The organism is Curtobacterium sp. MWU13-2055, assembly GCF_023242305.1.
GTDB lineage: Bacteria > Actinomycetota > Actinomycetes > Actinomycetales > Microbacteriaceae > Curtobacterium.
Genome location: NZ_JALLIO010000006.1, coordinates 1 through 57671, shown reverse-complemented (window position 1 = coordinate 57671; position 57671 = coordinate 1). Strand labels below are relative to the sequence as shown.

General features: G+C 71.7%; 41 protein-coding genes, 1 tRNA gene and 1 other RNA gene (1 of these 43 running past the window's edge). 14 read left to right on the top strand and 29 right to left on the bottom strand.

Annotated elements, in window-relative coordinates; all coding sequences use genetic code 11:
* The 3 genes in view from M4960_RS13105 to M4960_RS19790 are tightly spaced (at most 58 nt apart) and all read left to right on the top strand, a layout consistent with a single transcriptional unit that may run on beyond the window.
* On the top strand, window positions 1–328 hold the 3' portion of the coding sequence (locus M4960_RS13105; protein ID WP_248704464.1) for a hypothetical protein. It extends 158 nt beyond the left edge of the window; 328 of the gene's 486 nt are visible here — the last part of the coding sequence; the start codon falls outside the window, past its left edge; it ends in the stop codon at window positions 326–328.
* Between the two features lie 58 nt (window positions 329–386).
* Window positions 387–1415: a sensor histidine kinase gene (locus M4960_RS13100; RefSeq protein WP_248704463.1), complete on the top strand. Its 1029-nt coding sequence runs from the start codon at window positions 387–389 to the stop codon at window positions 1413–1415.
* Entirely contained in the window at window positions 1412–2029 is a 618-nt protein-coding gene (locus M4960_RS19790) for a response regulator transcription factor (RefSeq protein WP_173169349.1), read from the top strand. Before M4960_RS13100 ends, M4960_RS19790 begins: the two co-directional genes overlap by 4 nt.
* A gap of 103 nt (window positions 2030–2132) precedes the next feature.
* On the opposite strand, the gene M4960_RS13090 is transcribed toward M4960_RS19790, so the two are convergent.
* The 13 genes from M4960_RS13090 to ffs all read right to left on the bottom strand — a co-directional run bounded on the left by M4960_RS13090 (window position 2133) and on the right by ffs (window position 24296).
* A complete protein-coding gene (locus M4960_RS13090; protein ID WP_248704462.1) occupies window positions 2133–3194 on the bottom strand; it encodes an LLM class flavin-dependent oxidoreductase in 1062 nt (353 codons plus the stop codon).
* A gap of 375 nt (window positions 3195–3569) precedes the next feature.
* Window positions 3570–4196 carry a thymidine kinase gene (locus M4960_RS13085; protein WP_123292145.1) on the bottom strand — a complete coding sequence of 209 codons (627 nt, stop codon included), beginning with the start codon at window positions 4194–4196 and terminating at the stop codon, window positions 3570–3572.
* Entirely contained in the window at window positions 4196–4897 is a 702-nt protein-coding gene (locus M4960_RS13080) for a response regulator transcription factor (RefSeq protein ID WP_235035937.1), read from the bottom strand. The genes M4960_RS13085 and M4960_RS13080 overlap by 1 nt, the downstream gene beginning before the upstream one ends.
* Window positions 4884–6143: a hypothetical protein gene (locus M4960_RS13075; RefSeq protein ID WP_173169136.1), complete on the bottom strand. Its 1260-nt coding sequence runs from the start codon at window positions 6141–6143 to the stop codon at window positions 4884–4886. Before M4960_RS13075 ends, M4960_RS13080 begins: the two co-directional genes overlap by 14 nt.
* Window positions 6140–7393 (bottom strand): sensor histidine kinase, encoded by a 1254-nt coding sequence (locus M4960_RS13070; protein ID WP_248704461.1) that lies wholly within the window; start codon window positions 7391–7393, stop codon window positions 6140–6142. The genes M4960_RS13075 and M4960_RS13070 overlap by 4 nt, the downstream gene beginning before the upstream one ends.
* A gap of 153 nt (window positions 7394–7546) precedes the next feature.
* The gene (locus tag M4960_RS13065; RefSeq protein ID WP_173169346.1) at window positions 7547–8653 is read right to left on the bottom strand and encodes an Rv2578c family radical SAM protein; all 1107 of its coding nucleotides are present in this window, start codon (window positions 8651–8653) and stop codon (window positions 7547–7549) included.
* 46 nt (window positions 8654–8699) lie between these two features.
* Window positions 8700–10187, bottom strand: coding sequence for a malate:quinone oxidoreductase (locus M4960_RS13060; RefSeq protein ID WP_111084228.1), 1488 nt, complete (start codon window positions 10185–10187; stop codon window positions 8700–8702).
* Between the two features lie 115 nt (window positions 10188–10302).
* On the bottom strand, window positions 10303–11355 hold the full coding sequence (locus M4960_RS13055; RefSeq protein ID WP_123292140.1) for an aspartate-semialdehyde dehydrogenase: 1053 nt from the start codon (window positions 11353–11355) through the stop codon (window positions 10303–10305).
* A 32-nt stretch (window positions 11356–11387) separates the two neighbouring features.
* Window positions 11388–12653: an aspartate kinase gene (locus tag M4960_RS13050; RefSeq protein ID WP_173169345.1), complete on the bottom strand. Its 1266-nt coding sequence runs from the start codon at window positions 12651–12653 to the stop codon at window positions 11388–11390.
* 116 nt (window positions 12654–12769) lie between these two features.
* Window positions 12770–13369, bottom strand: coding sequence for a recombination mediator RecR (recR, locus tag M4960_RS13045; RefSeq protein WP_111084231.1), 600 nt, complete (start codon window positions 13367–13369; stop codon window positions 12770–12772).
* Window positions 13369–16224 (bottom strand): DNA polymerase III subunit gamma and tau, encoded by a 2856-nt coding sequence (locus M4960_RS13040; RefSeq protein WP_248704460.1) that lies wholly within the window; start codon window positions 16222–16224, stop codon window positions 13369–13371. Before M4960_RS13040 ends, recR begins: the two co-directional genes overlap by 1 nt.
* Before the next feature lie 164 nt (window positions 16225–16388).
* A complete protein-coding gene (locus tag M4960_RS13035) occupies window positions 16389–23993 on the bottom strand; it encodes a choice-of-anchor G family protein (protein WP_248704459.1) in 7605 nt (2534 codons plus the stop codon).
* A gap of 206 nt (window positions 23994–24199) precedes the next feature.
* Window positions 24200–24296: signal recognition particle sRNA small type (gene ffs / locus M4960_RS13030), an RNA gene on the bottom strand.
* A gap of 37 nt (window positions 24297–24333) precedes the next feature.
* On the opposite strand from ffs, the gene M4960_RS13025 reads away from it, so the two are divergent.
* Window positions 24334–25008: an SDR family oxidoreductase gene (locus M4960_RS13025; RefSeq protein ID WP_123292136.1), complete on the top strand. Its 675-nt coding sequence runs from the start codon at window positions 24334–24336 to the stop codon at window positions 25006–25008.
* Window positions 25009–25336: 328 nt separating this feature from the next.
* On the opposite strand, the gene M4960_RS13020 is transcribed toward M4960_RS13025, so the two are convergent.
* Both M4960_RS13020 and pta read right to left on the bottom strand, forming a co-directional pair.
* A complete protein-coding gene (locus tag M4960_RS13020) occupies window positions 25337–26533 on the bottom strand; it encodes an acetate/propionate family kinase (RefSeq protein ID WP_123292135.1) in 1197 nt (398 codons plus the stop codon).
* Window positions 26534–26599: 66 nt separating this feature from the next.
* Entirely contained in the window at window positions 26600–28708 is a 2109-nt protein-coding gene (gene pta, locus M4960_RS13015; RefSeq protein ID WP_123292134.1) for a phosphate acetyltransferase, read from the bottom strand.
* Between the two features lie 121 nt (window positions 28709–28829).
* Here pta and M4960_RS13010 point away from each other — a divergent pair.
* Window positions 28830–28917: transfer RNA gene (locus M4960_RS13010), tRNA-Ser, on the top strand.
* A 292-nt stretch (window positions 28918–29209) separates the two neighbouring features.
* Window positions 29210–29854 carry a hypothetical protein gene (locus tag M4960_RS13005; protein WP_123292133.1) on the top strand — a complete coding sequence of 215 codons (645 nt, stop codon included), beginning with the start codon at window positions 29210–29212 and terminating at the stop codon, window positions 29852–29854.
* Between the two features lie 19 nt (window positions 29855–29873).
* Here M4960_RS13005 and M4960_RS13000 read toward each other — a convergent pair whose 3' ends face one another.
* Both M4960_RS13000 and M4960_RS12995 read right to left on the bottom strand, forming a co-directional pair.
* Window positions 29874–31892 (bottom strand): helicase HerA-like domain-containing protein, encoded by a 2019-nt coding sequence (locus M4960_RS13000; protein WP_248704458.1) that lies wholly within the window; start codon window positions 31890–31892, stop codon window positions 29874–29876.
* A gap of 64 nt (window positions 31893–31956) precedes the next feature.
* On the bottom strand, window positions 31957–33213 hold the full coding sequence (locus M4960_RS12995) for a multidrug effflux MFS transporter (protein WP_111084464.1): 1257 nt from the start codon (window positions 33211–33213) through the stop codon (window positions 31957–31959).
* Window positions 33214–33438: 225 nt separating this feature from the next.
* Between M4960_RS12995 and M4960_RS12990 the strand changes: the two genes are divergently transcribed.
* Window positions 33439–34020 carry a TetR/AcrR family transcriptional regulator gene (locus tag M4960_RS12990; RefSeq protein WP_159573139.1) on the top strand — a complete coding sequence of 194 codons (582 nt, stop codon included), beginning with the start codon at window positions 33439–33441 and terminating at the stop codon, window positions 34018–34020.
* Between the two features lie 56 nt (window positions 34021–34076).
* Here the strand turns inward: M4960_RS12990 and M4960_RS12985 are convergent, their stop codons facing one another.
* The 7 genes from M4960_RS12985 to M4960_RS12955 form a co-directional block, all read right to left on the bottom strand.
* A complete protein-coding gene (locus M4960_RS12985; RefSeq protein WP_248704457.1) occupies window positions 34077–34649 on the bottom strand; it encodes a substrate-binding domain-containing protein in 573 nt (190 codons plus the stop codon).
* 31 nt (window positions 34650–34680) lie between these two features.
* Window positions 34681–36081: an MFS transporter gene (locus M4960_RS12980; protein WP_248704456.1), complete on the bottom strand. Its 1401-nt coding sequence runs from the start codon at window positions 36079–36081 to the stop codon at window positions 34681–34683.
* A 90-nt stretch (window positions 36082–36171) separates the two neighbouring features.
* Window positions 36172–37317, bottom strand: coding sequence for a cystathionine gamma-synthase (locus M4960_RS12975; RefSeq protein ID WP_123292127.1), 1146 nt, complete (start codon window positions 37315–37317; stop codon window positions 36172–36174).
* Window positions 37318–37331: 14 nt separating this feature from the next.
* Window positions 37332–38696, bottom strand: a complete 1365-nt coding sequence (locus M4960_RS12970) for a cystathionine beta-synthase (protein ID WP_123938636.1) — start codon at window positions 38694–38696, stop codon at window positions 37332–37334.
* A 10-nt stretch (window positions 38697–38706) separates the two neighbouring features.
* A complete protein-coding gene (locus tag M4960_RS12965) occupies window positions 38707–40140 on the bottom strand; it encodes a mechanosensitive ion channel domain-containing protein (RefSeq protein ID WP_248704455.1) in 1434 nt (477 codons plus the stop codon).
* The gene (locus M4960_RS19785) at window positions 40137–42377 is read right to left on the bottom strand and encodes an adenylate/guanylate cyclase domain-containing protein (RefSeq protein WP_248704454.1); all 2241 of its coding nucleotides are present in this window, start codon (window positions 42375–42377) and stop codon (window positions 40137–40139) included. Before M4960_RS19785 ends, M4960_RS12965 begins: the two co-directional genes overlap by 4 nt.
* A 316-nt stretch (window positions 42378–42693) precedes the next feature.
* The gene (locus M4960_RS12955; protein WP_123938778.1) at window positions 42694–44568 is read right to left on the bottom strand and encodes an ABC transporter ATP-binding protein; all 1875 of its coding nucleotides are present in this window, start codon (window positions 44566–44568) and stop codon (window positions 42694–42696) included.
* 159 nt (window positions 44569–44727) lie between these two features.
* Here M4960_RS12955 and M4960_RS12950 point away from each other — a divergent pair, with 159 nt between their 5' ends.
* On the top strand, window positions 44728–46152 hold the full coding sequence (locus M4960_RS12950; protein ID WP_248704452.1) for an amino acid permease: 1425 nt from the start codon (window positions 44728–44730) through the stop codon (window positions 46150–46152).
* A 186-nt stretch (window positions 46153–46338) separates the two neighbouring features.
* A complete protein-coding gene (locus M4960_RS12945; protein ID WP_173169334.1) occupies window positions 46339–47265 on the top strand; it encodes a hypothetical protein in 927 nt (308 codons plus the stop codon).
* Window positions 47266–47400: 135 nt separating this feature from the next.
* On the opposite strand, the gene rplL is transcribed toward M4960_RS12945, so the two are convergent.
* The 4 genes from rplL to M4960_RS12925 form a co-directional block, all read right to left on the bottom strand.
* A complete protein-coding gene (gene rplL / locus M4960_RS12940; protein ID WP_017888664.1) occupies window positions 47401–47781 on the bottom strand; it encodes a 50S ribosomal protein L7/L12 in 381 nt (126 codons plus the stop codon).
* Between the two features lie 51 nt (window positions 47782–47832).
* Window positions 47833–48348, bottom strand: coding sequence for a 50S ribosomal protein L10 (rplJ, locus tag M4960_RS12935; RefSeq protein ID WP_123292121.1), 516 nt, complete (start codon window positions 48346–48348; stop codon window positions 47833–47835).
* A 267-nt stretch (window positions 48349–48615) separates the two neighbouring features.
* Complete coding sequence (locus M4960_RS12930; protein WP_248704451.1) at window positions 48616–50136, bottom strand: HAMP domain-containing sensor histidine kinase; 1521 nt, start codon at window positions 50134–50136, stop codon at window positions 48616–48618.
* Complete coding sequence (locus M4960_RS12925; RefSeq protein WP_017888661.1) at window positions 50133–50873, bottom strand: response regulator transcription factor; 741 nt, start codon at window positions 50871–50873, stop codon at window positions 50133–50135. The genes M4960_RS12930 and M4960_RS12925 overlap by 4 nt, the downstream gene beginning before the upstream one ends.
* Before the next feature lie 104 nt (window positions 50874–50977).
* Between M4960_RS12925 and M4960_RS12920 the strand changes: the two genes are divergently transcribed.
* The 5 genes from M4960_RS12920 to M4960_RS12900 all read left to right on the top strand — a co-directional run bounded on the left by M4960_RS12920 (window position 50978) and on the right by M4960_RS12900 (window position 56575).
* Window positions 50978–52015, top strand: coding sequence for an acyl-CoA dehydrogenase family protein (locus tag M4960_RS12920; RefSeq protein WP_248704450.1), 1038 nt, complete (start codon window positions 50978–50980; stop codon window positions 52013–52015).
* A complete protein-coding gene (locus M4960_RS12915; RefSeq protein ID WP_248704449.1) occupies window positions 52012–53367 on the top strand; it encodes a bifunctional PIG-L family deacetylase/class I SAM-dependent methyltransferase in 1356 nt (451 codons plus the stop codon). The genes M4960_RS12920 and M4960_RS12915 overlap by 4 nt, the downstream gene beginning before the upstream one ends.
* A complete protein-coding gene (locus M4960_RS12910) occupies window positions 53364–54074 on the top strand; it encodes a glycosyltransferase (RefSeq protein ID WP_165918794.1) in 711 nt (236 codons plus the stop codon). Before M4960_RS12915 ends, M4960_RS12910 begins: the two co-directional genes overlap by 4 nt.
* Window positions 54075–54203: 129 nt before the next feature.
* Window positions 54204–55763, top strand: coding sequence for an ABC transporter permease (locus M4960_RS12905; RefSeq protein WP_173169330.1), 1560 nt, complete (start codon window positions 54204–54206; stop codon window positions 55761–55763).
* 134 nt (window positions 55764–55897) lie between these two features.
* A complete protein-coding gene (locus M4960_RS12900) occupies window positions 55898–56575 on the top strand; it encodes an ABC transporter ATP-binding protein (protein ID WP_111084468.1) in 678 nt (225 codons plus the stop codon).
* 86 nt (window positions 56576–56661) lie between these two features.
* Here the strand turns inward: M4960_RS12900 and M4960_RS12895 are convergent, their stop codons facing one another.
* Window positions 56662–57594 carry a biopolymer transporter Tol gene (locus tag M4960_RS12895; protein ID WP_248704448.1) on the bottom strand — a complete coding sequence of 311 codons (933 nt, stop codon included), beginning with the start codon at window positions 57592–57594 and terminating at the stop codon, window positions 56662–56664.
* Window positions 57595–57671: the final 77 nt, after the last annotated feature.

The window sequence follows — 57671 nt, the reverse complement described above, 5'->3', positions numbered from 1 at the left end:
GTCACTGTTTTACGGACTGGCGATGACCAGGCGGACGATGGCCGATCAGCGACGATGGGCCACGGTCGGGTCGCTCTGCGCGGTCATCCCGATCGCCGCGCTGTTCGGCTTCCTGACGCTCCTCGCGGTGCTCGGAACGGCGACGGACCCGCACCCGGCGGGTTCGGTCGTGTCCGCGAGCAGCCCCGCCATCGCGGCTGCGACGGTGCTCGTGGACACGACAGCTCTCGGCCGGCGGATGCCGCGTTGGGCGCGCTACAACGGTCTCGTCGTGGTCTCCGCTGTGCCGGTCATCCTCGCAATCGCCAGGGTGCTGCTGGTGCCCTGATGAGCGAGCAGGACGCTGCTCACTGACGAGTCAGACGCTGCGGTAGCCTGAGCGCGTCATGCAGTATCCGAGCGCTCACCTCGCAGCGATAGCCGAGCAGATCCAAGCACGATTCCCCGAGCTCGCCGACGACCCGGTCCTGACGCAGAACCTCGTCGACAACGTGACGTCGATGATCGCCGAGGCACACGCGCGCTACGCCGCCGGTGCCGAGGACAGCGTGGTGAGCGGCGCGTACCTCGATCCGGACCACCTGGCAACCGGGTCTCTGCACGCCGAGCAGTCCCAGCACCCCGCCGGCGCGATGCTCGCCGCGGAGATGCTCTTCGACGCCTACCTGCCGCTCTTCGTGGACGAGGTCGGCGCGGAGTCCACCGCCGAGGTCCTGCGTGCCACCAGGGCCCTGCACGCGGGCATCTGGAGCCGGTTCCCCGCCGGGGCCGTCGCCTACACGGAAGCGCTGCGCCAGCGCGTCACGACGGCGCACCTGGACTCCCGCACGCAGATCGCCCGTGACCTGCACGACCGCGTGGCGCACGGCATCCTCGCCGGGCTCCAGCGGCTCGACCTCGTGCTGCTGACCGATCCCCCGGCCGGCGAACGGGCCGACCAGCTCGACGACGCCGCACGGCTGCTGCGCGGAGCACTCGGCGACGTGCAGGACCTCGCGGTGAGCCTGCACGCCCGCGTCGGCGACGCCCTGCTCGACGATGCGCTCGCCCGGCACGCCAGGGACCTGTTCTCCGACGACGACCGTTTGTCGTTCAGCACCACGGGTACGCCCGAGCACCTGCCGAACTGGCAGGCGGAGGAAGCGCTGACGATCCTCCTCGAGGCGCTCACGAACCGGCGGAAGCACGCACCGCACTCCAGCGCCGGGGTGCACTTCGCGTGGACCTCGGCATGCCTCGTCGTGACGGTCTCCGACGACGGTCCGGGCTTCGACCCCGATGCCGACGCCGACGGACGCCTCGGGCAGCAGACCATGCGCGAGCGGGCCGCGGTCATCGGCGCGCGACTCGACGTCGAGAGCACCCCAGGCACCGGCACCACCGTCCGCCTGACGATCCCGAGGGGCACGCTGTGACCGTCACGCACGTCGCCATCGTCGACGACCACCAGCTGTTCCGCGAAGGACTGGCGACGATCCTCGCCGCCGTGCCCACGATCCGCGTGGTCGCACACGGCGAGCGTCCGTCCGACGTTCTCGACTCCCCCGAAGCCGCCGCCATCGACGTCCTGCTCCTCGACGTCGAGCTCGACGGTCCGCCGGCACGCACCACGATCGCCACGGTGCGCCGCACCCGTCCGGACGTCCGCGTGGTGGTGCTCACGATGCACCGCGATGCCGTCCTGCGTCGGACACTGCTCGACGCCGGTGCGGTCGACTTCGTGACGAAGGACACCCCGAGCCGCGAGCTTGTCGACCGCATCGCCCGGGCCGTGCACGCCGATGCCGCGCCGGTGACGTTCCCGGTCGACCTGGTCACCGAGGCCCGCGCGGGATCACCGCTCAGCGACCGCGAGCTCGAGGTCCTGCGGCTCCTCGCGGCTGCGCGCACCAACGCCGAGATCGCGGCGGACCTGCAGCTCGCGATCGGCACGGTCAAGCGGCACGTCTACAACGTGTTCCGCAAGCTCGACGTCGGTTCGCGAGTCGGCGCCGTGGCTGCGGCGACGCGCCTCGGCCTGCTCACCTGAGGCTCCGCTCCACTTGGTGAGCAGAAATGGTCGGGTGCCTGACGGCGACCCGACCATTTCTGCTCACCAAGCGAACGAACGGAAGAGCGAACGAACGAGCGAGCTAGACCGACGCCGACGCCGGCGCCGACGCCGACGCGCCAGCGCGCACGAGCCGCCCGGACGCGTGCAGCCCGGCCACCACGTCGAGCGCCTGGTGCCGGTACCGCGCCTGCGCAGCACCCGGAGCGACGATCACGCCGTTCGCCCCGGTGGACTCCACGAGCGCGTTGATCTTGTCCGCCACCTGGTCGGCGGTGCCGTACGCCTGGCGCTCGGTGCGGGCGGCGATGAACCGACGCTCGAGGTCGTTGAACTCGTACGCGCGGGCCTCGTCCATCGAGACCGGCTCGGGCTTCGCCCCCTGTCGCATCCGGATGAACGAGATCATCCCGGGAGCGCTCTGCTCATCGACGACGGCCGGGTCCTCGTCGGTGACGACCTGCACGCCGATGAGCGCGTTCGGCGTATGGCGGAACCGCGAGGGCCGGAACGAGTCCCGGTACAACGCGAGGGCCGCCTCGGTGTTGTCCGACGCGAAGTGGTGGGCGAAGGCGAACGAGACGCCGAGCGCTCCGGCCACCTGCGCGCTGTACCCGGAGGACCCGAGCAGCCAGAACTCCGGCACGTCACCGTAGCCCGGCACCGCGCGGATGCCCGACAACGGGTTGTCCGAGGACATGCCGGTGAAGAACCCGATCAGGTCGGCGAGGCGGTCCGGGAAGTCGTCGACGTCGAGCCGGTCGGTGCGGCGCAGCGCCATCGCGGTCGCCCCGTCGGTGCCCGGCGCACGGCCGAGCCCGAGGTCGACGCGGTCGCCGTACAGCGCTCGGAGCGTGCCGAACTGCTCGGCGATGACGAGGGGTGCGTGGTTCGGCAGCATGACGCCGCCGGAGCCGATGCGGATGGTCGAGGTGGCCGCGCCGACGGCGCTCAGCAGCACCGCGGGGGCCGACGAGGTGATGCCGGGCATGCCGTGGTGCTCGGCGACCCAGAACCGCTCGTAGCCGAGCTTCTCGGCGTGGACCGCCATGTCGATCGAGCCCTGCAGGGCTTCGGTGTTGGACTGGCCGTACTCGCGCGTCGCCAGGTCCAGGACGGACAGGTGCAGGGTGTCGTCGCTCATGTGGTCACCAACGCACGCCGCGGCGCACGCATTCCACGACGAGACCGCCTCCTCCACCGGTCAGGACACGCCGTCGTCCGCCGGCCGACCGGTCACCAGGCGTCGCCCGGACGTCGCACAAGCGACGGTTCGCGACCGAACGGCGGACGCATGCGGCGCGCCGTGGACGTCAGGCGCGACGGCCGGGAGGCCCGTGGCGGGGCTGCACCGCGCCTCCAGGCCGTCTGCGGTCGCGTCTCGAGCGCCGAGCGGTCACGACCTGACGCGCGCACCTCGCGGACTGGTCGCGTCCGGTCGCCCGACGGGCGGATCGGCGACGCGACGTGTCCGCTCGGCGAACGCGAGCGGTGTGTGACGATCTGCTGGCAGCGCGGGTCAGGCGCCGTCGAGCCGGCCGCCGGACTCCGTCAGGTAGCAGTTGGCGCAGAGCGACTCGTAGGCGACGTCGACGCCGTCGATGGCGACCTGCGAGCCGTCGAACACGAACCGGCCGTCGACGGTGCGGGCGTTGAAGACGGCCTTGCGACCGCAGCGGCAGATCGTCTTGAGCTCTTCGAGCGAGTGCGCGACCTCGAGCAGGCGGGCGCTGCCCGGGAACGCCTCGGTGCGGAAGTCGGTGCGGATGCCGTAGGTGATCACCGGGATCTCGTCGAGGACCGCGATGCGCAGCAGGTCGTCGACCTGCTGCGGAGTGAGGAACTGCGCCTCGTCGACCAGGACGCAGCTGACCGCGCGGACCATGCCGTCGAGGCGGTCGGACTCGGGGTCGACGGCGCCGGCCGCAGCGACCGCGGACCGGACGTCGGCGTCGGGAGCGAAGACCAGGTCGACGGTGCGGGTCACGCCGAGGCGGGACACGATCTCACGGTCGCCCTTGGTGTCCACCGCGGGCTTCGCGAGCAGGACCCGGTGCCCGCGCTCCTCGTAGTTGTAGGCAGCCTGCAGGAGCCCCGTGCTCTTGCCGCTGTTCATCGCGCCGTAGCGGAAGTAGAGCTTCGCCACTACGCGAGGAACCCGTCCTCGGCGGCCCGCCGGATCAGGTCGGACTTCTTCGAGGCGGGACGGCCGACCTTGCTGTACTTCTCGCGGACCCGGCGCAGGTAGGTCTTCGCGGTCTCGTACTGCACGTTCATCTGCGCGGCGACCTCGTTGGTCGAGTAGCCGGACACGTACAGCCGGAGCGCTTCTTCCTCGCCGTGACTGAGCTTCGGACGCTGGTGCGCAGCCGCCCCGGTGGGCAGCGGACGCCACTCGCGCGGCTGCGGGGTCTCGCGGGCGACGCCCATGATCTCGCGGGCGACGTCCATGACCTCGCGCATCGGCAGGGACTTCGACAGGAACGCCGCGGCGCCTGCTGCCAGGGCACGGTCGCGGGACTCGCGGCTGTCGACGCTGGAGAGCACGATGACCTTCGCGCCGGCGGCACGGCAGGTGCGGACACGGGCCTCGATCGAGACGGGTTCCTTGAGCTGGAAGTCGAGGAACACCAGGTCGGTCGGGAAGCTGTCGCTGTGGACCATCTCGAGCCAGGTGTGCGCGGTCAGGGCCAGGTCGAAGTCGAACGCGTTCACCGCGATCCAGCTCGACAGGCTGTCGAGCAGCACCTCGTGGTCGTCGAGGATGGCCAACCGCACACGTCGTGCCCCCGGGTTCGGGAGGGACGGGGACCCCTCCGAGAGCCTGTTCGGGTCAGTGCTGGTCATAGGAGAACCTTAGTGCGAGGGCGGACGGACGAACCGCGACGTCGAGGTCGGGGAACGTCACACGGAGGACGGCGAAGTAGGGGTCGAAGGTGCGGTGGATCCCGATGTCGGAGTCGGCCACGGCGAGGTCGAGTGCGAGCAGCACGCGGGCGTCGCGGGCCGGGTCGGTGCGGGCCGGGTCGGCGGGGGCCGGGTCGGTGCGGGCCGGGTCGGTGCGGGCCGGGTCGGTGCGTGCTGCATCGCCGCGGGTGGCCGCGTCGTCCTGCCCGTCCTCGCGTCGGAGCGTTGCCCGGAACCCGGCCGGGTCGACGGTCGAGGCACGGAACGCGGCCCGCAGGAACGTCCGCACCACGGAGCGCTGGTCGGCGTCGAGCATCGCGGCGAGCCCGTCCGGGTCGTCGACGACCGGGGCGTCCCCGCCCTCGACCCGCACGGCCTGCTCGAACCAGGTGCGGTCCGCGTCGGCGACCATCGCCCGGCGGATGCCGTCGGCGATCAGTCGTGCCCGCTCGCGGTCGGCATCGGTGATGACCTCGCGCGTGCGCAGCTCGGCGAAGAACGGTGCGACGTCGCGGGCGAGGATCGTCGACCGGTCCTGCTGCACGCTCGCCGCGATGCCGTCCCGCTCCGCACGCTCCACCGAGTAGGAACCAGCCCGGATCTGCACCCGCTCGGCCAGACCCGCGAACGTCCACGCGAAGACGGCCGACGCAGCGGTCAGCACCAGGGTCGGTGCCGCCGCCAGGAAGGCCGCGACGGCGACGGGGATCTCGTGCGGGAACGTCGCTGCACCGACGCCCCAGGTCGCGGCGTTGACGACGGCGAGCAGGGCGCCGCCGATGGTCAGGTCCGTCCAGGGCCGGTACGGCGCGACCATCACGATGCCGGTCGCCGTGATGAGCGACATGAAGTCGTTCAGCGCGCTGCGGTCGGGTCCCCACTGCGCGGCGACGCTCGTCACCGACGCCAGGCCGAGCAGCCCGACGTGCGCAATGAAGGCCCACCGCGGGAACGGTGCTCGGAATGGACTCGAGGCGGTGAACACGACCGCTGCCGACGCCGCGACCAGGATGACGGTGAGTGCGCTGAGGGTGGGGCTGCCCACGACGTCACGGTCGAACACGGACACCAGGAGCGCCCAGACGATGCTGGCGGCGCCGAGCCCGATCGCGAGCGGACGCGACCCCATCGCGCCGAGCGGGTCGTACTGCTGCGCGGTCCGACGGGCCTCGGTCGTGGCGCTCACCGGTCGGCTCCCTGCACGCCGCCGACCTCGTCGGGGACCACGGTGCCGGCGTGGTCGGTGGCCACGGCGTCCGTCGTGGCGGTGACCGGTCCGAACGGCACCGTCATCATCACGCTCGTGCCCGAACCGGGCGACGACCAGATCTGGACGTCGCCGCCCACCCGACCGATGCGGTCGCGGACCGAGCCACGCAGGCCCATCCGGTCGGAGCCAGTGGAGTCCTCGTCGAAGCCACGACCGTCGTCGACCACCATCACGGTGCACGACGCGCCGTCGTCGAAGACGCTGACCTCGGCCGCGTCGACGCCGGCGTGCTTGCGGACGTTGGCGAGACACTGGCCCACGGCGCGGACGAGCGCGGTGACGGCCCGCTGGTCGAGCCGGTCGAGTGCGGACGGGTTGCCGGACACCGTGACGTCGAGACCGGTCGCACGGTGCTGGTCCACCATGACGGCGAACGCGTCGACCGCTGCACCGGGTCGCTGTGGAGCGGCCGGTGCCAGCCACCCCTTGCCGGTCAGGACGGCGACGTCGGCCTCGATGGTCCGCGCCAGGTGCGGGTCCATCGGGCCGTCGGGAGCCAGGGAGATCGCGTTGAGGTGGTTCAGGACGGTGTCGTGCAGGATCGCAGCCGCCTCGGCCTCGACCCCGGCACGGTACGCGGAGACGTGCTCTTCACGCGCCGACCGCAGCAACTCCGGTTGCACCCGCTCCGACCGACCGGTGCTCCGACTCGTGAACAGCACCAGCACGACCACGAACCCGAGCGTCACCCAGGCGAGCACGAGCGGACGCGGTGGGCCGTCGGCCTGGACGACCGCGATCCACGTCGCCGCCCGTCCGGTCAGGAACCCGAGGAAGGACCACAGGACGACGCGGCTCGGCACCGCGCCGGCACCGCCGACCAGGATGAGCGGGATGACCGCCAGCGACAGCAGGTACGAGGTGACCCAGCCCAACGGGACCTGCTGCTGCACGACCATCGCGAACCACCACGCACAGACGCCGCCGACGACCAGGAACGCGACCGCGGAGCGCCAGGTGCCGAACTGCACGTGCACGCCGATCATGCCGAGCATCGGGACGAGCGCCAGGACCGCACTGATCACCTGCACGTCGAGCTCGGACAGCCGGTACAGCAGCAGCGCGATCGCCGCCGCCACCAGCGATCCGATCGCACCGGCGTGGAACGCCCGCACCGTCGACCACGCGTTCACTCGCGGAGCGAGGTGCGTGGGGATGCCGAGCACGAGATGGGTCCTTCCGGGTGGCGGGAATGCCGCCCACGATCAAACACCTCGGTGCTGACCGTGTACCCCGAAACAGCGTCCGTTCGGCGACCCGGTCGATGATACCGGCCCCCACGGCGCACCGATGTCCCCCGAACGCGCACACCTCGGTGCTCAGAACAACGTCTGCGTCGCGACCGGTCGGAGCAGGCGGCGGTCGAAGCCCGGATCTGCGCGCTTGAGCGGCGAAGTCGTCGGGATCGACTGTTCCTGCGGCACCGTCGAGGGGTCCGAGAAGCCCATCGACCCCGTCGCCGGGTCCACGCGCCCGAGGCCGACGCCGTGCGCCGCCAGGATCGGTCGGATGCGCTCCGACAGCCACCGGCGGTAGTCCTTCGGCGCGAAGGTGTTGTCGAGGTACATCGCCCGGTAGCGCGCCACCAGGTCGGGCCGTTCGCGTCCGAGCCACTCGAACCACCACGGCTTCACGCCCGGCCGCAGGTGCAGCGCGGAGTACATGACGCTCGTGGCACCGGCCGCCGCCGCCCGACCGACGGCGTCGTCGAGGTGTGCACGGGTGTCGGTGATGTACGGCAGCACGGGCATGAGGAACACCGCGCAGTCGAGCCCGGCGTCGCGGATCGCCCGCACGGTGGCGAGCCGCGCAGCCGTCGTGGGCGTGCCGGGCTCCACCGACTGCTGCAGGTCGTCGTCGTACACGGCGATCGACATCGCGAGGTCGACCGGCACCACCTTCGCCGCCTCGGCCAGGAGCGGCAGGTCGCGCCGGAGCAGCGTGCCCTTCGTCAGGATGCTGAACGGTGTGCGGCTGTCCGCCAACGCCTGGATCACCCCGGGCATCAGTCGGTACCGGCCCTCGGCACGCTGGTACGGGTCGGTGTTCGTGCCGAGCGCGATCGGGTGGCGGTCCCACGTGGGCTTGCCGAGCTCACGCCGCAGGACGTCGGCCACGTTCGTCTTCACGACGATCTGCTGGTCGAAGTCGGCTCCGCCGTCGAACTCGAGGTAGGTGTGCGTCGGCCGCGCAAAGCAGTACACGCACGCGTGACTGCACCCCCGGTACGGGTTGATGGTCCAGCCGTAGGTGCCGGAACCGTCGGTGCTCGGCACTCGGTTCAGCGCGCTCTTCGCCAGCACCTCGTGGAACGTGACACCCGCGAACTCGGGCGTCGTCACACTCCGGACGAACCCGCTGTTCGACTCCATGCCCGGCAGTGCGTCGCTCTGCTCGGCATCGATCGCCTGTCCACTCCACCGCATGACGCCATTCGAACACATGTTCGAACGGGCCGCAAGCCGGAGCTGGTCAGTGGTGCAGGCCGAGCACCTTCGCCGTGCGCTCGAGGGTGGCGTCGGCCAAGGCGGCGTCGTCACCGAGGTCCTGCCCGTAGGTCGGGACCATCTCGTGGACCGCGTCCTGCCAGCCGTCCCAACGGTCAGGGAAGCACTTCCGGAGCAGGCCGAGCATGATCGGCACGGCGGTCGACGCCCCCGGCGAGGCCCCGAGGAGCCCGGCGATCGAACCGTCGGCGGCCGTGATGACCTCGGTGCCGAACTGCAGCACCCCGCCCTTGTCCTTGTCCGGCTTGATGACCTGCACCCGCTGGCCCGCGATGATCTTGTGCCAGTTCTCGGGCTCGGCGCTCGGCATGAAGTCGCGCAGCGCGTCGAACTTGGTCTGCTTCGAGGCGAGCAGCTGGCCGATCAGGTAGCGCACCAGGTCGAAGTTCGAGAACGCGACGCTCAGCATCGGGCGCAGGTTGTGCGGTCGGATCGACTTGAACAGGTCGAGCATCGACCCCTGCTTCAGGAACTTCGGGCTGAACCCGGCGTACGGCCCGAACATCAGCGATGCGTTGCCGTCGACGATGCGGGTGTCCAGGTGCGGCACCGACATCGGCGGCGCCCCCACGCTGGCCTTGCCGTAGACCTTGGCTGCGTGCTTCTGCACGACCTCGGGATCGTCGGTGCGCAGGAACTCGCCGGAGACCGGGAAGCCGCCGTACCCGCGGATCTCCGGGATGCCGGACTTCTGGAGCAGCTGCAGGGCCCCACCACCGGCACCGACGAAGACGAACTTCGCGGCGATCTTCTGCGTCGACCGACCGACCTCGTTCAGGACGTCGAGCGCCCAGCCGTCGAAGTCCTTGCCCCGCGAGATGTTCTTGACCTGGTGGTTCGGTTCGAACTCGAGCCCGTCGAGTTCGAGCTGGTCGAACAACTGCCGGGTGAGCGACCCGAAGTCGACGTCGGAGCCCGCCGCCGAGTAGGTCGCCGCGATCGGCTGGTCCTTCTTGCGACCGGGGATGAGCGCGGGCGCCCACTTGCGGATCTGAGCGGGGTCGTCGGAGAACTCGATCCCGGCGAACAGCGGGTGCCCCCGCATCGCCTCGTACCGCTTGCGCATGTACTCGACGTTGTCCGCGCCCCAGACGAAGGAGATGTGCGGGGTCGGGTTGATGAAGTTGGACGGGTCGGGCAGCGTACCGATCTCGACCAGGTGCGACCAGAACTGCCGCGAGACCTGGAACTGCTCGTTGACCGTGACGGCCTTCGCGATCTCGACGCGACCGTCGGCGAGCTCGGGCGTGTAGTTCAGCTCGCAGAGCGCGGAGTGCCCGGTGCCGGCGTTGTTCCACGGGTTCGAGGACTCCTGCGCGACGGCGCCGAGACGCTCGTACACGCGGATCTTCCACGAAGGCTCGAGCCGGTGGATGATCGCGCCGAGGGTGGCGCTCATGATGCCTCCCCCGACGAGGACGACATCGATCGGGTCCACCTGCTTCACTGCCACCCGTCGATCCTACCGGCGTCGACCGACAGGCCGGTCAGCCGCGCGCGGTGACCGAGTCGCTGCGCGCGGCCGCGCCGCTCCGCGGCGACTCTGCCGCTCCGCGGCGACGGTACGGCTACGCGGCGACGGTACGACGCGCGACGATCGCCTCGGCGATCTGCACCGCGTTGAGCGCTGCACCCTTCCGCAGGTTGTCGTTGCTGACGAACAGTGCGAGCCCACGCCCCTCGGGCGCGGACTGGTCGGCACGGATGCGCCCGACGAACGCGGGGTCCTGACCGGCGGCCTGCAGCGGCGTCGGAACGTCCGACAGCTCCACGCCCGGTGCGCTCGACAGGATCTCGGTCGCACGCTCGGGCGACAGCGGACGCTCGAACTCGGCGTGCACCGAGATGGAGTGGCCCGTGAAGACCGGCACACGCACGCACGTGCCGGCGACGAGCAGGTCGGGGAGCTCGAGGATCTTGCGGCTCTCGTTGCGGAGCTTCTTCTCTTCGTCGGTCTCCCCCAGGCCGTCCTCGACGATGCTGCCGGCGAGCGGCACGACGTCGAAGGCGATCGGGCGGACGTACTTGACCGGCTCGGGGAACGTCACGGCGGAACCGTCGTGGGTGAGCGCTGCGGTGTCCTGCTCGAGGGCGGCACGCGCCTGGCCGAGGAGTTCCTCGACGCCGGCGAGCCCGGAGCCGGAGACGGCCTGGTAGGTCGTGGCGACCAGACGGCGGAGCCCGGCCTCGGTGTCCAACACCTTGAGTACCGGCATGATCGCCATGGTGGTGCAGTTGGGGTTCGCGATGATCCCCTTGGGGGCCTGGTCGATCGCGTGCGGGTTGACCTCGCTCACGACGAGCGGGACCTCGGGGTCCATGCGCCAGGCGCTCGAGTTGTCGACGACGAGCGCCCCGGCTGCGGCGAACTTCGGCGCGAGGGCCCGCGAGGCGGTGGCACCGGCCGAGAACAGGGCGATGTCGATGCCCGACGGGTCGGCCAGCTCGGAGTCCTCGACCACGATCTGCTCGCCGCGGAACGGCAGGGTCGTGCCGGCGGACCGGGCGCTCGCGAAGAACCGGACCTGGTCGGCCGGGAACGCGCGCTCTTCGAGCAGACGACGCATCACGGCGCCGACCTGTCCGGTGGCGCCGACGACGGCGACGGTGAGGGTGCTCATGCGGTGCTCCTGGTTCAGCGGGTCAGCGTGGGTCAGCGGCCGGTGCCGGCGTGGACGACGGCTTCGGCCTCGGCGTCGAGGTCGAACGCGTTGTGCACGACCCGCATCGCCTCGTTGAGGGTGTCGGCGCGGGTGACGACCGAGATCCGGATCTCCGAGGTGGAGATCATCTCGATGTTGATCGACGCGTCGTGCAGCGCGCGGAAGAGCTTCGCCGAGACGCCGGCGTTCGTGCGCATGCCGGCACCGACCAGGGCGAGCTTGCCGATCTGGTCGTCGTACTGGATGCTCTCGTAGCCGATGTCGGACTTCGCGACCTCGAGCGCCGTGAGCACGGTCTGGCCCTGGTCCTTCGGCAGGGTGAACGAGATGTCCGTCCGCCCGGTCGACGCCGCCGACACGTTCTGGACGATCATGTCGATGTTCGCCCCGGCGCGTGCGACGTTGGTGAAGATCTCGGCGGCCTTGCCCGGCTGGTCCGGGACGCCCACGACGGTGATCTTCCCCTCGGAGAGGTCTCCGGCGATCCCGGTGATGATCGGTTCTTCCACGATTTCCCCCTCGGCAGGGTTGTAGACGATGGTGCCCTCGGTGTTGTTGAACGAGGACCGGACGTGCAGGGTGACGCCGTGCCGGCGGGCGTACTCGACGGCACGGATGTAGAGGACCTTGGCGCCGGACGCCGCGAGCTCGAGCATCTCCTCGCTCGTGATGCGGTCGACCTTGCGGGCCTTCGGCACGACACGAGGGTCGGCGGTGAAGATGCCGTCGACGTCGGTGTAGATCTCGCAGACGTCGGCGTCGAGCGCGGCGGCGAGCGCGACGGCCGTCGTGTCCGAGCCGCCACGGCCGAGCGTGGTGATCTCGCCCGTCGTGCGGTTGAACCCCTGGAACCCCGCGACGATGGCGACGTGGCCGGAGTCGAGCGCCTCGCGCACGCGCTTCGGGGTGACGTCGACGATGCGCGCCTTGCCGTGCTGCGCGTCCGTGAGCATGCCCGCCTGGCTGCCGGTGTACGACGAGGCTTCGACCCCGAGGCTCTTGATCGCCATCGCGAGCAGCGCCATCGAGATGCGCTCCCCCGCGGTCAGGAGCATGTCGAGTTCACGGCCCGCGGGGATCGGGGTGACCGAGTGCGCCAGGTCGACGAGTTCGTCGGTGGTGTCGCCCATCGCCGACACCGCCACGACGACGTCGTTGCCGGCCTTCTTCGTCTCGACGATCCGTTTCGCCACGCGCTTGATGCTCTCGGCGTCCGCGACGGAGGATCCACCGAACTTCTGCACGATCAAGGCCACTGGCTGGTACTCCCGGAGACGGCGACACCGCGAGGTCACGCGGTCTCACAATGGTAGTAGGTGTTTCGAGGATGTTGCGTGCGAGCCGCCCCACACGCAACGATCCTGCGTGGAGCTCAGCCGCCGACGACGCGACGGCCCTCGAACGCGCGGCCGAGCGTGACCTCGTCGGCGTACTCGAGGTCGCCGCCGACCGGCAGGCCCGAGGCCAGCCGGGTCGTCCGGATGCCCATCGGGACGAGCAACCGGCTCAGGTAGGTCGCCGTCGCCTCGCCCTCGAGGTTGGGGTCGGTCGCGATGATGACCTCTTCGACCGTGCCGTCGGCCAGGCGCGTCATGAGCTGCTGGATCCGCAGGTCGTCCGGGCCGATGCCGTCGATCGGGCTGATCGCGCCACCGAGCACGTGGTAGAGCCCGCGGAACTCACGGGTGCGCTCGATCGCTGCGACGTCCTTCGCCTCTTCCACCACGCAGATCGTGGCCGGCGACCGGCGCGGGTCACGGCAGATGCTGCACTGGACGTTCTCGGTGACGTTGCCGCAGATCTCGCAGAAGCGCACGCGCTCCTTGACGTCCGCCAGCAGCTCGGACAGCCGCGACGGGTCGAACGACTCGGTCTGCAGGATGTGGAACGCGATGCGCTGCGCCGACTTCGGGCCGATTCCCGGCAGGCGACCGAACTCGTCGATGAGGTCCTGGACGATCCCGTCGTACATCAGGCACCGTCCTGGTGGAGAGCGGTCTCCTCGATGAACTGGGCATTGAGGATCTCACGCACGACGGCCTCGCCGTAACGACCGGCGACCGGCGCACGACGTGCCGGTGGTGCGGTCCGCGGCGCGGCCGGCGGAGCCGTGTGTGCGCGCGGGGCGGTCGGCGCCTGCGCGGGCGCTGCGGCGGATCGGCCGTGACCGGGGTCCGGGAACGGCGCGCCGTCGTCGTACGGTTCGTCGTCCAGCGGGTAGTCGTCGACGGGCACGCCCGGTACGACGGGTCCTCCGGGAGGCGCGGCGACCGTCGACGACGCCGCCTGCGGTCCGACGTCGGTCGGCTGCGCCCCCTGCGGCGCGGTGGCACCGGCGGGTTGCGCAGGCGCCTCGGACCGGGGCTGCTGCGGGTCGACGGACTCGGCCGGGGCGACGGGCGCGGCAGCCGGAGCGGTACCGAAGGGTGCCGCCCAGCCGGGTTCGACGGACTCGGGCACGGCGTCGGCGGTGGGGTCGCTCGCGGGGATCGTCGCGACCGCCCAGTCGGTGACGGGTGCGCCGGACGGTGCGGGCGCCTGCGCAGGAGCGGGTGCCTGCGTCGGAGCGGGTGCCGACGCAGCAGCGGGAGCCGGCGCCTGCTCGGCAGCCGGCGCCTGCGTGGCAGCCGGCGCCTGCGTGGGAGTGGGTGCCGACGCCGGAGCGGGTGCCTGCGCCGGACGGGGCTCCGGCTCGGTGGCGGCGGGAACGGACTCGGGCGTGGACGCCGCGGGTTCGGGTGCCGCCGTCGTGTCGGGCGCTGCGGAGGCGGCGGCCTCAGCAGGAACGGCCGAACCGTCCCCGGTGGCTGCAGCGGCCTCGGAGGCCGGGGCCGACGCCGGAGCGGGCGCGGCGGACTGCGGCGCCGACGACGCCTGCGGCTGCGGCTGCGCCTGCGCCTGCGGCTGCGCGGTGGGCTGGCTCGCCGGCGCCGGACGGCCGGCCGGCGCTGACGGCTGCTGCGTGGGAGCCGGGGTGCGCTGTTGACCGGGGCCTCCGGGGCCTCCGGGACCGCGGGCGACGAACTTCACGCGGAGCCCGATGACGTCCATGATCGCGGCGCGGAGCAGTTCGCTCACACTGGCCGAAGGGTCGGACATCTCCTTGAACGAGGCGACGTCCTGCTGGCTCGGGAAGGTCAGGGTCAGCACGTCGTCGCGCAGCGCGGTCACCTGTGCGGTGACGACGACCGACCACGCCGACCGCTTGGCGTGCTGCACGTGCTCGACGATCTGTGGCCAGGCGTCGCGCATCTGCTGGAAGCCCACGGCGCCGACGGTCCGGACCGCCGGCTCGTCACCGATCGTCGTGCCCTGGCCCGTGGACGAAGCACTGACTTGTTCGGTGGTCGGAGCAGCGGGCTCGGGAGCGCTCGGGACGGCTGCAGCCCAGGAGGCTGCGGCGTCGCGTGCCGCACTTCCGGCGTCGGACTGAGCCGCCGCAGCCGCGTTCGCCGACGCCGCGGCGGGCTCCTGCTGCGCCGCTGGGGCCTGCTGGACGGCCGGGGCCTGCTGGGCGGCGGGGATCTGCTGCGCTGCGGGCTCCTGCCGACGCGGTGCCGCAGCCGACGACGGGGCCGGTGCGGGCGCCGTGCTGGTGGCGGCCGGCTGGGTGGACCCCGGCGCCGCGACTGCGCCGGACGGTGCCTGGTGTCCGCCGGCGTCCCCGACACCGACGCGGCGCTCGAGCCGCTCGACCCGGGCGAGGGCACCGCGCTGGGTGTCGTCGGCCTCGGGCACGAGCATGCGGGCCGTCATGAGCTCGAGGTGCAGCCGGGGTGAGGTCGCTCCGGTCATGTCGGTCAGCGCCTTGTTCGCGATGTCCGCGCCACGGGACAGCCCGGTGGCACCGAAGACACCGGCCTGCCGGGTCATGGTGTCGAGCTCGTCCGGCGAGACACCGCGCAGGACCGCTGCGGCGCTCTCGTTCGTCGCCGCGACGACGATCAGGTCGCGCAAGCGCTCGAGCAGGTCCTCGACGAACCGACGCGGGTCCTGACCGGTCTGCACGACCCGGTCGATCGCAGCGAAGGCGGAGGCCGGGTCGGCCACGGCGAGGGCGTCCACGACGTCGTCGAGCAGCGCGGCATCGGTGTAGCCGAGCAGGGCGACCGCGCGCTCGTAGGCGATCGCGCCGTCTTCGCTGCCGGCGATGAGCTGGTCGAGCAGGGACAGGGTGTCGCGGACGGAACCGCCGCCGGCGCGCACGACCAGGGGCAGGACGCCGGGTGCGACCGTGACCGATTCCTGCGTGCAGAGCTGCTCGATGTACTCGAGCATGACGGCGGGCGGCACGAGCCGGAACGGGTAGTGGTGGGTGCGCGACCGGATGGTGCCGATGACCTTCTCCGGCTCGGTCGTCGCGAAGATGAACTTGACGTGCTCCGGCGGTTCTTCGACCAGCTTGAGCAGCGCGTTGAACCCCTGCGGGGTGACCATGTGCGCTTCGTCGAGGATGAAGATCTTGTAGCGGTCGCGCGCGGGGGCGAACACGGCGCGGTCACGGAGGTCGCGCGCGTCGTCGACACCGTTGTGGCTCGCGGCGTCGATCTCGATGACGTCGAGCGAACCGCTGCCGTCACGGGCGAGCTCGACACAGCTCGGGCAGACGCCGCACGGGGTGTCGGTCGGCCCCTCGGCGCAGTTGAGGCACCGCGCCAGGATGCGAGCCGAGGTCGTCTTGCCGCAGCCGCGCGGACCGCTGAACAGGTAGGCGTGGTTGACGCGGTTGGTGCGGAGCGCCGTGCGGAGCGGGTCGGTGACCTGCGACTGCCCGATCAGCTCGGCGAAGTTCTCGGGCCGGTAACGGCGATACAGGGCGGTGACCACGCGACCAGGGTAGCCGGGACGACCGACACCCGCGTGCCCCTCCACAGGTCCACGGGCACTGGATCGGACCGCCTGCCCAGAGTGGGCCGAGCGCACGGACGGCACCGCGCCTCCCGGCCGACTCGGGGTCGGACAGGAGGCGCGGTGCGTGACGCTGCTCGGGCTCAGCCGCGGCTGCGGCGGCGGGCACCCCTGGCCAGGCGGGAGAGCCCCAGCAGCAGGAACCCGAGGACGACGAGTCCGGCTGCCGTCCCGGCGATCGGGGCGACGTCCGCGCCGGTCCAGGCGAGTGCGCCGGGGCCGGTGCCGGACCCGGTGCCGGCACCCGTGCCGTTGCCCGGGTTGCCGGGCGCACCGGGCGTTCCCGGGGTCCCGGGCGTGCCCGGCAGGCCGGGCGTCCCCGGGGTTCCGGGCGTTCCCGGCGTACCGGGGTTCCCCGGGGTGCCGGGCGTCCCGGGGTCACCCGGGGTCCCGGGCTCACCCGGCGTCACCGTGGCGGCGTCCACCACCACGCTGATCGTCTGGACGGCCGAGGTCGCACCCGCCACCGTCTGGGTGATCCGGAGGGCGTGCGGACCGACCGCGAGCCGCACTCTCACCGACCAGGCGCCGGTCTCGTCCGCCGTCGTGGTGACCGGTGTCCCGTCGTCGGCGACGACCGTGACGGTCGCTCCCGGCTCGGCGGTGCCGGTGACCAGCCAGTCGACGTACCCGGCGGCCGAGGCCGTCTGGTGCGCACCCGGCGTGGGCGACGTGACCGCGAGCGGGTCCACGGCGTCGACGACGATCGGCACCTCGGGTGCGGCGGTCGTCGTGCCGTTCACGGACTGGGTCGCACGGATCGTCCACTCGCCCTCGGGCACGCGGTCGAACGTGACGCTCCAGTCACCGTCCGCGTCGGCGGTCGTGGTGCGCACCTGGCCGTTCGACAGGGTGACCGTCACCGCCGCCCCCGGGGTCGCGTGCCCGGTCACCGTGAAGGAACCGGTGTCGCCGGGACCGTTCGCGGGGATGAGCTGACCCGGGGTCGGGCTGGTGATCGTGATGTCGGTCGCCTGGGCGACCACGACGGTGACGGCGCTGGTCACCGGGTCGGAGGTCCGACCGCCGACCGTCTGCGTCACCGACACCGTGTGCTCCCCTGCCGGCACGCCAGCGACCGTGACCGTCCACGACCCGTCGTCGCCGGCGGTCGTCGTCGCGGTCCGTCCGTCGACGTCGACTGTGATCGTCGCCCCGGGCTCGGCCGTGCCGCTCACCGGGATCGACGCGGTCGTGCCGGTCGTCGGGACCACCTGTCCGTCGGTCGGGCTCGTCACGGTGACCGGGGTCGCCGCGGTCACCCGGAAGCCGACCTCCGGTGCGTCCGTCGTGGCGCCGTCGACCGTCTGGCTGGCGGCGATCGTGTGCGGACCGGTGCCGACGCCCGGGACGGTGACCGCCCAGTCGCCGTCGTCGTCCGCGGTCGTCGTGACCGCGGTGCCGCCGTCGATGCGCACCGAGACCGCGGCGTTCGGCGCCGAGGTGCCGACCACGCGGACGTCCGCCCGTCCACCGAGCACGCGGTACGCGGTGCCGTCGGCCGGAGCCGTCACGACGATCGCGTCCGCCTCGGCGACCACGACGGTGACGTCGCGCTCGACCGGGGACGACGTGGTCCCGTTCACGACCTGGGTGACCGACACGGTGTGGTCACCGGCCGGCACGCCGGTCAGGCTCGTCGACCAGCGGCCGTCGGACCCGACCCGCACCGTCACCGGGTCGTCGTCGTCCAGGACGATCCGGACGTCGGCGCCGGGCTGGCCCTGGCCGCTGACCGGGACGGTCGCGGTCGGGTCGGAGTCCGGCACGGTGAAGGTCGCGTCGTCGGCGGGGGCGGTCACGGTCAGGGCGGCACCGGGGGCCACCGTGAAGGTGCTCCGGACCTGCTCGGACGTGGAGCCGTCGACCGTCTGGGTCGCGCGGATCGTGTGCTCCCCGACGTCCAGGCCGGGCAGCGCGAGGGTCCAGGTGCCCGCGTCGGTCGCGGTCACGGTCGTGGGGTCGCCCCCGTCGATCGTGACGCGGACCCGTGCACCGGGCTCGGCCGCACCGCCTGCGGTGAGGGTGACGACCGAGTCACGCTGCGCGACCCGCACCGTCGAACCGTCCGCCGGGGTCGCGATCGTGATCGGGGCGGCGACGAGGACGCGGATGCGGACCGTCACCGGAGCCGACTCCGTGTCGCCCACGCGCTGGGTGACGCTCACGGTCCGGTTGCCGGCCGGCACCCCGGGGACGGTGACGCTCCAGGCGCCGTCGTCGTCCGCGGTGGTCGACTCGCTGCGGCCGCCGCCGAGGTCGACCACGACGGTCGCTCCGGGCTGCGCGGTGCCGCTGACGTCGACCGCGGTGGTCGCGTCCTCACCGGCGACCGTGTACTCCTGGCCGACGGTCGGTTCGTCGATCACGACGGGGGCGCCCGGCACGATCTCGAAGGTGGTCGAGGCCGGTGTGGTCGAGGTGGAGCCGTCGACGGTCTGGGTCACCTCGACGGTGTGCTCGCCGACTGCGAGGTCGGGGACGTCGACCGTCCACGAGCCGTCGTCGCCCGCGGTGACCTCGAGCGGGTCGCGGTCGTCGACCGTGACCGTCACGGTGGAGCCCGGCTCGGCGTCGCCGGCGACCGTCACGGTCGTCGTGGCGTCGTCGTCGGCGACCGTGATCGGGTCGTCGCCCGGCTGCCGGATCGTGAGCGCGGCGGCGGCCACGACCGACACCGGTCGTTCGACCGCGGCGCTCGTGGTGCCGTTGACCGACTGCGTGACCGAGGCCGTCCACGACCCGGTCGGCACGCCGTCGACCGTGGTCGACCACCGTCCCTGCTGGTCGACCCGTGCCGTCGCGCTGCCGCCGTCGCCCAGGTCGACCGTGACGGTCGCGCCGGGCTGGCCGGTGCCGGCGAAGTCGACGTCGGTGGTGGCGTCGCCGTCGGCGACCGTGACGGCGGTGGCACCGGCGGGCGTCGAGACGACGAGCGGGCAACCGGCACGGACCGACACCGCCGCCGTGACCGGCGACGACGTCTGGCCGCCGACGACCTGGGTCGCGCTGACGCGGTGGTCGCCCACGGGCACGTCCGCGAACGTCGCCTGCCAGGCGCCGTCGTCGTCGGCCCTGACCGTCTGGGTCTCGCCCGTGGAGAGTCGCACCGTGACCTCGGCGTCGGCCTGCGCGAGGCCGCTCGCCGCGACGTCGGCGGTGCCCGCCGCGTCCGCGACCGTCAGGACGTCGCCGTCCTCGGGGGTCGCGATGGTCAGGGCCGTCCCTGCCCGCACCGTGACGGTCCGGGTCGGACTGGAGGCAGTGGTCCCGCCCACGGTCTGGGTCGCGGTGAGCGTCGGGGTACCGACACCGACCCCGCCGAACGTGACCGTCCAGTCACCGTCGCCGTTCGCGGTGGTGGTCTGCGTGCTGCCGCCGAGCTGCACCGTGACCGGCGCGTCCGGCTCCGCCGTCCCCGAGACGACGACGTCACGCGTCGCGTCCGCGTCCGGCACGAGCAGGACGTCGTCGGCGTCGGGCGACGTGACCGACACCGCGTCGGCGGCCTCGATCGTGATCGTGCGCTGGGCTGGTGCCGAGGTGCGCGGGTCGGACACGGTGCCCGGGAGCGTCTGCGTCACCGACACGGGGTGCGGTCCGACGCCGAGGTCCGGGAACGTCACCGACCAGGTCCCGTCGGCCGCGACCGTGTCCAGCTGGTCGTCCGCGCCGGCGGTCGACGCGGTGACCCGGGCTCCGGGCTGACCGGTGCCGGAGACGGTGACGTCGCGCTCGACGTCCGGACCGGCCACGGTGATCGGGTCGGTGCTCGGAGCCGTGATCGTCAGGGCGTTCGCCGTGACGACCTGGAAGGTCGTCGGGATGGCGCTCGTGACGACGTCCTCGATCTCCTGGCTCGCCGCCACCGTGTACACGCCCGTGGGGGCGAGGTCGGTGGCGTCGACGGCCCACGCGCCGTCGGCGTCCGCGGTCGTGGTGAACTGCGTGCCCGGTCCGTCCGAGACGGAGACGGCGGCCAGCGGTTCGGCCGATCCCGTGATCCGGACCGTCGCGGTGGCGTCGTCGTCGACCACGACGAAGCGGGTGCCGCTCGCCGGGGTGTCGATCACGATCGCGTTGCCCGGCACGACGGTGAAGTCCCGCGTGACGACGGGACCATCGGTGCCGTTCACGGTCTGGACCGCGGTGACGGTGTGGTCGCCGATGCCGAGCTGGGTGCTCGGGACCGCCCAGTTGCCGGCCGTGTCCGCGACCACCTCGACGGCGTCCGCGTCGTCGATCGTCACGGCGACGGTCGCACCCGGCTCGGCGGTCCCCCGGACGACGACGTTCGCCTGTCCGCCGGTGCCCGCCGGGATCTCCTGCGCGTCACCCGGTGCCTCGATGACCAGGGCGTCGCCGGCCTCGACCGTGAAGTCGCGGTCGATCGGCGCCGAGGTCGCTCCGCCGACGGTCTGCGTGACCGAGGCGGTGTGGTCGCCCGTGCCGACGTCCGACAGGGTCACCGACCAGGCGCCCTGCGCGTTCGCGGTCGTGGCGACCGCGGCGCCGCCGTCCAGGACGACCTCGACGTCGGCGTCCGGCTGGGCGGTCCCCCGCACCGTGACGTCCACCACCGAGTCGTCGGTCGCGACCGTGACGGTCGCGTCCTGCACCGGGGCGGTCACGACGAGCGGAGCGCCCGCCTGCACGGTGACGACCTGACGGACGGCGGGCGAGGTCGTGCCGTTCACCGTCTGCGTCGCCGCGATCGTGTACCGACCGACCGGGACGTCCTGGACGGTGACGGTCCACGAGCCGTCGTCCTCGGCCGTGGTCGTCGCGGTGCGCCCGGAACCGAGCGAGACCCGGACCTCGGCTCCGCCCTCGGCCGTGCCGGTCAGCTCGAGGTCGGCCGTGGTGTCCGCGTCGAGGACCGTGACCACGTCACCGTCGTCGGGCGAGGTGATCGCGATGGGGTCACCGGCCGCGACGGTGAAGGTCGAGGTCACCGGCGCCGAGGTCGTGCCGTCGACGGTCTGCCGGGCCGTGACCGTGCGGTCGCCGGTCGGGACGCCCACGAAGGTCGCCGTCCAGTCGCCGGCGTCGTCCGCGTCCACCGTGGTGGTGAACGAGCCGCCGATGCCGACCGCGACCCGCGCGTTCGGGGCGGCGGAGCCGGAGACCGTGACCGGGGTCGTCGACGTGGCGTCCGCGACGGTGATCGTGCTGCCGTCGGCCGGTTCGTCGATGGTCAGCCCCGGAGCCGCCGTCACCGTGAAGTCGCGCTCGACCGGGCTGCTCGTGGTGCCACCGACCGTCTGGGTCACCTGCGCCGTGCGGTCTCCCGCGGGGACACCGGTGACGCTCGTCGACCACGTGCCGCCGGCGTTCGCCGTGGTGGTCGCGGTCAGGCCGTCGCCGAGGTCCACGTCCACGCGGGCCCCTGGCTGCGCGCTGCCCGAGAACGGGATGGACCGGGTGTCGCCCGCGAGCGGGAAGTCCTGGTCCGCCGTCGGGGTGTCGATCGTCAGGCCCGCGGCGGCCACGACGCGGAACGCCCGGGTGACGGGGTTCGAGGTCGTGTCGCCGACCGTCTGGGTCACGCTCGCGGTCTGGTCGCCCACGGGGACGCCGGGCACCGTGACGCTCCACGCGCCGCTGCCGTTGGCCGTGGTGGTCGCCGTGCGGCCGCCGCCGAGGTCGACGTCGATCCGCGCGTTGGCGGTCGCCGTGCCCGTCAGGGCGACCGGCGTGGTCGTCCCGGTGGTCGTGAAGGTCTGACCGACCGTCGGGGTCGTGATGGTCAGTGCCTGCTGTGCGACGACCGAGAAGGTCTGGGTCGCGGAGCCCGCCGCCGTCCCGTTGACCGTCTGGTTCGCCGTGGCCGTGTGGTCGCCGACCGGGACGTTCGGGATCGAGGTCGTCCACGTGCCGTTCGCCGCCACGGTGGCCGTGCCGGTGCGTCCGCCGCCGAGGCTCACGGCGATGGTCGCGCCCGGCTCACCGGCACCGCTGACGGTGATGCTCCGGGTGGACGAGGCCGAGGGGACGCTGAACTGCTGGTTCGCCGTCGGGGCGGTGATGGTCGGCGGAGCGATGGCCGTCGCGCGGACGGTCGAGGTGGCGAGGTCGACGGTGGCGACGTTCGCGCCGGGCAGCACCGAGAGCCGGAGGGCGTGCACGCTGCGCGACCCCGGGTCGTACCCGCGCTGGTCGCGGAAGCCGGTGGTGGTGTCCTGTGCGTTCACGGTCAGGTCGATCACCTGGCGGAGCAGCAGCACGACGGGGCGCAGCAGCGTGGACACCGCGGTGGTCGTCGCGGTGAGCGTGGTGCCGAGGGTCGTCAGGGCCGTGCCGGTGACGAGCGGCCGCACGATGGTCTGCAGTGCCGGGACCACGATGGAGTTCACGGCGGGGGCGAGCAGGTTCCCGAGGACGGTCAGCCCGAGCGGGCCCCCGGTCGCGGTGACGGTGGCGTTCGCCGGGGCGGTGCCGGCCAGGGCGCCGAGCGTGGTGTCCGCCCGGAGCGCGAGGGCGGTGAGCGGGACGCCGGCCAGGTTCACGTTGGCGGTGACGTCCACGGCCACCGCGGTCGAGTTGATCGTGTTCACGACGGCGGTCTGCAGCGCGGTCGGCAGCTGGGTGCCGAGGATCGTCGTGATGCTCTGGTTGATCGAGCTGACGGCCGCTTCGGTCAGCACCGGGGTGTTCGCCGGCTGGTTGTTCAGTGTCGTCAGCTTGTCGAGGTCGACGGTGATCGCGCCGGTCGCCGGCGTGATCGTCACCGCGCCGTCCGTCAGCGGCTGTGCGAGCACCTGTTCGAGCGTGCCGTCGAGGTTGAGGTTCACCGAGGCGGTCACGTTCGTGCCGTTGAGGTTGACGAGTCCGAGGGCCGTGGACCGGAGCAGCCGCTGGAGCTCGGCGGTCAGCGCCGTCGTCGTGCCGGACAGGGCACCGTTCGCCCCGACCGTGGTGTTCACGGAGTTCGACAGCGTGCGCAGGTCGGTCCGCAGCGACGTCGTCAGGCCCGCGACCGCGGGGCTGGTGAGGTTCAGGTTCGCGCCGGCGATGCGGTAGTCGGTCGTGGTGCCGACCGTGGCGCCGCGTGTGGCTTGGATGCGGGACGCCAGGGCACCGATCTGCAGCTGCGCGTTCGACAGCACCGTGGTGTCCGCGCCCACCCGCGAGAACAGCGGGTTCAGGTTCAGGGTGCTGGCTCCGGTGCCGAGTCCCGTGCCGACCCCGATGCCGCCGTCGTTGGTCAGCAGGCCGGACGACGCCGTGGCCCCCGATGCCGAGGTGGTGGCGTACTGCCCGTTGACCCCGAGCGTGAGGATGCCGTTGGTGCCGAGCAGGTCGATGTCGTTGCCCAGGTCCACGCCCACCGCGTTCAGGGCGGTGAGGTTCAACGGCTGGTTCGTCGTGCCGCCGCCCGTGGTCACCCCGCGTGCGGAGTACGCACCACCGAGCTGGGCGATGTCGTCGACGTTGACGATCCCGGAGCCGCTGAGCAGGACGCCCTCGCCCTCGGCGACGTCGGTCTGTGCCGCCGCCGCCGGTTGGATCGCCACGGTGGCGGCGACGAGCGCCGTCACCGTGGCGATGACACTGCCGCGCAGGAGGAGACGCCGATCGTCCGATGCTCGTCGTCGAGCTCGGTCGCCAGCATCGATGATCCGTCGTGTCCAGTTGTTCGCTGCGGTCGGTACCCGGGTACCGCGCTGCGACGCGTGCCTGCGCATGCGTGTCTCTCATCCTGGCGGGCGCACCCGCCACCTGATCCTCGGATCTCCCCCGCTGGTGAGGCGGTGGAGTCAGGAACCCTGGTTGGGAGTTCCTGAGGCAGATCTTTACACACGATCAGGTTGCTGTCCGCAACCCGTTACGAAACAGACATGCGGAAGCGGTGCGGAGACGCGCGGAGACGGCGCGGAGACGGCGCGGAGACAGAAAAGACTCCTCACGCACCCGCCAGAGCCCGGCTACCCTTGCTGCGTTTCCGCCCTGGGGGAGTTCACCTGGATGGCGTCACGTGAGGAGCCGCCGACAACTCTACCGGATGCGACCGGGCAGGATTGACACATGAAGATCGCCATCGCCGGAGGACACGGCCAGATCGCACTGCTCCTCGCCCGCCAGATCACCGACGCCGGACACGACGCCGTCGCGATCGTCCGCAACCCCGCGCACGTCGCCGACGTGGAGCAGCAGGGTGCCACGGCGATCGTCGCGGACCTCGAACAGCTCGGCGACGACGACCTGGCACTGCGCCTCCGCGGGGTCGACGCCGTGGTGTTCGCCGCCGGCGCCGGGCCGAACAGCGGTGCGGAGCGCAAGCTCACCGTCGACCGGGACGGCGCGATCCTGCTCGCGGACGCCGCGGAGCGCGCGGGCATCGACCGGTACGTGATGGTGTCGGCGATGGCGGCGGACACCTACGACGCCGAGGCCGCGGTGGTCCCTGCGAAGGACGACGCCGCCGTCTTCCAGGTCTACCTCCGGGCGAAGGCCGAGGCCGACGCGAACCTGCGCGCCCGACGGCTGCGGTGGACGATCGTGCGTCCGGGAGGCCTGCTCGACACGCCGCCGCAGGGAACGGTCGACGTCGGGCGCACCGTGCCGCGCGGCTCGATCCCCCGTGCCGACGTCGCCACGGTCGTGCTGCACGCGCTGCTCGACGACTCGGCCGTCGGGGTCCAGTTCGAGGTCACGAGCGGGAACACGCCGATCCCCGCGGCCCTCGACGCCCTGTCCTGAGGCGCGCGCGCCGTCCGCACCGTGCGCACCTCGTCACCCCGTGCGAGCTTGCACGCTCCGTGCCGCGCCACAAGCGCGCACCCAGCCACCAACCCCGCACCAGCCCACCCAGGCCGCACCGTGCGGTGACCGCGACCCAGCGCCGGACGGGAGGCACGGCGCCAGCCCGCCCCGCGCCTCCCGTCCGCACCGTGCGCACCTCGTCACCCCGTGCGAGCTTGCACGCTCCGTGCCGCGCCACAAGCGCGCACCCAGCCACCAACCCCGCACCAGCCCACCCAGGCCGCACCGTGCTGGCACCAGGCCGCGCAGCGCACCGCGCAGCGCGTCAGAGCGCGACCGCAGCCGACTGTCGGGCGATCTCCAGTTCCTCGTTCGTCGGGATCACGAGCACCGCGACACGTGACGTGTCCGTGGAGATGACCCGGGCCTCCCGGGATCCCAGCTCGTTGCGGTCCGCATCGATCTCGATGCCCAGGTGCTCGAGCCCGGCGAGCACGCGCCGGCGCAGCAGCGCGTTGTTCTCGCCGACGCCGGCGGTGAAGACCACCGCGTCGAGCCCGCCGAGCTGCGCCGTGTAGGCGCCGACGTAGCGACGGATGCGGTGGCGGTACACGGCGAGCGCCGCTTCGGCGACCTCGTCACCGTTCAAGGCGGCGTCCTGGACGTCGCGCATGTCGCCGTTGCCGGTCAGGCCGAGCAGCCCGGACTGCTTGTTGAGCATGGTGTCGAGCTCGTCGAAGGACAGCCCGGCCTCGCGGTGCAGGTGCAGCAGGACGGCGGGGTCGAGGTCGCCGGAGCGGGTGCCCATGACGAGGCCCTCGAGTGGCGTGAGGCCCATCGACGTCTCGATCGACTTCCCGCCGTCGATCGCTGCGGCCGAGGCTCCGTTGCCCAGGTGCAGCACGATGGTCTTCAGCTCGGACAGCGGGCGGTCGAGGAAGACCGCGGCCTGCTCGGAGACGTACTTGTGGCTCGTGCCGTGCATGCCGTAGCGGCGGATGGAGTACTTCGCCGCCAGGTCGGCCGGGATCGCGTAGGTGTAGGCGTGCGGCGGCATGGTCTGGTGGAACGCGGTGTCGAACACGGCGACGTGCGGCACGTCGGAGAACACCTGCTTCGCGGCCCGGATCCCCTCGAGGTTCGCCGGGTTGTGCAGCGGCGCGAGGCTGTTGAGCGCCTCGATCTGTCGTTCGACGTCGTCCGTCACCACCGTCGCGCGGTCGAAGGTGGTGCCGCCGTGCACGACGCGGTGGCCGACGACGGCCGGCGGGTGCTCGTCGAACGACGGGCCGACCTTGGCGAACGCGTCGATCATCGCCTGGAACCCGGCGGCGTGGTCCGGCACGGACGCTGCGTCGTTCGACGACGACTCCCCCGTCAGCGCGTTGGTGTGCTTCCACGCGCCGGCCGACTCGCCGATGCGCTCCACGAGCCCGGAGGCGAGCGTGCGCTCCCCCTCGAGTTCGATGAGCTGGTACTTGAACGAACTCGATCCGGAGTTCACGACGAGGGCTGCGGTCACGGGTGGTGTCGCTTTCTGCTCATGGCCTGGTCGGCCGGACGGGAGGCGCGGTGTGCGTCGCGCAGGTCAGGCCGCGTCGGACGCGGTGCCGGCCTGGATCGCGGTGATCGCGACGGTGTTCACGATGTCGCTGACGAGGGCGCCGCGGGAGAGGTCGTTGATCGGCTTGCGCAGTCCCTGCAGGACGGGCCCGATGGCGACCGCGCCGGCGGAGCGCTGCACGGCCTTGTAGGTGTTGTTGCCCGTGTTGAGGTCCGGGAAGATGAAGACGGTCGCCTTGCCGGCCACCGGGGAGTCCGGCATCTTCGTGCTCGCGACCGTCGGGTCGGCAGCGGCGTCGTACTGGATCGGGCCCTCGACGAGCAGATCTGGGCGACGCTCGCGGACGAAGGCGGTACCGGCGCGGACCTTGTCGACGTCGGCGCCGGTGCCGCTGTCGCCGGTCGAGTAACTGAGCATCGCGACGCGGGGGTCGATGCCGAACTGGGTCGCCGTCTCGGCCGACGAGATCGCGATGTCGGCGAGTTGCTCGCTCGTCGGGTCCGGGATCACCGCGCAGTCGCCGTAGACCAGGACCCGGTCGGCGAGCGCCATCAGGAACACGCTCGACACGATCGAGGTGTCCGGACGGGTCTTGATGATCTCGAAGGACGGCCGGATGGTGTGCGCGGTGGTGTGCTTCGCACCGGAGACCATGCCGTCGGCGAGTCCGAGCTGCACCATCATCGTGCCGAAGTACGAGACGTCGGTGACGGTGTCGCGCGCGAGCTCGATCGACATGCCCTTGTGCGCCCGGAGGCGGGTGTACTCCTCGGCGAAGCGTTCGCGGAGCTCGGGGTCGAACGGCGACACGAGCTGGGCGGCGTCGAGGTCGAGTCCGAGCTCGGTCGCGCGGGTGCGGATCGCGGCGGGGTCGCCGAGGATCGTCAGCTCGCAGACCTGGCGGGCGAGCAGCGTCGACGCCGCGCGGAGGATGCGGTCGTCCTCGCCCTCGGGGAGCACGATGTGCTTGCCGTAGCCCCGTGCCCGGTCGAGCAGGCCGTGCTCGAACATGAGCGGCGTGACGACGCCGGACGGCGTGAGCTGCAGGCGGTCGCGCAGGGACTCGGCGTCGACGTGCTGCTCGAACAGGGCGAGCGCGAGGTCGGCCTTGCGGGGCGAGTCCGCCGCCAGGCGCCCGCGGGTCTGCGTGATGCGGAGGGCGGTGTCGTACGTGCCCAGGTCGTTCTGCGCGATCGGCAGCGAGCTCGACAGGCCCTCGAGCAGCCGGGAGATCTGCGGTGCGGTCTCGAACCCGCCGTTCAGGATCACGCCGGCCAGGCTCGGGAACGTGTCCGACTGGTTCGCCAGCAGGGTCGCGATGAGGACGTCGCTGCGGTCGCCGGGGACCACGACGATGCCGCCCTCGATCAGGCGGGGCAGGACGTTCTCCATGCTCATGCCGGCGACGACGGTACCGAGTGCCTCGCGGTCGAGCAGGGCGTCGTCCCCGCGCACCAGGGTCGCGTCGGTCGCCTGCAGCAGCGCACGGACGGTCGGGGCGACGAGGACGCGGTCCTCCGGGATCGCCCACACCGGCACGTCCGGGTGGTCGTCGTGCACGGCCCGCTCGACACTCGCCACGATCGCGGCGAGGGCCTCCGGGTCGGCGCGATTCACGACGACACCGAACAGCTGCGCGTGCGCCGCCCGCAGCTCGCTCGTCGTGACGTCCGCGACCTGCGCCATCCCCTCGGGCGTGCGGGCACCGCGCTCGGCTGCGTCACGACCACCGAGGACGAGGAGCACCGGGGCACCGAGGTTCGCGGCGACCTTCGCGTTGAACGACAGCTCGGTGGGGCTGCCGACGTCGGTGTAGTCGGACCCGAGCACGACCACCGCGTCGCACTGCCGCTCCACCTGGGCGAAGCGGTTCACGATGGTGCCGAGGGCGGCGTCCGGATCCGCGTGGACGTCGTCGTAGGTGACCCCCACGGCGTCGTCGTACGAGATCCCGACCGCGGTGTGCTGCAGCAGCAGTTCGAGCACGTAGTCGGGTTCGGCGACCGAGCGGGCGACGGGGCGGAACACGCCGACGCGGCCGACGGAGCGCGCGAGGGTCTCGAGGACACCGAGGGCGACGGTGCTCTTGCCCGTGTGCCCTTCTGCTGACGTGATGTAGATGCGGGTCGACACGCGCCCCAGGGTAGTCGCCGGACATGTCACGACAACTGGGAGCACGGGCCTCGACGACACACGGTCGTGAGCACCCCCGGGAACCTGTACCATTGGGTATCGCCGTCGCGAGACAGCACAAGGAGAATTCGCCTAGTGGCCTATGGCGCACGCTTGGAAAGCGTGTTGGGTGCAAGCCCTCGGGGGTTCGAATCCCCCATTCTCCGCCAGCAAGGCCCCGCACCGAGTGCGGGGCCTTCGTCGTTCCGGGCGGCGCGCGTCGTGATCGCGCCGGCTGGTCCCCCACGCGGCGGACCCGTCTGTCCCCTGTTCGCCAAGGACTGGCCGTCAAACGCCGATCCGGGGTGGAACGGGCTGTCCTCGGTCCCCGTCGTGCGCCTATGCTTGCCGGAGCGGACGACTCCGGGACGAGTCGACCGCGGTGCATCGAGCGGCAGGGGCGTCGCTCGCAGGGCGGCCGATTCGGCGTGCCCGGGAGACCCGAGGGTTCAGGAGACGCGCATGGGGGACATGACGGTGCCAGCGACGCCGCACCTGCGTGCCACCGTGTACGACGTCGTCCTCCGCCCCCGCCGGTCCCTGGTCCGTTCGACGGCGCTGAGCATCGTGTTCTCGGCCGTGCCGCTCGCAGTCGCCCTGGTCTGGGTGTCGTTCCCGTTCCGGACGTGGGCGATGGTCGCGACCGTGGTCGTCGCGCTGGCGGTCCTCGTGGGCGTCGTCTTCGTCCGACTCAGCACGGCGTACATCGGCATCGACCCTGACGGCCTGACGATCCGGGGCGTGGTCACCGCGCACCGTCGGATCCCCCGCGACCGCGTGCACAGTCTGGTGCTCGCCACCACCTACGGCAGCTCGGTCGACCGCACCATGCGCGAACTCGTGGCGTTCGACGCGACGGGTGCGCACCTGTTCCGCATCCGTGCCGACGTGTGGGGCGACGACGGACTCGCCCAGGTCGTCGACGCCCTGGGCGTCCAGGTGACGGAAGAGGCACGTCCGGTCTCGGCCCGGGTCTTCGCGAAGCGCTACCCGTCGAGCCGCGCCTGGTACGAACAGCGGCCGGCCTACCTGCTCGTCGGCGGCGTGGCAGCACTCGTCGTCCTGGGTCTGCTCGTCGTCGAGTTCACCGGCCTGCTCGGTCGCTGACGCTCGGAGCTGCTGGACGTCACCGACGTCGGCGCAGCGTCGAGAAGATCCCCTGCACGACCTCCTTCGCGATCGTGCCGCCGAGCCGTGACCCGAGCAGTTCCGACAGCGGGTCGTCCGCCTTCCGTGAGGTCGTCGTCCGCGTGCTCCGCCCCGACCGGCCCGAACGCCGCGACGCCGCAGCCCGCTCGGCCTTCTCGAACTCGCGCTGCGTCCGCTCGTACTCCTTCTGCGCAGCAGCCCGCTCGCGTTCCTCCTGCTTGGCCTGCGCCGCGGCTTCCTTGGCCGCGGTCGCCGCCGCCCGCGCGGCTTCCTTCTCGGCCTCGGCCGCCGCGAGGGCTGCGTCCTTCTGCGCGTCCGCCGCCGCGGCCTCGGCAGCAGCTGCCTCCATCCGACGCGCGAGCATCTCGTGCGCCGAGTCCGGGTCCACCCGGGTGCCGTACGTCGCGAGCAACGGCGATGCCTGCACCCGCGACTGCATCTCGGCGGCGGGCATCGGGTCCATCGACCCCTGCGGCGCGCGCAACCGGGTCCACGCGACCGGCGTCGGCGCACCCTTCTCGTTCATGACGGTGACGATCGCCTCGCCGGTCGCCAGCGAGGTCAGTACCTCACCCAGGTCGTAGTCGCTCGACGGGTAGGTCGACACCGTCGCCCGGAGCGCCTTCGCGTCGTCGGGGGTGTGCGCCCGCAGCTGGTGCTGGATGCGCGACCCGAGCTGCGCCAGGACGTCGTTCGGCACGTCCTTCGGGGTCTGGGTCACGAAGAAGATCCCGACGCCCTTCGACCGGATCAACCGCACGGTCCGCACGATCTGGTCCGTGAAGTCCTTCGACGCCCCGCTGAACAGCAGGTGCGCCTCGTCGAAGAAGAACACCAGCTTCGGCTTGTCCTGGTCGCCCACCTCTGGCAGTTCGTTGAACAGGTCGGCCAAGAGCCACATCAGGAACGTCGAGAAGACCTCGGGCTGGTCCTGCACGCCCGGTACCTCGAGCAAGCTGACGATCCCCCGGCCGTCCGCCGCCGTGCGCAGGAACACCTGCGTGTCGATCTCGGGCTCGCCGAAGAACTGGTCGGCACCCTTGTCGGCGAACGTGATGAGCTCGCGCAGGATCACCCCGGCGGTCTGCTTCGACAGACCACCGAGCTCGGCGAGCTCGCCCTTGCCCTGGTCGCCCACCAGGAACGTCAGCACGCTCCGCAGGTCGGCCAGGTCGACGAGCGGCAACCCGGCCTGCTCGGCGTAGTGGAACACCAGTCCGAGCGAGGACTCCTGGGTGTCGTTCAGGCCGAGCACCTTCGACAGCAGCAACGGCCCGAACCCGGACACCGTCGCACGGATCGGCACGCCCGTGCCCTGACCACCGAGCGAGAAGAGCTCCGCCTGGCTCGCGACGCCCTGCCACTGCTGGCCGATGCCCGCGGTGCGCGCGAGCAGCTTCTCGTTCCCCTGCCCGACCACCGCGAGCCCGGACAGGTCGCCCTTGATGTCGGCCGCGAAGACCGGCACGCCGTTCGCCGCGATCTGTTCGGCGAGGACCTGCAGCGTGCGGGTCTTGCCGGTGCCGGTCGCACCGGCGACCAGCCCGTGCCGGTTCAGCATGCCGAGCGGGATGCGGACCTGGACGTCGGGCTGCGCCTCGCCGTTCACCACGGCACCGAGTTCGAGCGCCTGCCCCTCGACGGTGTAGCCGGTGCGGATCGCGGCGACGGCGTCCGGCCCGAGCGGGGCTGCGCCACTGCCGGGAGGCGCGGTGCCGGCCGCAGGCGCGTCCGCCGGTGCCGGGACGGTCGCGTCGGGAGCCGCCGTCGCGTCGTCCGGGACGGCTGCGGTGGATCCTGCGGTGGTGGGCTCTGGAGCCGGTGGGGTGGCGGAGGTGGGCTCCGCGTCGGGGGCGAGCCGGGCCTCCTGTCCGGCGAGTGCGGCGGCGAGCTCCTCGGCCCGCTGCACGGCTTCGTCGGCCAGCCGGCGTGCCTCGTCCGCTGCCTGCCTGGCGGCCTCGGCCGCTGCCCGTGCCTGCTCCACCGCGTCGCTCATGGGCACAGCCTATGGACGCGCGGGGGCCGCTGTCCGGCTGATCCGGGCAGCTGTGGAGAACCCGTCAGTGCGTGAGCTCGGGGACCGTCCGGGGCCGCACCACGAACCACAGGATCAGGATGGCCATCACCGAGGTCGAGGCCATCACGATCGCCATCGGGGTCGCGGTGGTGATGCCGAGCCAACCGACGATCGGCGAGATCAGGCCGGCGACGCCGAAGTTCAGGGCGCCGAGCAGCGACGCCGCCGTACCGGCCTCCTTGCCGTGCGCGGCCAGGCCGATGACCTGGACGAGGGGGAACGAGAACCCACACGCCGCGATGAAGAACCACAGGGGCACGAGCACGCCCACGAGCCCCGCACCGAGCTGGTCGAGCACGATGATCGCGATCGACGCCAGGAACAGGGTCGCCGTCGAGCACGCCAGGATCCACTGCGGCCCGACGCGCTGCGCCAACCGTGCGGAGATCTGCACACCGAGCACGACGCCGACGGAGTTCACCGCGAAGAGCAGCCCGTACTGCTGGGCGTCGAGTCCGTAGACGCCCTGGAACAGGAACGGCGACGAGCTGAGGTAGGAGAACAACCCGCTGAACACCATCGCCCCGATGAGCGCGACCCCCACGAAGATCCGGTCGGAGAACAGCGCCTTGTACCGCTGACCGATCGTCGAGTGCCCGGCCTCGCGACGACGGGCCGGGGGCAGGGTCTCGACGATGAGCAGGATCGACGCGATCACCACGGCCAGGCCGTAGCAGGCGAGGAACACGAAGATCCCGCGCCAGCTGGTGAACTGGAGCATCTGCGAGCCGATGAGCGGCGCGAGGATCGGCGCCAGCCCGTTCACCATCGCCAGGCGGGACAGCATCCGGACGAGCGGCTTGCCGCCGAACAGGTCGCGGACGGTGGCCATCGCGACGACACCGCCGGCGGCGGCGCCCATGCCCTGGAGCACGCGGAACACCGCGAGGAGCTCGATGTCGGGAGCGGTCGCCGCGCCGATCGACGCGGCGATGTGCACCGTCGTCGCGATGATGAGCGGCAGCCGGCGGCCGACCTTGTCGCTCCACGGGCCGACGAGCAGCTGCCCGAACGCGAACCCGAGCGTCGTCGCCGTGAGCGTCAGCTGCACGGCGCCGTCGGTGACGCCGAACTGCTCCTTGATCGCCGGGAACGCCGGCAGGTACAGGTCGATCGTGAACGGCCCGAGCGCCGTCAGGGCGCCCAAGACGAAGACGTAGACGAGTCGCTGCCCACGGGAGAGGGAGTCTCCGGGGTGCAGGACGACCCGGAGCGAACCGGTGGTGGCGGGCGCGGTCACGAGCAGGAGTCCTTCGGCGGTGAGGGGCGGGGAGGTGATCGCGGCGTCGATCGAATCGATTCGTCCGCGGAACCATCCTACGGGCCGCAGGAGCGCTCCCGACGCCGCTGGCACGGATTGCCCGCGTGTTGCCACCCGCCGTCCGCGTGCCGATCCCGTGCCATGCGGTACCGTCGGACTGCTCGGGGGCCTCCGGGTGAACCGGATCAGAAGGGGGTGGGCGTCATGGTGGATGCCCGGATCCTGCACACGACCGCCGCCCTGCGCGAAGCGATCCTGCGACTGGCGGCCGACCGCCCCGTCTCCGAGATCACCGTCGCGGACGTCACCCGTGCCGCCGGCATCAACCGCGCGACGTTCTACTCGCACGCGGTCTCCCCCGGATCGCTGCTCGCCGACGTGCTGACGCCGGAGCTCGACCGCATCCGGCAGGACGACGCCGACGACCGACGGGCCGCAGCCGCCCGCGGAGCCGACGCGGCCGAGCTCGCGACCATCACACGGCGGGGCATCAACGCGGTCGTCGAGCACGTGACCACCCACCGCGACATCTACGCCAAGGCCCTGCCGGACCCGAACGACGCGTCACTGCACCGGCTGCTCGTGGGCCACTTCACCGAGTCGAGTGCCCTGCACATCCGCGAACTCGACGCCGACCGCCGCCCGGAGCTCCTCGACGACGTGGCCGCTGGCTACGTCGCGCAGGGCTTCGTCGGGGCGATCGAAGCGTGGCTCGCCGGGCCCCGACGGTCGCGGAAGGCGCTGGTCGAGACGATCACGCTGTCGTTCCCGGCCTGGTGGAGCTGAGCTGAGCCGCCTGGTGGCACGGGGCTGACCGGCCTGCTGGCGCGGCTCGCCTCGGCTCACTCGGCGTCGGTCGAGTCGCCGTCGCTCGGTTCGGTCTCCGGCTTCTCGCCGCGCTGCAACGACTGCACGACCTCGACCGCGGTGGCCGCCAGGTCTGCGTCGTCCGCCGCTGCGGGCACCCGGTAGTCGGCCGACACACCGTCGCCGCCGGTACCGCTCGCCGGCAGCGGATCACCCAGGGACACCACCACGACACCGGCGTCGTGCGCGGTCTGGATCACCCCGGTGAGCGCGGACGGCCGAGCCGCGTGCACGAGCAGGGCCTTGGCGCCCTTGCGGACGAGCTGGGCGACTGCGGTCCGCTGGGACGCCGCCGCACCGGACGCGGGTGCGACCCGGACGTCGGGACGGAACCCGGCATCGGACAGGCCGGTCCGCAGGTCCTCGCCCAGGGTCGCGTCGTCGTCGACCAGCACGACGCCGATGACGGCCTGCTTGTCGAACCCGCCGTCGGAGCTGGTCAGGTCCGTGCTCTGCACCGGCGTGGGCGCAGCGGAGGTCGTGCCCTGGCAGCCGGCCAACGCGAGGGCGGCCGTCAGGACGACGGCTGCTGCGACGATGCGCACCACGGGTGTCTCCTCTTCGGTCCGGTCTGCCACGCTACCCGGCTGCGCGGTCCGGCGACGCCGACGACACCGGCGCGGGGACGGGGCCGAGCCGCCGGACCGCGGCGATCGCCAGTGCGGCGAAGCAGATCATCGCCGCGAAGACCAGCGGGAAGGACACCGTGCCCTCGGCGCCGCCGGTCGCGGTGAACAGCAGCCCGGTGACCGCCAGGCCGATGACGCTGCCCGCGGCGTCGGCGATGGTGAGCGCCGAGCTCGCGAAGCCGTCGTCGCCCTCGCCCGAGAACCGCAGGGTGAGCATCGACGTCCGCGGGTAGATCGCCCCCATGCCCGCGCCGCCGACGAACCAGCCGGCGACGAGCACCCACCACGGCAGGTCGATCGTCGCCACCGCGAAGGCCGCCAGCAGGCTCACCAGGACGAGCACGAGTCCGACACCGAAGGTCCGACGAGCGGTCAGGCGCTGCTCCCCCAGCCGACCGTGCGCCCAACTCGAGGCCGCCCAGCTGAGCGCGGCGACGGTCAGCGCGAGCCCCGCTGCCGACGCGGACAGGCCGTGCTTCGCCTGCAGCAGGAACGGCACGTACGCCTCGCTGCCGAAGAACGACGCCGCCACGAGCCCGCGCAGCAGCACCACCGAGGGCAGGCCCGCGGCGGCGCGGAAGGTGCCGGTCGGCAGCAGCGGTCGCAGCGCGAACCACGTCCCGACCAGGCCGACCACGACCGCGGCCACCATCCCCCACGGGGTCAGGTCCGGCGCGACGTTCAGCAGCAGGATCGACACGGCCGCGGCGACCGACCACCCGATCCGGATCCGCTGCCACGGCGGTCGCAGCTCGACCGCCGGTGCCTGCAGCCGCCCGAGCGTCGGCACGAGCACGGTGAACGCACCCACGGCGATCACGAGCGCCCCCGCGAAGACCCAGTGCCAGTTCCACGTGTCGGTGACGATGCCGGCGATCGCCGGGCCGATGAGCGCCGGGACCACCCACGCGGCCGCGAACCCGGCGAACACCGGTCCGTGCAGCTCGGCGGGGAAGATCCGGGCGACGAGCACGTACAGCACGACGTCGATCGCGCCGGCACCGAAGCCCTCGACCAGTCGACCGACGAGGAAGACCTCCATCGTCGGCGCGAGCATGACCACGGCGGTCCCGACGGCGAACAGCAGCGCGGAGACCCAGGCGACGATCCGGCCGCCGGCGCGGTCGGTCCAGTTGCCGGCGAGCACCATGCCGGGCACCCCGGCCGCGAGCGGTGCCGCGAAGGCCAGGGCGTACAGGGCCTCGCCGTCCAGGTCGCGACTGATCACCGGCATGATCGTCGTCATCGCCAGGTTCTGGAACGCCGCGACGCCCACGATGGCGACCATGCCGATCGTCGCGAGGGCGTACCGCCCGCTCAGCAGGCCCGTCCTCGTCGCCGTGGTGCTCACCCGCTCATCGTAGGGGCGAGGGGCGACACCGCCGACGCCGCGGAGCGCGGACCACGCGCGATGCGCGTCAGCGCCTGCTGCATGTCCGCGTCAGCGCGTCAGCGCCTGCTGCAGGTCCGCGATCAGGTCGCCCGCGTCCTCGATGCCGACGGACAGCCGCACCACGTTCTCGGGCACCGCGAGCTCCGTTCCCTTCACCGAGGCGTGCGTCATCTCGCTCGGGTACCCGATGAGCGACTCCACTCCCCCGAGCGACTCGGCCAGCGCGAACAGCTCCGTGGACTCCGCGAAGCGTCGGGCCGCGTCCGGGCCGCCGGACAGTGCGACGGACAGCATCCCGCCGAACCCGCGCATCTGGCGGGCGGCGACGTCGTGCCCCGGGTGGTCGGTGAGCCCCGGGTAGTAGACGCGCTCGATGCCCGGCGCTGCGACGAGCGCCTCGGCGACGGCCTGCGCGTTCGTGGAGTGCCGCTCCATCCGGACCGCCAGGGTCTTGATGCCGCGGGTGGTCAGGAAGGCGTCGAACGGCGACGAGATCGCACCGGCGCCGAACTGCAGGAACTGCACCTTCGCCGCGAGCTCCTGGTCGGCGAGCACGACGGCCCCACCGACGACGTCGGAGTGGCCACCCAGGTACTTCGTCGTCGAGTACACGACGACGTCGGCACCGAGCGACAGCGGCTGCTGCAGGTACGGCGACGCGAAGGTGTTGTCCACGACGACGAGTGCACCGGCCTCGTGCCCGAGGGTCGCGAGTCCGGCGATGTCGGCGATCTTCATGAGCGGGTTGGTCGGCGTCTCGACCCAGAGCACGGTGTCGTCGGGGGCGCCCTGCAGCGCGGCCCGGACCTGGTCGAGCTCGCTCATGTCGACGACGACGAGCTCGACGCCCCACGGCACGTGCAGTCGGCTGACCAGACGGTGGGTCCCGCCGTACACGTCGTTCCCCATCACGACGCGGGCCCCGGGACGGAGCGCCGCCCGGAGCAGGGCGTCCTCGGCCGCGAGACCGGACGCGAAGGAGTACGCGGCCACGCCGCCGTCCAGGTCGGCGAGCAGCGTCTGCAGGGAGTCGCGCGTCGGGTTGCCGGCACGGGAGTACTCGTAGCCGTTCCGCATCCCGCCGATGCCGTCCTGCACGTAGGTGGACGTCAGGTGGATCGGCGGGATGACGGCGCCGGTGGGGCCGTCGGGCTCCTGGCCGGCGTGGACGGCGCGGGTGCTGAACTCGGTCATGCTGGCTGCGTTCCTTACTCGGAGAGGTAGGTCAGGAGGTCGTGGCGGGTCAGGACCGTGACCGGCTTGCCGTCCTCGACGACGAGCAGGGCGTCCACCGTCTCGAGGGCTCGACGCGCTGCGGACACGGACTCGCCCACGCCGATCAACGGGAGCGGTTCGCCCACGAAACCGGTCAGGGCGTCCGTCATCTTCGCGGCACCGGTGAAGACCTGTTCGAGCAGGTCCTTCTCGGCGACGGCCCCGATGACCTCGCCGATGACGACCGGCGGTTCGGCGCTGAGCACGGGCATCTGGGACACCCCGTACTTGGTCATGATGTCGACGACCTCGCGCACGGTGTCCGCCGGGTGCGCGTGCACCAGGTCGGGCAGACGGCCGTCCTTGCCGGCGATGAGCGACCCGACGGTGCGCGCCTCGTCGGTCTCGGCGAAGCCGTACGAGCGCATCCACCGGTCGTTGAAGATCTTGCCGAGGTAGCCGCGACCGCCGTCGGGCAGCAGCACCACGACGACGTCGTCCTCGGTCAGGTCGCGGGCGGCCCGCAGCGCTGCGACGACCGCCATCCCGCTGGACCCGCCCACGAGCAGGCCCTCTTCCCGCGCCAGGCGACGGGTCATCGCGAACGAGTCGGCGTCCGACACCGCGATGATCTCGTCCGGCACCTCGGGGTCGTACGCGGTCGGCCAGAAGTCCTCGCCCACACCCTCGACCAGGTACGGCCGGCCGGTGCCGCCGGAGTAGACCGAGCCCTCGGGGTCGGCCCCCACGATGCGGACACGGCCGTCGGATGCCTCTTTCAGGAAGCGCCCGGTGCCCGAGATGGTGCCGCCCGTCCCGACACCCGCGACGAAGTGGGTGATCTGCTGCTCGGTGTCGCGCCAGATCTCCGGACCGGTGGTCTCGTAGTGGCTGCGCGGCCCGTTCGGGTTGGCGTACTGGTTCGGCTTGTAGGCGCCGGGGATCTCGCGGACGAGCCGGTCGGACACGGAGTAGTACGACTCCGGGTGTTCCGGCGGCACCGCGGTCGGCGTGACGACGATCTCGGCGCCGTACGCGGTCAGGACGTTGCGCTTGTCCTCGCCGACCTTGTCCGGCAGCACGAACACGCACCGGTAGCCGCGCTGCTGGGCGACGAGGGCCAGCCCGACGCCGGTGTTGCCCGAGGTGGGTTCGACGATCGTCCCGCCGGGTCGCAGGTCACCGGAGGCCTCGGCCGCGTCGATGATCCGCGTGGCGATGCGGTCCTTCGACGACCCACCGGGGTTGAGGTACTCGACCTTCACCAGGACGGTCGCGCGCACCCCCTCGGTGACGCGGTTGAGCTTGACGAGCGGGGTGTCGCCGACGAGGTCGACCACGGAGTTCGCGTAACGCACGGGCCCGAGTCTAGGACGCCGTCACCGCGTTCTGCTGGGATGCGACGTGCGCGGACACCGCTGCGGACACCTCGGAGCGTCGACGGTCGATCACGTCGCCCATGTCGCGCGCCAGCGCCGGGGTGGACCGGACGATCTGGTCGAGCGCCGTGGCGGGGATGACCAGCACCGAGACCTCGGTGAGCGCCGTGGCGGTCGTGAGCAGCGCCTCCCGGGTCAACGCCGTCTGTCCGACGTAGTCGCCGGCCTCGACGCGGGTCGCCGGCAACTCGGCGTCCTCGAACGGGACCCGGAGGTCCACGCTGCCGGACAGGACGAACCGGACCGCGTCCGGCACGGTCCCCACCCGGTGGATGACCTCGCCGGCGGCGTAACGCTCCAGGCGCACCACCGGGGCGAGTGCGACGCTGTCGTCCCCGCTCAGGTACAGCGTCGCGGCGATGGCCGCGAGCGCCTCGTCGCGGCGGGCGTCCGTCACGAAGTCGTCGGTGGTGTCGCCGTCGAGCCCGAGTCCGGCGCGACGAGCGGCGTACCAGAGCCACATCCGGAACTGGGCGAGCGCTTCGGCTTCCTGGGACGGGCCGCGCACCTGGAACGACACCGTGTACGCCGCACCGCCCGCCGGCACCGCCTTCGGTCGCGTCCCGGTGTACAGCTGCGGGAGACCGCTGGCGACCCGCTCGAGCAGGGCGACCACGGCGGCGGGTGGGTCGTCCGTCGTGAACGTGACGTCGGTCGACACCGGGAACGTGCCACCGGTGCGGCTGAGGTTCGTGAACGACGCCCCGGCCAGCGATCCGATCGGGGTGATCAGGATGCCCTCGCCGGTGTCGACGTGCACCGATCGCCAGTTGACCTCGACCACCCGGCCGCGCGTGCCGCCGATGTCGAGCCAGTCGCCGAGGCGGAACGGCTGTTCGAACAGCAGGAACAGGCCGGCGACGATGGGCCCGACGGCGGTCTGCAACGCGAGGGCGATCACGAACGACCCGACCCCGAGCGCCGTGAAGATGCCGCCGATGTCGGTCCCCCACACGATGCGGAACACCACCGCGAGGCCGATCGCCACCAGGATGACGCGGGCGATGTCGACGAAGATCGACGGGATCTTCTCGCGCCACGTCCCCTTCCTAGCGTTCGTGAACATCAGGATGTTCAGCCCGTTCAGCACGAAGACGATCAGCAGGAAGCCGAGCACGGTCGCGATGACCTGGCTGACCACCGGCCGACCCGGGTCGACCGCGTCGGTCACCTGCACCGACAGGACCAGGATCGCGATGACCGGGACGACGGCGTTGCGCAGCAGCGCGACGACCTTCGACATCGGGTTGTGCCGACGCTCGAGGCTCGACTGCACCTCGGTCAGCAGGAGCAGCAGGAGCGGCAACCCGACGATCACGCTGATCGACGGCCAGAACCACGCCTGCTCCCAGAAGGCGATCACGACGCCACCCGCTCGAGCTTCCAGACCTTCTGCGGTCCGGTCTGGGTCTGCACCGTCGCGACGTCCTGCACGCCACTGCGGTCACCGAGCTTGTCGATCACCCGCTGCGTCGCGTACACCCCGGGCGCGGGCGCGATGCCCTGGACCCGGTACGCCAGGCTGACGGCATCGCCCCACATGTCGTAGACGATGCTGGAACGACCGACCAGACCGCTCGTCACCTGGCCGGTGTCGATGCCCGCGCGCAGCCCGACCTTCGAACCGTGCTGGGCGTTGAACCGCTCGAGCGCACCCTGTGCTTCCTCCGCCCAGTCGACCACCCGCCGGACGTTGTCGACGCGGGGCACGCTCAGACCGCAGCTGGCCAGGTAGCCGCTGCGCGTCGTGCGCACCCGCTCGATGCCGTGCCGACCAGCGGCCTCGTCGAGGGACCGCCACAGGTCGTTGAGCAGCGACAGCGACTCCTCCGCCGTCAGGCCGGCGGCGAAGTCGTCGTACCCGATGATGTCCGCGTAGACCACCGCGACGTCCTGGTGGTCCGAGGCGATGGTCTCGTCGCCCTGCTTGTACCGCCGGGCGACCTCCTCCGGCATGAGCGTCAGGAGCAGGGTGTCGTTCTGCCGCCGCTGCTCGTCGAGCAGGTCCTGCTTCACCTGCAGGCTCCGGCTCATGTCGTTGAAGGCGAGCCCGAGGTCACCGATCTCGTCACCGGCCTTCGTCTTCACCTCGACGCCGAGATCGCCGCTGCTGACCCGGTTCACCGCGGTCTGCAGTCGGCGGATGGGGCGGACGAAGACCTGCGCCAGCAGCAGCGACAGCAGGCTCACCAGGACGATGATGGCGACCAGGGACAACCCGATGTTCCGGGCGAAGTCGTTCACCGGTGCGAAGGCCTCAGCGGTGTCCATCTGCGCTACGACCACCCAGCGCAGGCCGTCCACCTCGAGCGGCGCGTACGCGGACAACACCTCCTTGCCCCGGTAGTCGTTCGAGATCACCGTGCCCGACTTGCCCTGCAGTGCCCGGCTGACCGGGGTGGTGTTGACCTCCTGCAGGAGCACCGACCCCTTCACGGCGATCTGTCGCGCGGCCGTGCCGGGTGCGGTCCCCGCGGCGATCACGTCGCGCTGGTACTGCTTCGGGTGCTCGAGCAGCTGGCGCGGGTAGGACCGCATCAGGTGGTCCGCCCCCACCAGGTACGACTCCCCCGTGTCGCCGAGCCCGTCGTCGGCCCAGTCCTGGTTGCCCGTCATGACCTGGTTGATGAGGTCCACGGGCACCTGCACGGCCATCACGCCGATGATCTTGCCGTCCTCCCCCACCGGGGACATCACCCACAGCGTCGGCACGTTGAGGCTCGGTGCGTACCGGGCGAAGTCCGTCACCACGAAGTCGTCCGCACTGGTCAGCTGCAGCGCCTGCTCGTACCCGCTCGCCAGGTTCGAGTCCCGGTACGGGCCGTCCCGCAGGTTGGAACCGAGGTCCGCCCCGGAGTAGGTCGAGTACGTCACGTCGCCGTCGGTGTCCATGAGGAGCAGGTCCTCGTAGCCGGCGGACTCGACCGCCTGGCGGAAGTACGGCTGGTACTCGGCGTGCGCCTCGGACCACTTGCTGCCGTCACCGGCGTCGTCGAGTTGCGCGGCCTTGTCGTAGTCGTCGAAGGGCGCCGTGTACCGGGCCTGCAGGTACGCCTGCGGATCGGTCGTCGGCGCGAACTGGTCCGGGTTCGCCGAGCCGCCACTCCGGGCGTCGAGCTGCGGGACGAAGGTGTCCGCGTACCAGGCGTCGACCTTCGTGTGGTCGGCGTCGGACACCGGACGGTCGCGCAGGTCGTCCCACCCGGCCGAGAACGCCTTGGTCGCGCCGATCACGCTCTCGTTGCGGGTCTGCGCGACGACCGTCTGCGTGAACTGGTCGAACGACCGCTTCAGCTCGGTGATCCGCGCCTCGCGCAGCGACGTCACCTGGTTGAGCGCCGCGTTCTCGAGCGAGGCACGACCGTTCAGGTACCCGACGACGCCGACCACCAGCGCCGCGATGATGCTCACGGCGAGCAGCATCACCAGGAGCTTCGACTGGATGTCGAGTGAGCCGCTCGTCAGGAACGCCCGGAGCTTGCCCTTCCTGCGCGGTGCGTCCTCGACGACGCGAGGACCGCCCGTCTGCGCGTCCGTCGCCGGGGGGATCGGGTCGGGACCGGGGCTGCTGGTGTCGGACGTCGGTGGGACTGCAGTCACTTCGAACTCCGCTCAGGAGGGCAGGGTGCACGCGTGCGCGTCAACCACAGGTACCACGCGAGCAACACTCGTGTCAGGTATCCGACGTTCGTTGCGGCTTCGTGACCTCGGTGGTTGCGTTCGCGACACCTGTCGCGGGGCGGGCTGGAGACGGCGGGCTGGAGACGCGGGCTGGAGACGCGGGCGGTCGGACGGGAGGCGCGCTGCGGGCCGGTCACGGGCCTCCCGACCGCCGTCGGGTCACCTGTCCGTTCCGCGCACGCGCCGCGCACGCTGGCACCAGTCGGTCTGTGCGCGCTGGCGCCGGCCGGCCGGCTCAGCGCTCGACGGTGTCTGCCGGGGTGTTCTGCTGCCGGTGCAGGAGCGCGTAGGTGCCGTCGAGCGCGAGGAGTTCGTCGTGCGTGCCCTGCTCGACGATCCGCCCGTGGTCGAGCACGAAGATGACGTCGGCGTCCCGGATCGTCGACAGCCGGTGCGCGATCGAGATGGTGGTGCGCCCCGCGGCGGCGGTGTCGAGCGCGGTCTGCACCACGCGCTCCGAGATCGAGTCGAGCGCGCTCGTGGCCTCGTCGAGCACGAGCACGGGAGGGTCCTTCAGGAGCACCCGCGCGATCGCGATCCGCTGCTTCTCGCCGCCGGACAGTCGGTACCCACGTTCCCCCACGACCGTGTCGTAGCCGTCCGGGAACGAGGCGATCGTGTCGTGGATGTTCGCCGCGCGTGCCGCCCGTTCGACCTCGTCGTCGGTGGCGTCCGGCTTGGCGTAGCGCAGGTTGTCGCCGATCGTCGCGTGGAACAGGTACGTCTCCTGGCTGACGATCCCCACGTGGCGCATGAGGTCCTCGTGCACGAGGTCGCGGACGTCCTGTCCGGCGAACCGCACGGAACCCTCGGTCGCCTCGTACAACCGTGGCACCAGGTACGACACGGTGGTCTTGCCCGCACCAGACGGACCGACGAAGGCGGCGAACTGCCCGGGTCGGAGGTCGAACGAGACCCCGCGGAGCGTCGGCTTGTCGGCCTCGCCGTCCGGGTACGTGAACGTCACGTCGTCGAACGCGACGTGACCGACCATGGTGTCGTCGACGGGCTTCGCCGTGGGCGAGTCGGTGATCGCGGGCTTCAGGTCGAAGTACTCGAAGATCCGAGCGAACAGCGCTCCGGAGGTCTGCAGGTCGAGCACCACCCGGAGCAGTCCGACCGTCGGGAACAGCAGGCGCGACTGCACCGTCGTGAACGCGACGATGGTGCCGGCGGTGATCGGGACGTCGCCGATGATCAGCCAGGCCGCGACGAGGTAGATGATCGCCGGGATGATCGACAGGAAGATCTGCACGATCGCGAAGAACCACTGCCCGGACATCTGCTGGCGGACCTGCAACTGGATCTGGTTGCGGTTCTCGTCCCCGTAGCGGCGGGTCTCACTGCGCTGCTGGTTGAAGCTCTTGGCCAGCAGGATGCCGGAAACGCTCAGTGCTTCTTGCGTGATCGCCGTCATGTCGGACAGCGACTCCTGCGTCTGCCCGGCGATGCGGGCACGGACCTGCCCGACCCGACGCTGCGCGATGACGAGCAACGGCAGCAGCACGACCGCGACCAGGGTCATCTGCCAGCTCAGCAGCAGCATGGCGACGATGGCGGCGATGACCGTGACGGTGTTGCCGAGCACCGACGAGATCGTGTTGTTCAGCACGCTCGCGACGCCGCCGACGTCGTTCTGCAGGCGGGACTGGATGACACCCGTCTTCGTGCGGGTGAAGAACGCGAGTTCCATGCGCTGCAGGTGCCCGAACAGGCGCATCCGCATGGCGCCCATGACCTTGTTGCCGACCGTCGCCGTCAGGTAGGTCTGCCAGACACCCACCCCGGCGCTCGCGATCCAGAGGAACACCATCGCCGACACGAGCTCGACCAGCACCGGGACGTCGGGGCTGCCGGAGGGTGGGAACAGGCCCCGGTCGAACGCCTGCTGCGTCAACAGCGGCGGGATCACCGAGATCGCAGCACCGATCAGCACGAGGACGACCGTCAGGATGATCGACCGCCGGTGCGGGACGAACAGCCCGGCGATCCGCTTCACCAGGTGCGGGATCTTCGGCGCTTCCGCGTTGGCGGCCTTCTGCGCACGGAAGTCACCGCTGGAGATCCGGCCGCCGCCGCGCGGACCACCGCCACCGCCGCCCCCGCGCATCCCGCCGCCCATGCTCATGCAGCAACCGTATCCCCGCGGTCGGACATCGGCGCGCGCCCGACGACCGCCGTTCCGCGGTGCAGTCCGACGGCCGTATTTGACCCCGTTCAGGGGGCGTGCGAGCATGTGCCGTCCCCGCCCCCGCACCACCGAGGTCCCATGACGTCCGCGCCGTCCCGTCCCACGTCCCTCCGCCAGCAGCTCGCCCGCCGCAAGCCGATCGAGCAACTGCAGTCCGAGGCGGCCGTCGGGGTCAACGGCGAACCGCTCCGCCGGTCGCTCGGTGTCTGGCACCTGACGATGATCAGCGTCGGCGCGACCCTCGGGACCGGCATCCTCGTGGTGCTCGGCACGGCCGTGCCGCTCGCGGGTCCCGCCGTGTGGATCTCCTTCGTCGTCGCCGGGATCGCGGCCCTGCTCTCGGCACTGTCCTACGCCGAGATGGCCGGAGCCGTCCCGACCTCGGGGTCGAGCTACTCGTACACCTACGCCACCATGAGCGAGGGCATCGCGTGGGTCTGCGGATGGTGCCTCGTCCTCGAGTACGCCGTCTCGGTGGCCGCGGTCGCGGTCGGCGCGAGCGAGTACGTGGACGAGACCCTGCGCGTGTTCGGGTTGCACCTGCCGACAGCACTGTCCGCGCCTCCGGGCGACGGCGGCGTCGTGAACCTGCCGGCGGCCGTCCTTGTCCTGCTCGCCACCGTCGTCCTGATCCCCGGTGCCCGCGAGAGCGCCTGGGTGAACACCGTCATGGTCGTCGTGAAGATCGCACTGCTCGTGTTCTTCGTGGTCGTCGCCTTCACGGCCTTCCAGACGCAGAACTTCGAACCGCTCGCGCCGATGGGTGCCGCCGGGGTGACCGCCGCCGCGTCCAGGCTCTTCTTCTCGTACATCGGTTTCGACGCCGCCTCCACCGCCGGCGAAGAGGCGAAGAACCCGCGCCGCGATCTCCCCCGGGCGATCATCGGTTCGATCGCGCTCATCACGGCGCTGTACATCCTCGTCGCCATCGCCGCGATCGGTGCCCGTTCGTGGACGGACTTCTCGTCGTCCGAGGCCTCGCTCGTCCGCATCGTGGTCGACGTCACCGGACAGCCCCTCGTCGCGCTGGTGTTCTCGATCGGCGCGGTGATCGCGATCGCGAGCGTCGTGCTGACCGTGCTCTACGGTCAGACCCGGATCCTGCTCACCATGGCCCGCGACGGCCTCGTCCCGAAGGTCTTCGGTCGGGTCTCCCGGCGCACCGGCACCCCCATTGCGAACACGTTGATCATCGGCATCGCGGTCACGATCGTCGCCACCCTGGTCCCGCTGGGCGAGCTCGCCGACGCCACCAGCATCGGGACCCTCGTCGCGTTCGCGCTCGTCAACGTGTCGGTCATCGTGCTCCGTCGCTCGCAGCCCGACCTCGAGCGCTCGTACCGCGTCCCGCTTTTCCCCGTCGTGCCGATCCTCGGCGCCCTGAGCTGCGTGCTCCTGGCGGTGTTCCTCGGCGCAACGACGTGGATCGCCTTCGGCATCTGGATGGTCGTCGGCGCCGTGCTCTACCTGGCCTACGGCCGCCGCCACAGCACCTTGCGCTGACCCGCGCCGCCCTCCGGCGACTTCGCGGGCCCAGCGACAGTTCACGCGTCCCACTGCCCGTGAGACGTCGCTGAGCCCGTGAACTCGATGCTGGCTCATTCCTCCACAGGGACGGCGCCGGGGCTCCAGGTCCACAGGTGTCCGACGGGCAGACACGGCACGGACCGCCTCGACGATCATCACGGCATGAACGAGAGCACCCACCGGCCACGCCTGCTCCGGGCGACAGCACTGGATCCGGCGAACGCAAGACTCCTGCAACGCAAGCATGCGTCGGGCACACTCGTCCGCCTGCTCGCTGGCGTGTACATCCCAGCGGACGAATGGGAGGCCCTCAGCCCTGTCGGCCAGCACCTCGCTCGCGCACGGGCGATCGCTCCACGGCTCCGAGTCGGGTCGGTGTTCTCGCACGTCACCGCCGCATTGATGCACGGATGGCCGCTGGTCGGGACCGCTCCAGATCGCGTCCACGTCATCGACCCGGCGGTCCCGTCGATCCAGCACCGAGCAGGTCTCGTCCGGCACCCCTGCCCAGGGCCGCCCCTGAACGACTCGGTCGCCTTCGACGGTGTGCCGGTCACCGCCGCACTCGACACCGCGCTCGCGCTCATCACCTCGAGTGCACCCCACACCGCAGCGGTCGCCGTCGATGCGGCAGTCCGGCAGGGAGCGATCGCTCGCGACGACCTCCGCCGGTCTGTCCCGATCCGTCCAGCGCGCGGATCCGTGCGTGCGGAGACCGTGCTCGCTGCGTTGGACGCTCGACACGAGTCGGTCGGCGAGTCGTTCGCCGCGATCCGGTTCGTCCAGCTCGGACTCCCGCCGTGTGAGCCACAGGCCGAGTTCCGACACCGAGACGGCACCGTCGACCGCGTCGACTTCTGGTTCCCGACGTTGGGCGTGATCGTCGAGTTCGACGGGCGACAGAAGTACGTCGACCCGTCCATGCTGCGGGGGCGCGATCCTGCGGACGTGCTCTGGGCCGAGAAACGACGTGAAGACCGGCTCCGTGCGCTCCCCATCGTCCGCGCCGTCATCCGCGTCACCTGGTGGCACCTGGTCGAGCCCGATCGCCTCCGCGCGCTCTTCCGCTCGCACGGCATATCTTTCTGAGCAGTGCGATCTCACGCGCTGTGCGACACCTCACGCCACCGGCGACCCGCGAACTGTCGCTCAGCGCGAAAGGTCGCGCACGACGAAGGCCGCCACCCCGAGGGGCAGCGGCCTTCGTGAACCGAACGGTCGAGACTACGCGAGCTCGATCGTGGCGCCAGCGGCCTCGAGGGTCGCCTTCGCCTTGTCGGCGGTCTCCTTGTTCGCACCCTCGAGGATCTTGGCGTCGGCGGTCTCGACGAGCGCCTTTGCCTCACCGAGGCCGAGCGACGTCAGGCCACGGACCTCCTTGATGACCTGGATCTTCTTGTCACCAGCGGACTTGAGGATGACGTCGAACTCGGTCTTCTCCTCAGCGGCCTCGGCCGGGGCAGCGGCGGCCGGAGCGGCAGCAGCGGCCGGGGCAGCAGCGGTGACCTCGAAGACCTCTTCGAACTTCTTCACGAAGTCCGAGAGCTCGATGAGCGTGAGCTCCTTGAAGGCCTCGATGAGCTCGTCCTGCGAAAGCTTCGCCATGATTTTCTCCTACTACTCAGTAATACGTGTGGTTGTGGAACGCGAGCCTGATCAGGCCGCGGACTCCTGCTTCTCGCGAAGGGCGTCCACGGTGCGGACGGCCTGCGAGAGGGGGGCCTGGAACAGGTACGCAGCACCGAACAGCGAGGCCTTGAAGGCGCCGGCGAGCTTGCCGAGCAGAACTTCACGGGACTCGAGGTCGGCGAGCTTGTCCACCTCGGTCGCGGTGAGCGGGTTACCGTCGAAGTAACCGCCCTTCACCACGAGCTCGGGGTTCGCCTTGGCGAATGCACGCAGCGACTTCGCGACGGCGACGGTGTCACCGTGGACGAAGGCGAGAGCGGACGGACCGGCGAGTTCCTCGTCGAACGAGGAGATGCCGGCGTTGTTCGCCGCGATCTTGGTCAGCGTGTTCTTCACCACGGCGTACGTGGCGTGCTCACGGATCGAGTTGCGGAGCTCCTTGAGCTGCGCGACCGTGAGACCGCGGTACTCGGTGAGCAGAACGGCGTTCGAGCTACGGAAGGACTCCGTGAGCTCGGCGACCGCAGCTTCCTTGTTCGCCATGGTTCTCCTTGGGGTTTCTTGCCGGTAGCCCCAGGTCCACGAACGAAAAAAGCTCCGGCGCAGAGGCTCGGAGCTGCTCTCACCAGATGGTGGGAGTGGTTCGGAACACCTGCGCGGGATGCCTCACGAGTGAGGACCTTCGGTCACGCTGCGAGCAGCACGACATCCGGCGGTCTTTGGCTTCGAGAACAGTAGCAGATGCCGTGGACGAGACCAAACACCGGTCTGGAGGCGCGGTGCGGGGGCCCGCCCCGCGCCTCCCCAGCGTCAGTGGGTCGCGTCCACCGCAGCGGGCGTCCCCGACCAATCAGCGGACACCGCAGCAGCGGCCGACGCGGCCGACGCGGCCGACCCCGACTCCGACGCGGCCGACGGATCCACCGGCAGGTGCACCGTGAACACGGTGTCGCCCGGCACACTCGCCACCTCGACGCTGCCGCCGTGCGCCTGCACGACCGCGTCCACGATCGCGAGCCCGAGCCCTGTCGACCCCACGGTGCGCGACCGGGAGCTGTCGGCACGGGCGAACCGCTCGAACAGCTTCGGCAGGAACTCCGGGTCGATGCCCTGGCCGGTGTCCCGCACGGTCAGGTCCACGCCGGGGCCGGACGGCGACGGCGCGAGACCCACGGTGATGCGAGTGCCCTCTGGTGTGTGGGTCCTGGCGTTGGTGACGAGGTTCACGATCACCTGGTGCAGGCGCGCGGCGTCCCCCACGACCACGACGGGTGAGGACGGCACGTCGATCTCGATGACGTGCTCCGGCGATGCTGCGTGGGCGTCGTTGACGGCGTCGAGCACGAGGCCGGTCAGGTCGACCTCGTCGAACTGGATCTCGCGCCCCTCGTCGAGGCGGGCGAGGAGCAGCAGGTCCTCGACCATCGACGTCATCCGGATCGACTCGGACTCGATGCGGCTCATGGCGTAGACGACGTCCTTCGGCAGGTCACCGCCCATCCGACGGGTGAGTTCGGCGTACCCGCGAACCGAGGCGAGTGGGGTGCGGAGCTCGTGCGAGGCGTCCGCGACGAACTGCCGGACCTTCTGCTCCGAGCGTTCCCGGGCCTGCATCGCGCTGCCGATGTGCCCGAGCATCCGGTTGAAGGCGCTGCCGACCCGGCCCACCTCGGTGCGGGGGTCGGTGTCGGGCACGCGGACGCCGTCCAGGGCGTCACTGCGGTCGAGGGGCATCCGGGCCACGGTCGAGGCGGTCTCGGCGACGCGCTCGAGCGGGCGGAGCGAACGCCGGACCACGACGGCGGCGACGATCGACGCGGCGAGCAGCGCGGTGCCGACGACGATGACGACCACCCAGAACAGCGACCAGACGCTGGCGTAGACCGGGGCCATCGGCAGTCCGACGACCAGGACGGCGGGACCGACGGTGACGGCGGTGAGCCGGTAGCGCCCGATGTCCGAACCGAGGTCGACGGTCTCCGGGTCGCCGCCCACGCGCACCTGGCCGAGGGCCGTGGCACTCGACTGCGTGATGGAGCTCGGTCGCCCGTAGTCGTCGAGGACGTTCGCGATGACGACCTGCCCGTCCACGAAGTAGGCGGTCAGGGTCCCCGCGGCCTGCCCCGACGGACGGGACAGGTCGATGCTCGGCTGCCCGCTCTGGTTCTGCTCGAGGTAGCGCTGCGCACGGTGGGTGGCGCTGGTGATCTGCTTGTCGATCGCACCCGTCTGGATCGACGAGAGCGCGATGATGCTCACCGCGCCGATCACCGCGCTGACGGCGACGACGAGCGCGACGATGCTCAGGACGAGCCGACGCCGGAGGGTCACGAGGTGGGCTTGATGACGTACCCGACGCCGCGCACCGTGTGGATCATCGGGGTCTCGCCGGCGTCGATCTTCTTGCGCAGGTAGGAGATGTAGATCTCGACGACCGAGGACTTGCCGCCGAAGTCGTACGACCACACGCGGTCCAGGATCTGCGCCTTCGACAGCACGCGACGGGGGTTGCGCATCAGGAAGCGGAGGAGCTCGAACTCGGTGGCGGTCAGCTCGATCGGCCGGCCGGCACGGTGCACCTCGTACGACTCCTCGTCGAGCACCAGGTCGCCGACGACGATGCGGGAGTCGCCGGCCTCGGAGATCGAGATCTGCGAGCGGCGGATGAGGCCCCGCAGTCGCGCCACGACCTCTTCGAGGGAGAACGGCTTGGTGACGTAGTCGTCGCCGCCGGCGGTGAGCCCGGTCACGCGGTCCTCGACCGAGTCCTTCGCGGTGAGGAACAGCACCGGGGTGTCGTCGTTGTTCTGCCGCAGCCGGCTGAGCACCTGCAGGCCGTCGAGGTCCGGCATCATCACGTCGAGCACCATCGCATCGGGCTTGAACTCCCGCGCCGTCGTCAGGGCGTCCTGCCCGCCGTTCGCGCTCTTCACGTCCCAGCCCTCGTAGCGGAGCGCCATGGACAACAGGTCGGTGAGGCTGGCTTCGTCGTCGACGACCAGGATGCGCAACGGGGTTCCGTCGGCACGCGTGAGGCGCGGGGCTGCTGCAGGCTGGGAGATGGTCACGTCTTCGAGTATCGAGGAATTCCTATGAGCTGTCTGTGGACCGCCCCTCCGCGCTCTGTGGATCGCTCCGAGGGCACTCGGCCGCTCCTTCGTAGGTTGGGGGGATGCTGCGATCCTCCGCTTGGCCACCGTCCGCCAGGCACGTCGACACCGCGGGGATCGAGGAGACGGCCGGGAGGCCCGGCTCGAGCCCGGCAGACCGTCTGACGGCCGCGCGCACACTCGCCGCCACCACCCCGCTCCTGTCCGCGGGGACCGCCGGCGGCTTCCTCGCCACACTCGCCGCCGTCGCCGCGGGCGACGTCGCGACCGCCCGCACCGTCGAACCCCACCTCGACGCGCTCGGCATCCTGCAGCAGGCCGACGTGCCGGTCCCCGCCGACTCGACCTGGGGCGTCTTCGCCGCCGAGTGCCCGGGACTCCGCCTCGAGGCCGCGCTCCAGGACGACGGCACGGCGATCCTGACCGGCACGAAGCCGTGGTGCTCCCTCGCGTCGACGCTGTCGCACGCGCTGGTGACCGCGCACGCCGGCGACGACCGTGTCCTCGTCGCCGTGGACCTGCGACAGGACGGCGTCACCCCGCACGACGAGGCCTGGGTCGCCCGGGGCATGCCCGACGTGCCGAGCGGCCCGGTGGACTTCGACGGCGCCACGGCACGGCTCGTCGGCGCACCCGGTTGGTACCTGCGGCGACCGGGCTTCGCGTGGGGCGGCATCGGCGTCGCCGCGTGCTGGTGGGGCGGTGCGGTGGGCCTCGGCAGGGTCCTGCGCGCGCTGGCCGCGGCCCACCCGGAGTCCGAACTGCTGCAGGCCGCCCTCGGTGCGACCGTGCTCGACCTCGCGGACGCCGAGGACGCCCTCGCCGACGCCTCCGCGCGGATCGACCGCTCCGCGGAGCCCGACGCCGCCGAGGTCGACTGGCCGCTGCTCGCCCAGACGGTGCGCTCCCGGGTGCGCCGAGCGGTGGACGCCGTGCGCGAGCGGGTCGTCGCCACCGTCGGCCCGGCTCCCCTGACCTCGGACCCCGCGGTCGCGGCACGGGTCGCCGACCTCGAGCTCTACGTGCTGCAGGACCACGGGGCCCGTGACCTCGCCCGGATCGGCCGCATCGTGACGGAGCGCGGCGGTGTCGCGTGGTGAGCTTCGACCACCGCGAGCCGGGCACCGACCCCGCGGCGTGGACGCCGTTCCTCGACGCGCTCTCGGCCGCACCCCTCGATCTGGACGGCATCGGCTCCGTGGTGGTCCTCGCGCCGCACCCCGACGACGAGACCCTCGGTGCCGGCGGGCTCATCGCGACCGCAGCCGATGCGGGACTCCCCACCCACGTCGTGCTCCTCACCCGCGGCGAGCGCTCGCACCCGGACTCCCCCACCACGACGGCGTCCGAGCTGGCCACCATGCGCGACGACGAGTTCACCCGGGCCCTCGCCACGCTGCACCCCGGGGCGACGGCGTCGTCGGTCGGGATCCCCGACGGCGGGACGCGGGAGCACCGGGACGAGGTCACCGACGCCCTGCGGCGAGCGCTCGACGACGCGGTGCGACCGACGCTCGTCGTGGCGCCGTGGCGGGGGGACGGTCACCGGGACCACCGCATCGCTGGTGAGGTCGCCGAAGCGGTCACGGCCGAGGCCGACGAGGTGTCGCTGCTGACGTACCCGATCTGGGCGTGGCACTGGGACGACCCGTCGGTGTCGGCGCAGCCGTGGGACCGAGCTCGGGTCCTGCCGTTGGCCGACGCCGTCCGGGAGCGGAAGCGCGCCGCCCTCGACGCCTACGCCTCGCAGGTCCGCCCGCTGTCCGGTGCCGCCGGGGACGAGGCGATCGTCGACGACCGGCACGCCGCGCACCACCTGCGGTCGACCGAGTGGTTCTTCGTGCCGGAGCCGACGGCGTCGCGCTCGCGGGAGTCGTTCGACGCGCACTACGAGCGGAAGCCGGAAGGCTGGGACTTCGAGCGCTCCTGGTACGAACGCCGCAAGCGGGCGGTGACGCTCGCCGCGCTCCCCCGTGAGCGGTACCGGTCCGCGCTCGAGCTCGGCTGCGCCACGGGCGTCCTCACCGCAGCGCTCGCCGAACGGGCCGACGCCGTGCTCGGCACCGACATCTCGGCCGCACCGTTGGCCCGGGCTGCCGTCCGTGCGCCGGGGGCCCGGTTCGTGCAGGCCTCGTTGCCCGCCGAGTGGCCGGCGGGTCGGTGGGACCTCGTCGTGATGTCCGAGGTGGGCTACTACCTGTCCCCCGATGACCTCGACGAGACGATCGACCGGGTGCTGGCGTCGCTCGACGACGACGGCGTGCTGGTCGCCTGCCACTGGCGCCACCCCGACGACGAGGCGGTGTCGAGCGGTGACGCGGTGGACGCCCGGCTCGCGGAACGGTGGCCACGACCGGCGCTCGTCCGCCACGTCGAACCGGACTTCGTGCTGAGCGTCCTGCCCGGCCCCGGCGTGATGTCGGTCGCACGGGCCGAGGGACTCGTCCGGTGACCGCGCCCTCCGGCGTCACGCGGATCGACGTCGTGCTGCCCGCCCACGACGAGGAAGACCGCATCGCCGCCTGCCTCGACGCCCTGCTCGCCGCCCGCGCCCGACTCGCCGAGGAGCACCCCGACGTGGCGGTCTCGGTGACGGTCGTGCTCGACGGCTGCACCGACGACACGGCGACGGTCGTCGAGCGCTTCCCCGTCGACGTCGTCGCGACCGCCCACGTCGGCGTCGGTCGGGCGCGCACCATCGGGGCCACGCACGCGCTCCGGCAGCATCCTGCCGACCCGGCGTCCCGCTGGCTCGCCCACACCGACGCGGACTCGCGGGTGCCGGAGGGCTGGCTGGTCCAGCAGGCCGACGCCCTCCGGTCCGGGGCGCACGTGCTCGTCGGCGCCGTCGTCCCCGACCCGGACGACCTGGACCCCGTCGTGCTCGCCCGGTGGACGCAGGCGCACCCGCCCGGTGCCGCGCTCGGGCACGTGCACGGCGCGAACCTCGGCGTGCTGGCATCGGCGTACCTGGCGCTCGGCGGGTTCGACCCCGTCCCCGAGCACGAGGACGTCCGGCTCGTCGAGCGGGCGCACGCGATGGGGTTCCGCGTCGATGCGACGGTCGACCTGCCGGTGGTGACGAGCGGTCGGTTCGCCGGCCGGACGCCCGGCGGCTACGCGGAGCACCTGCGCCGGGAGTACGGCGACGCGAGCTGAGGGCCCCTTAGACAGCTCATAGGCTGCCGATGGGGCGGCCACTGACCGGCTGCCTACGTTCTCCTCCGTCGGCCCCGCCGTGCGCTCTGCGCGGCCGGTGACCCCAGCCGGCCACCACCGAGGAGAACCATGTTCCTGACGTACCTCAGGCGCGAACTCACGAACCGCAAGAAGCAGACCGTCATCATCGCGATCGGCATGGCGTTGGCCATCGCCCTCGTGGTCATCGTGTCCTCGATCGCGGGCGGCGTGAAGGCGGCCCAGTCCAGCGTCCTGCAGTCCGTGTACGGCGTCGGCACCGACATCACCGTCACGAAGACGACGACCCCGAGCGCTTCGGGCTCCGGTCGGCCGAGCTTCGACTTCGGCAGCCAGAGCGGTGACGACAGCGACAGCAGCGGTTCGACCGACCTGTCGCAGTCACGGCTCGCCGTCGCCCGTGGCACGAGCACGCTCAGCGCCGCGAACCTCACGACCGTGACGGGCACCGACGGCGTCAAGGCGGCGACCGGTGTCCTGACCCTCGAGAACAGCACGTTCTCGGGGCAGGTCCAGCAGTCGACCGACGGCAGCAGCACGGACAGCAGCAGCTCCGACAGCAGCAGCACGGACAGCTCCACCCAGCAGGGCCCGCCGAGCGGCGACTCCGGCCAGGGCGGCGGCTTCGGCGGCGGCTCGTTCAACGTCGACTCGTTCACCGTGACCGGCATCCCGGTCTCCGGCGACGCCGTCGGCCCCCTGACCAGCACCGAGCTCACCAAGGGCCGCACGTTCACCGCGAAGGACGCGGGCAAGGACGTCGTCGTGCTGGACGCGTCCTACGCGAAGAGCGAGTCGAAGGCGGTCGGCGACACCGTCGACATCGGCGGCACCGACTTCGAGGTGATCGGCATCGTCACCTCGACCGGCTCGTCGTCAACGACCGGCTCGAACACCTACATCCCCCTCGACACCGCGCAGGCACTGGCGGACCTCGACGGCAAGGTCACCTCGATCTACGTGTCCGCCGAGTCCTCGTCGGACGTCAGCGCGATCAAGACCGCCCTGCAGCAGAAGCTCACCACCGCCACGGTCTCCACCGAGTCCGACCTGGCGTCGAGCGTCTCCGGTTCGCTGAGCACCGCGTCGAGCCTCGTCTCGAACCTCGGCACCTGGCTGTCGATCGTGGTGCTGGCGGCGGCGTTCCTCATCGCGATCCTCTTCACGATCTCCGGCGTCACGAGGCGCACCCGCGAGTTCGGCACCCTCAAGGCCATCGGCTGGTCGAACGGCCGCATCACCCGGCAGGTCGCCGGAGAGTCGCTCGTGCAGGGCCTCATCGGCGGTGTCCTCGGCGCAGCAGCTGGTCTGATCGGCATCCTCGTGGTGAACATCATCAGCCCGACCATCTCGGCGAGCGCCTCGAGCACGACCGGTGGCGGCGGCGCGGGTGGCGGCGGTGCCATGCCCGGTGGCGCGGCGACCGCGGCCGCGGGCAGCGGCACGACGGGCGGTGCCCCGGCCGGTGGCTTCGGCGGCGGCGCGAGCACCGCGTCGACGACCGACGTGGTCCTGCACGCCCCGGTGACCGTCGAGGTGATCCTGCTGGCGATCGGCCTCGCGATCCTCGGTGGCCTCATCGCCGGCGCACTCGGCGGCTGGCGCGCGAGCAAGCTCCGTCCGGCCGAGGCCCTGCGGAGCGTGGCCTGATGCCCGGCCCCGCCACGGGCGCGGTGCCGACCGCCGGCCCCGCACCGACCCCGAGCACGCGACCAGAAGGAGTGACCGTGACCAGCACCGACACCGCACCCGGCCAGGCGGAGGCGAGCCGCGCCTCCAGTCCGATGTACCGGCTGACCAACGTCAGCAAGACGTACAAGCAGAAGAACCGCACCGTCACCGCCCTGACGAACGTGGACCTGACGATCCCGCAGGGACAGCTCGTGGCGATCCAGGGGCCGACCGGCGGCGGAAAGTCGACGCTGCTGCAGATGCTCGGGGCGCTCGACCGGCCGACGGCCGGCTCGATCCACCTCGGCGGCGACCGCGACGTGGCGAAGCTCGGCGACCGTGCGCTGACCGACCTGCGGGCGACCGAGATCGGCTTCGTGTTCCAGAGCTTCAACCTCATCCCGACGCTGACGGCGCTCGAGAACGTCGAGACGGCGTTCGCGGGGTCGCTCGCGAACCGGGCACGTTCGGAGATCCGCGAGCGGGCCACGGCAGCGCTCCGCGAGGTCGGGCTCGGCGAGCGGATGGAGCACCTGCCGGCCGAGCTCTCCGGCGGGCAGCAGCAGCGCGTGGCGATCGCCCGTGCCCTGGTGAAGAACCCGAGCGTCCTGCTGGCGGACGAGCCGACCGGCGCGCTCGACGAGGGCACCCGCGACGAGATCATGGGGCTCATCGAGAAGCAGTGGAAGGAACGCGGGCTGACGGTCGTCATCGTCACGCACGACTCGTGGGTGGCGAAGCGGGCCGAGCGTCGCCTGCACCTCAAGCAGGGGCAGGTGCGCGAGGTCTGAGGGGCTCCGCCGACGTTTCGCGCTGAGCGACAGTCCACGGGCCACCGGGCGCGTGGACTGTCGCTCAGCGCGTGGACTCGCGGCGGCTACGGCGCCACGGGGTAGTCGCAGTAGACGAACCAGCGGGAGTCCGGGGACCACGGCGGGACGTTGACCGTGCCCTGGCCGCCGTCGAGCACGACGAGGGTCTCCGGCACCGGCATCATCCGGGCGCCGCGGACGAGCACCCCGGGCAGCCGCCGCAGTTCCACGCGGTGGTCGGCCGGGTGGCCCTGCACGCCCGGCTCGTAGGACAGGTAGAGCAGGTGCTCCCCGTCCGGCGAGACGTGCGGGAACCAGTTCACCCGGTCGTCGTTCGTGATCCGGACCGGGTCGGTCGCCCCCGGCCAGAGCGCGACGAGCTGCGCGGTGCCCGGCGTGAACCGCTCCGAGTTCCACACGAGCATCTCGCCCGCGAACGAGACACCGTCGTCGGGGTGCTCGTCGCGGGTCAGGAACGTCGGGTCGCCGGTGGCGGGGTCGACGAGTGCGACGTCGGTGGTCCAGACGCCCGCCTCGGTGCGTTCCCCGACGATCGCCGCGAGGGTCTCCCCGTCCGGAGCGATGCCGTGCAGGTAGAACTTCCGGACGACCGGCAGCGCGGTGGTGACGTCGGTGAGGGTCGCGGCCGCTCCCCCGGCCGGCACGGGCACCCGGTACAGGTCCCCGTCGCGGCCGCTCACCACGACCGACTTGCCCGAGGGGTCGAGCACGTGGTCGTTGTTGATCTCGGGGACGCCGGGCATCGGCACCGGGACGAGCGCGGTCTCGTCGAGGACCTGTGCGCCGTCGGCGAGCGGCAGCAGCCACAGGTCGCCGTTCCCGTTCAGCACCAGGGTGCCGTCGTCGAGCACGTTCGGCGCCTCGACGAGCACCGTCCTCGACTCGAACACCAGCCGCGATGTCCGCGACTCGAGGTCGTACACGTGCACCCGGCTGGTCTGTCCTGGCAGCAGCTGCCGCCCGCGCGCTCCACTCATGCGCCCCATCCTGCCGTGTCGTGTTCCGGCGGCACGGACCGGTACGCGAAAGCGACAGATTCCCGGCGATGTTCGCC

Coding starts and splice junctions, on each gene's coding strand:
- M4960_RS12975 (WP_123292127.1), bottom strand. CDS start 37,317: ATGACCGAGTTCAGCACCCGCGCCGTCCACGCCGGCCAGGAGCCCGAC.
- rplJ (WP_123292121.1), bottom strand. CDS start 48,348: ATGGCGAACAAGGAAGCTGCGGTCGCCGAGCTCACGGAGTCCTTCCGT.
- M4960_RS12990 (WP_159573139.1), top strand. CDS start 33,439: ATGGTGGATGCCCGGATCCTGCACACGACCGCCGCCCTGCGCGAAGCG.
- M4960_RS13055 (WP_123292140.1), bottom strand. CDS start 11,355: ATGAGCACCCTCACCGTCGCCGTCGTCGGCGCCACCGGACAGGTCGGC.
- recR (WP_111084231.1), bottom strand. CDS start 13,369: ATGTACGACGGGATCGTCCAGGACCTCATCGACGAGTTCGGTCGCCTG.
- M4960_RS13090 (WP_248704462.1), bottom strand. CDS start 3,194: ATGAGCGACGACACCCTGCACCTGTCCGTCCTGGACCTGGCGACGCGC.
- M4960_RS13005 (WP_123292133.1), top strand. CDS start 29,210: ATGGGGGACATGACGGTGCCAGCGACGCCGCACCTGCGTGCCACCGTG.
- M4960_RS12895 (WP_248704448.1), bottom strand. CDS start 57,594: ATGAGTGGAGCGCGCGGGCGGCAGCTGCTGCCAGGACAGACCAGCCGG.
- M4960_RS12920 (WP_248704450.1), top strand. CDS start 50,978: ATGCTGCGATCCTCCGCTTGGCCACCGTCCGCCAGGCACGTCGACACC.
- M4960_RS12905 (WP_173169330.1), top strand. CDS start 54,204: ATGTTCCTGACGTACCTCAGGCGCGAACTCACGAACCGCAAGAAGCAG.
- M4960_RS13100 (WP_248704463.1), top strand. CDS start 387: ATGCAGTATCCGAGCGCTCACCTCGCAGCGATAGCCGAGCAGATCCAA.
- M4960_RS13080 (WP_235035937.1), bottom strand. CDS start 4,897: ATGACCAGCACTGACCCGAACAGGCTCTCGGAGGGGTCCCCGTCCCTC.
- M4960_RS12955 (WP_123938778.1), bottom strand. CDS start 44,568: ATGCGCGGGGGCGGCGGTGGCGGTGGTCCGCGCGGCGGCGGCCGGATC.
- M4960_RS12900 (WP_111084468.1), top strand. CDS start 55,898: ATGTACCGGCTGACCAACGTCAGCAAGACGTACAAGCAGAAGAACCGC.
- M4960_RS12950 (WP_248704452.1), top strand. CDS start 44,728: ATGACGTCCGCGCCGTCCCGTCCCACGTCCCTCCGCCAGCAGCTCGCC.
- M4960_RS13025 (WP_123292136.1), top strand. CDS start 24,334: ATGAAGATCGCCATCGCCGGAGGACACGGCCAGATCGCACTGCTCCTC.
- rplL (WP_017888664.1), bottom strand. CDS start 47,781: ATGGCGAAGCTTTCGCAGGACGAGCTCATCGAGGCCTTCAAGGAGCTC.
- M4960_RS13000 (WP_248704458.1), bottom strand. CDS start 31,892: ATGAGCGACGCGGTGGAGCAGGCACGGGCAGCGGCCGAGGCCGCCAGG.
- M4960_RS13035 (WP_248704459.1), bottom strand. CDS start 23,993: ATGCGCAGGCACGCGTCGCAGCGCGGTACCCGGGTACCGACCGCAGCG.
- M4960_RS13065 (WP_173169346.1), bottom strand. CDS start 8,653: ATGCGGTGGAGTGGACAGGCGATCGATGCCGAGCAGAGCGACGCACTG.
- M4960_RS12945 (WP_173169334.1), top strand. CDS start 46,339: ATGAACGAGAGCACCCACCGGCCACGCCTGCTCCGGGCGACAGCACTG.